This is a genomic window from Candidatus Sulfotelmatobacter sp. (genome assembly GCA_035498555.1).
Classification (GTDB): domain Bacteria; phylum Eisenbacteria; class RBG-16-71-46; order RBG-16-71-46; family RBG-16-71-46; genus DATKAB01.
Map to the genome: position 1 here is coordinate 1 of DATKAB010000074.1, position 54009 is coordinate 54009.

46 protein-coding genes are annotated in these 54009 nt (G+C 69.4%); 14 read left to right on the plus strand and 32 right to left on the minus strand.

Translation table 11 applies throughout. From position 1 onward, the window contains the following. Nucleotides 1-198: 198 nt before the first annotated feature. From moaC to VMJ70_06460, 3 genes are all read left to right on the plus strand, one after another. Nucleotides 199-636 carry a cyclic pyranopterin monophosphate synthase MoaC gene (gene moaC / locus VMJ70_06450; protein ID HTO90756.1) on the plus strand — a complete coding sequence of 146 codons (438 nt, stop codon included), beginning with the start codon at nt 199-201 and terminating at the stop codon, nt 634-636. Beyond that, nucleotides 611-1855 (plus strand): gephyrin-like molybdotransferase Glp, encoded by a 1245-nt coding sequence (glp, locus tag VMJ70_06455; protein HTO90757.1) that lies wholly within the window; start codon nt 611-613, stop codon nt 1853-1855. The genes moaC and glp overlap by 26 nt, the downstream gene beginning before the upstream one ends. A 92-nt stretch (nt 1856-1947) precedes the next feature. Beyond that, the gene (locus VMJ70_06460; protein HTO90758.1) at nt 1948-3930 is read left to right on the plus strand and encodes a tetratricopeptide repeat protein; all 1983 of its coding nucleotides are present in this window, start codon (nt 1948-1950) and stop codon (nt 3928-3930) included. 28 nt (nt 3931-3958) lie between these two features. Here VMJ70_06460 and VMJ70_06465 read toward each other — a convergent pair whose 3' ends face one another. From VMJ70_06465 to VMJ70_06535, 15 genes are all read right to left on the minus strand, one after another. Then, nucleotides 3959-5413 (minus strand): NADH-quinone oxidoreductase subunit N, encoded by a 1455-nt coding sequence (locus tag VMJ70_06465; GenBank protein HTO90759.1) that lies wholly within the window; start codon nt 5411-5413, stop codon nt 3959-3961. Further along, nucleotides 5413-6996, minus strand: coding sequence for an NADH-quinone oxidoreductase subunit M (locus VMJ70_06470; GenBank protein HTO90760.1), 1584 nt, complete (start codon nt 6994-6996; stop codon nt 5413-5415). The genes VMJ70_06465 and VMJ70_06470 overlap by 1 nt, the downstream gene beginning before the upstream one ends. A gap of 3 nt (nt 6997-6999) precedes the next feature. Beyond that, nucleotides 7000-8913: an NADH-quinone oxidoreductase subunit L gene (nuoL, locus tag VMJ70_06475; GenBank protein ID HTO90761.1), complete on the minus strand. Its 1914-nt coding sequence runs from the start codon at nt 8911-8913 to the stop codon at nt 7000-7002. Nucleotides 8914-8919: 6 nt separating this feature from the next. After that, nucleotides 8920-9222 carry an NADH-quinone oxidoreductase subunit NuoK gene (nuoK, locus tag VMJ70_06480; protein HTO90762.1) on the minus strand — a complete coding sequence of 101 codons (303 nt, stop codon included), beginning with the start codon at nt 9220-9222 and terminating at the stop codon, nt 8920-8922. Beyond that, nucleotides 9219-9743: an NADH-quinone oxidoreductase subunit J gene (locus tag VMJ70_06485; GenBank protein HTO90763.1), complete on the minus strand. Its 525-nt coding sequence runs from the start codon at nt 9741-9743 to the stop codon at nt 9219-9221. The genes nuoK and VMJ70_06485 overlap by 4 nt, the downstream gene beginning before the upstream one ends. Further along, entirely contained in the window at nt 9740-10774 is a 1035-nt protein-coding gene (gene nuoH / locus VMJ70_06490; protein ID HTO90764.1) for an NADH-quinone oxidoreductase subunit NuoH, read from the minus strand. The genes VMJ70_06485 and nuoH overlap by 4 nt, the downstream gene beginning before the upstream one ends. Continuing rightward, entirely contained in the window at nt 10771-13458 is a 2688-nt protein-coding gene (gene nuoG, locus VMJ70_06495; protein HTO90765.1) for an NADH-quinone oxidoreductase subunit NuoG, read from the minus strand. Before nuoG ends, nuoH begins: the two co-directional genes overlap by 4 nt. Further along, nucleotides 13455-14777 (minus strand): NADH-quinone oxidoreductase subunit NuoF, encoded by a 1323-nt coding sequence (nuoF, locus tag VMJ70_06500; GenBank protein HTO90766.1) that lies wholly within the window; start codon nt 14775-14777, stop codon nt 13455-13457. The genes nuoG and nuoF overlap by 4 nt, the downstream gene beginning before the upstream one ends. Further along, the gene (gene nuoE / locus VMJ70_06505; GenBank protein ID HTO90767.1) at nt 14774-15268 is read right to left on the minus strand and encodes an NADH-quinone oxidoreductase subunit NuoE; all 495 of its coding nucleotides are present in this window, start codon (nt 15266-15268) and stop codon (nt 14774-14776) included. Before nuoE ends, nuoF begins: the two co-directional genes overlap by 4 nt. A 5-nt stretch (nt 15269-15273) precedes the next feature. Then, entirely contained in the window at nt 15274-16455 is a 1182-nt protein-coding gene (nuoD, locus tag VMJ70_06510; GenBank protein HTO90768.1) for an NADH dehydrogenase (quinone) subunit D, read from the minus strand. Continuing rightward, the gene (locus VMJ70_06515; protein ID HTO90769.1) at nt 16445-17011 is read right to left on the minus strand and encodes an NADH-quinone oxidoreductase subunit C; all 567 of its coding nucleotides are present in this window, start codon (nt 17009-17011) and stop codon (nt 16445-16447) included. The genes nuoD and VMJ70_06515 overlap by 11 nt, the downstream gene beginning before the upstream one ends. After that, a complete protein-coding gene (locus VMJ70_06520) occupies nt 17008-17628 on the minus strand; it encodes an NADH-quinone oxidoreductase subunit B family protein (GenBank protein HTO90770.1) in 621 nt (206 codons plus the stop codon). The genes VMJ70_06515 and VMJ70_06520 overlap by 4 nt, the downstream gene beginning before the upstream one ends. 31 nt (nt 17629-17659) lie before the next feature. Beyond that, a complete protein-coding gene (ndhC, locus tag VMJ70_06525) occupies nt 17660-18013 on the minus strand; it encodes an NADH-quinone oxidoreductase subunit A (GenBank protein HTO90771.1) in 354 nt (117 codons plus the stop codon). 119 nt (nt 18014-18132) lie between these two features. Then, nucleotides 18133-19110, minus strand: coding sequence for an electron transfer flavoprotein subunit alpha/FixB family protein (locus VMJ70_06530; protein ID HTO90772.1), 978 nt, complete (start codon nt 19108-19110; stop codon nt 18133-18135). After that, entirely contained in the window at nt 19111-19857 is a 747-nt protein-coding gene (locus VMJ70_06535; GenBank protein ID HTO90773.1) for an electron transfer flavoprotein subunit beta/FixA family protein, read from the minus strand. Between the two features lie 318 nt (nt 19858-20175). Here VMJ70_06535 and VMJ70_06540 point away from each other — a divergent pair, with 318 nt between their 5' ends. Then, nucleotides 20176-20838 (plus strand): XRE family transcriptional regulator, encoded by a 663-nt coding sequence (locus VMJ70_06540; protein HTO90774.1) that lies wholly within the window; start codon nt 20176-20178, stop codon nt 20836-20838. 31 nt (nt 20839-20869) lie between these two features. Beyond that, complete coding sequence (locus VMJ70_06545) at nt 20870-21484, plus strand: XRE family transcriptional regulator (GenBank protein HTO90775.1); 615 nt, start codon at nt 20870-20872, stop codon at nt 21482-21484. Here VMJ70_06545 and lysA read toward each other — a convergent pair. From lysA to VMJ70_06560, 3 genes are read right to left on the minus strand one after another with little or no spacing between them, the layout of a single operon-like run. Next, on the minus strand, nt 21474-22760 hold the full coding sequence (gene lysA / locus VMJ70_06550; GenBank protein ID HTO90776.1) for a diaminopimelate decarboxylase: 1287 nt from the start codon (nt 22758-22760) through the stop codon (nt 21474-21476). The genes VMJ70_06545 and lysA overlap by 11 nt on opposite strands. After that, a complete protein-coding gene (locus tag VMJ70_06555; GenBank protein HTO90777.1) occupies nt 22757-23353 on the minus strand; it encodes a molybdenum cofactor guanylyltransferase in 597 nt (198 codons plus the stop codon). The genes lysA and VMJ70_06555 overlap by 4 nt, the downstream gene beginning before the upstream one ends. Nucleotides 23354-23359: 6 nt before the next feature. Continuing rightward, nucleotides 23360-24352 carry a D-2-hydroxyacid dehydrogenase gene (locus VMJ70_06560; GenBank protein ID HTO90778.1) on the minus strand — a complete coding sequence of 331 codons (993 nt, stop codon included), beginning with the start codon at nt 24350-24352 and terminating at the stop codon, nt 23360-23362. 133 nt (nt 24353-24485) lie between these two features. Here VMJ70_06560 and VMJ70_06565 point away from each other — a divergent pair, with 133 nt between their 5' ends. From VMJ70_06565 to VMJ70_06590, 6 genes are all read left to right on the plus strand, one after another. After that, complete coding sequence (locus tag VMJ70_06565) at nt 24486-25343, plus strand: hypothetical protein (protein ID HTO90779.1); 858 nt, start codon at nt 24486-24488, stop codon at nt 25341-25343. Between the two features lie 64 nt (nt 25344-25407). Further along, a complete protein-coding gene (locus VMJ70_06570; protein HTO90780.1) occupies nt 25408-27153 on the plus strand; it encodes an ABC transporter ATP-binding protein in 1746 nt (581 codons plus the stop codon). Next, nucleotides 27150-29042: an ABC transporter ATP-binding protein gene (locus VMJ70_06575; GenBank protein ID HTO90781.1), complete on the plus strand. Its 1893-nt coding sequence runs from the start codon at nt 27150-27152 to the stop codon at nt 29040-29042. Before VMJ70_06570 ends, VMJ70_06575 begins: the two co-directional genes overlap by 4 nt. 61 nt (nt 29043-29103) lie before the next feature. Then, nucleotides 29104-29709, plus strand: coding sequence for a cupin domain-containing protein (locus VMJ70_06580; protein ID HTO90782.1), 606 nt, complete (start codon nt 29104-29106; stop codon nt 29707-29709). A 75-nt stretch (nt 29710-29784) separates the two neighbouring features. Beyond that, entirely contained in the window at nt 29785-31071 is a 1287-nt protein-coding gene (locus tag VMJ70_06585) for an MFS transporter (GenBank protein ID HTO90783.1), read from the plus strand. Nucleotides 31072-31223: 152 nt separating this feature from the next. Further along, nucleotides 31224-31598, plus strand: coding sequence for a hypothetical protein (locus tag VMJ70_06590; protein HTO90784.1), 375 nt, complete (start codon nt 31224-31226; stop codon nt 31596-31598). Nucleotides 31599-31610: 12 nt separating this feature from the next. Here VMJ70_06590 and VMJ70_06595 read toward each other — a convergent pair whose 3' ends face one another. Genes VMJ70_06595 through VMJ70_06605 form a run of 3 tightly spaced genes read right to left on the minus strand, consistent with a single transcriptional unit; the run spans nt 31611 to nt 35393 of the window. After that, the gene (locus VMJ70_06595; protein ID HTO90785.1) at nt 31611-33401 is read right to left on the minus strand and encodes an AMP-binding protein; all 1791 of its coding nucleotides are present in this window, start codon (nt 33399-33401) and stop codon (nt 31611-31613) included. Nucleotides 33402-33417: 16 nt separating this feature from the next. Next, a complete protein-coding gene (locus VMJ70_06600; GenBank protein ID HTO90786.1) occupies nt 33418-34137 on the minus strand; it encodes a class I SAM-dependent methyltransferase in 720 nt (239 codons plus the stop codon). Continuing rightward, nucleotides 34134-35393, minus strand: a complete 1260-nt coding sequence (locus VMJ70_06605; GenBank protein HTO90787.1) for a hypothetical protein — start codon at nt 35391-35393, stop codon at nt 34134-34136. The genes VMJ70_06600 and VMJ70_06605 overlap by 4 nt, the downstream gene beginning before the upstream one ends. Nucleotides 35394-35483: 90 nt before the next feature. Here VMJ70_06605 and VMJ70_06610 point away from each other — a divergent pair, with 90 nt between their 5' ends. Next, nucleotides 35484-37001: a hypothetical protein gene (locus tag VMJ70_06610; GenBank protein ID HTO90788.1), complete on the plus strand. Its 1518-nt coding sequence runs from the start codon at nt 35484-35486 to the stop codon at nt 36999-37001. Nucleotides 37002-37085: 84 nt separating this feature from the next. Next, nucleotides 37086-39746: a hypothetical protein gene (locus VMJ70_06615; GenBank protein ID HTO90789.1), complete on the plus strand. Its 2661-nt coding sequence runs from the start codon at nt 37086-37088 to the stop codon at nt 39744-39746. 15 nt (nt 39747-39761) lie between these two features. Here the strand turns inward: VMJ70_06615 and VMJ70_06620 are convergent, their stop codons facing one another. Next, nucleotides 39762-40979, minus strand: coding sequence for an ABC transporter permease (locus tag VMJ70_06620; GenBank protein ID HTO90790.1), 1218 nt, complete (start codon nt 40977-40979; stop codon nt 39762-39764). Continuing rightward, on the minus strand, nt 40976-42607 hold the full coding sequence (locus VMJ70_06625) for an efflux RND transporter periplasmic adaptor subunit (protein HTO90791.1): 1632 nt from the start codon (nt 42605-42607) through the stop codon (nt 40976-40978). The genes VMJ70_06620 and VMJ70_06625 overlap by 4 nt, the downstream gene beginning before the upstream one ends. A gap of 253 nt (nt 42608-42860) precedes the next feature. Between VMJ70_06625 and VMJ70_06630 the strand changes: the two genes are divergently transcribed. Beyond that, entirely contained in the window at nt 42861-43775 is a 915-nt protein-coding gene (locus VMJ70_06630; GenBank protein HTO90792.1) for a cation diffusion facilitator family transporter, read from the plus strand. Nucleotides 43776-43783: 8 nt separating this feature from the next. On the opposite strand, the gene VMJ70_06635 is transcribed toward VMJ70_06630, so the two are convergent. The 9 genes from VMJ70_06635 to VMJ70_06675 are packed head-to-tail and all read right to left on the minus strand — an operon-like array spanning nt 43784 to nt 53858. Next, nucleotides 43784-44821 carry a hypothetical protein gene (locus VMJ70_06635; GenBank protein ID HTO90793.1) on the minus strand — a complete coding sequence of 346 codons (1038 nt, stop codon included), beginning with the start codon at nt 44819-44821 and terminating at the stop codon, nt 43784-43786. Next, nucleotides 44818-47859 (minus strand): efflux RND transporter permease subunit, encoded by a 3042-nt coding sequence (locus VMJ70_06640; protein ID HTO90794.1) that lies wholly within the window; start codon nt 47857-47859, stop codon nt 44818-44820. The genes VMJ70_06635 and VMJ70_06640 overlap by 4 nt, the downstream gene beginning before the upstream one ends. After that, a complete protein-coding gene (locus VMJ70_06645) occupies nt 47856-48836 on the minus strand; it encodes an HlyD family efflux transporter periplasmic adaptor subunit (GenBank protein HTO90795.1) in 981 nt (326 codons plus the stop codon). Before VMJ70_06645 ends, VMJ70_06640 begins: the two co-directional genes overlap by 4 nt. Before the next feature lie 3 nt (nt 48837-48839). Beyond that, nucleotides 48840-50186 carry a TolC family protein gene (locus tag VMJ70_06650; GenBank protein ID HTO90796.1) on the minus strand — a complete coding sequence of 449 codons (1347 nt, stop codon included), beginning with the start codon at nt 50184-50186 and terminating at the stop codon, nt 48840-48842. Continuing rightward, nucleotides 50183-50668: a PepSY-like domain-containing protein gene (locus VMJ70_06655; GenBank protein ID HTO90797.1), complete on the minus strand. Its 486-nt coding sequence runs from the start codon at nt 50666-50668 to the stop codon at nt 50183-50185. The genes VMJ70_06650 and VMJ70_06655 overlap by 4 nt, the downstream gene beginning before the upstream one ends. A 35-nt stretch (nt 50669-50703) precedes the next feature. Then, a complete protein-coding gene (locus tag VMJ70_06660) occupies nt 50704-52044 on the minus strand; it encodes a HAMP domain-containing sensor histidine kinase (GenBank protein ID HTO90798.1) in 1341 nt (446 codons plus the stop codon). After that, nucleotides 52041-52715: a response regulator transcription factor gene (locus tag VMJ70_06665; GenBank protein HTO90799.1), complete on the minus strand. Its 675-nt coding sequence runs from the start codon at nt 52713-52715 to the stop codon at nt 52041-52043. Before VMJ70_06665 ends, VMJ70_06660 begins: the two co-directional genes overlap by 4 nt. A 22-nt stretch (nt 52716-52737) precedes the next feature. Further along, nucleotides 52738-53382 (minus strand): alpha/beta fold hydrolase, encoded by a 645-nt coding sequence (locus VMJ70_06670; protein HTO90800.1) that lies wholly within the window; start codon nt 53380-53382, stop codon nt 52738-52740. Further along, nucleotides 53379-53858, minus strand: a complete 480-nt coding sequence (locus tag VMJ70_06675) for a hypothetical protein (protein HTO90801.1) — start codon at nt 53856-53858, stop codon at nt 53379-53381. Before VMJ70_06675 ends, VMJ70_06670 begins: the two co-directional genes overlap by 4 nt. Nucleotides 53859-54009: the final 151 nt, after the last annotated feature.

A 54009-nucleotide genomic window follows, 5' to 3' on the forward strand; every position in this document is an offset into this window, starting at 1 on the left:
TCCCGAGCGGACCCAGCGCCAGCCGATCCCGCTAGTGCGGTGGTGGCAACAGGATGGGTTGGGGCAGAATGGGGGCGAGAAGCGACCCGCTGGCGACATGCAGGGTCAGTCCCTGCACGTCCTGCACCATCACCAATCTTCGGAGCATGATCCTTGGGCCGGGCTCTTTCCCACCTCGACGCAGCCGGACGCATTCGCATGGTCGACGTAAGCCAAAAGCGCGCCACCCTTCGCACCGCCATCGCCCGCGGCCGCGTGTTCATGCACCGCGACACCCTCGCCCTCCTGCGCTCCGGGCGCACGCCGAAGGGCAACGTCCTGGCCACGGCCCATATCGCCGGGGTGATGGCGGCGAAGCGCACCGGTGAGCTGATCCCGCTCGCGCACCCGTTGTCGCTCGACAGCGTCGAGATCGCGTTCTCCTTCGACGACGCCACTGCCTCGGTCGGGATCGAGTCGCGCGTGCGCTCGCGAGGCCGGACCGGCGTCGAACTCGAAGCGCTCTCGGCCGCGATGATCGCGGCGCTCACGCTTTACGACATGCTCAAGGCGGTGGACCGCGGCATGGTGATGGGCGAGTTCGCGCTGTGGGAAAAGCGCGGAGGACGAAGTGGCGTCTACCGCCGTCGCGCCTGAGTTCTTGAGCGTCGACGCCGCGCGCAAGCGCGTGCTCGCGGCGGCCATCCCCGTCGGCGAGCTCGAGATTCCCGTGCTCGACGCGGTGGGACGTGCGCTGACGAAACCGGTGGTGGCGGCTCATGCGCTCCCGCCGTTCCGGAACAGCTCGATGGACGGCTTCGCGGTGCGCTCGGCCGAGGCCGCCCGGTGGCTGGCACTCGGTGAAACCGTGCCCGCGGGACACGCGCCCTTGCATCCGCTCGAGTCCGGCACGGCGGCGCGCATCATGACCGGCGCCATGCTGCCGATCGGAGCGGACGCGGTGGTGCCCTACGAGCAGGCCGAGCTGGCGGCGGGAATCGCCGGAGAACGCGTGCGCGCCCGCGAGAGCGTGCTCCCCGGTCAGAACGTCCGTGACGCGGGGCGCGACCTCGCCGCTGGCGACGTCGCGCTCGAATCCGGGCGCGAGATCTCGCCTCATGATCTGGCGCTGCTGGTCGCGCTCGGGGTGACTCGCGTGGCGGTGGCGCGCCGACCACGCGCGGCGGTGATCTCGACCGGCGACGAGCTGCTCGATCCGGGCGCTCCACTGCGTCCCGGAGCGATCCGCGACAGCAACCTGCCCATGCTCGCGGCGCTCCTCGCCGAGGCCGGCTGCGAGGTGGCTCGAGCGCGCCGGACGAGCGATCGCCCGCAAGAGGTCGCGGCGGCCGTGCGCGAGGCGTTCGACACAGCCGACCTCGTCCTCACGATCGGCGGGGTGTCGGCCGGAGACTTCGACCCGGTGAAGCTCAGCCTCGACTCGCTGGGCGGCATCGCCCTGTGGCGCGTGGCGATGAAGCCGGGCCGCCCGCAGGCGTTCGGCCGCGTCGGCGAGAGATTGTTCTTCGGATTGCCGGGGAATCCCGCTTCGGTCGCGTGCGTATTCGAGGTGCTGGTGCGTCCGGCGCTCCGAAAGCTTCAAGGTTTCACGACCCTGGATCGTCCGAGGCTCGAGGCCCGCGCGGCGGTGGAGATCGAGTCGCGAGCGGGCCGCACCGACTTCGTGCGCGTCGAGCTCACGCGCCGGCTGGGCGACTGGTGGGCGACGCCGGCGGGAGAGCAGGTCTCGGGACATCTCACGCCGCAGGCGCGCGCTCACGCTCTGCTCGAGATTCCTGAGTGGGCGGAGCGTCTCGAACGCGGCGAGCGGGCGAGCGCGATGATCCTGCGCTGGCCGGAGAACCGGCCCGCGTGAGCGCCGGCGAGGCGCGCGCGGATCGAGGCCGGCGCCGGACAGCGGGCGACTCCCGGAAGCCGCGCCGCGCCCCCGAATCGCCATCCCCGGCGGTGCCCCCGCTTCCGCTGACACATCCGGCGTTCATCGCCGGGATCGCGGTCGCTGCGGCGATGGTGATCGCTTCGGTCACCACGTATCTGACCGAGACCGACTTCTGGCAGCACCTGCTGGTCGGCAGGGCGATCTGGACCCTGCATCGCGTGCCGACCACCGAGCTCTGGACCTGGCCAACCCATGGCGCACCCGATGTCAACGCGTCGTGGGGGTTCCGGGCACTCATCTGGCCGCTGTGGAAGCTCGCCGGCGTTTGGGGATTGTTCGGCTGGCGCTGGATCACCACGCTCGCCGCCTTCGCCATTGCCTGGCTCACCGCGCGGCGGATGGGCGCGCGAGGCTTCGCGCCGCTGGTCGTGGTCCTGTTCGGCGCGGCGCTCTACCGCCTGCGCTCGCAGATTCGTCCCGAGACGCTGGCGGTGGTGCTGCTGGCGCTCGAGATCTGGATCCTCGAGACGCGCCGCCACGGCGGAAGGGATCGCGCCTGGGCGCTGGTCCCGCTCGCCCTGCTCTGGGCGAACTGCCACATCTCCTACTTCCTGTTCTTCGTGGTCCTCGGCATCCACGCGCTCAACGATGCGCTCGGGGGTGGCGCGCCGGGAGTGGCCTCTCCGGCCACCCCGTCGCGCGATCTGCCGTTGATCGGACTTGCGTCGCTGCTGGCGATGCTGCTCAACCCCTGGGGGTGGCGGGCGCTCGCGCAGCCGTTCGAATATTTCTTCGTCTGGCGACACGAGCCGATCTTCCTCGGCATCGGCGAGCTTCAACCTCCGCGCTGGATCGAGAACTTCTGGAACGGGCTGCCGCTGGTCGCGGCCGCCACGCCCCTGTTGTTTCTGTGGCGCTGGCGGCGGCGCGGCCTGGATCGCGTCGAGCTGCTGATGGTGTTGAGCTTCGGGGCAATGGCGGCGAGCAGTCTTCGCTTCCTGGGCTTCCTGGCGATCGCCGTAGTGCCCTATCTCTCACGCGACCTCGACGACTGGCTCGCGACGCGGCGCTGGCCGCTCTGGAGCGCGCTCCCAGCGCTGCGCGCCACGGCGGTGGGGGCGGTCGCGATGGCATTGCTGTACCCGCAGGTCGCGGCACCCGACGCCGCGCTCGGCGTGGGCATCCTCTGGCACAACTATCCGGTGGCCGCCTGCGACTACATCGCGAAACACGACGTCCGCGGCCGCAGCTTCAACTCGTTCGACCTCGGCGGCTACCTGCTCTACCGCTTCTGGCCCGACTCGACGCGGCTTCCCTTCATCGACATCCACCAGGCCGGGACGCGCGAGGATCGATTGCTCTACGTGCTCGCGCAGGAGGACCCTCGAGCCTGGGCCCGCCTCGATGGCAAGTACCGCTTCGACTGGATCCTGCTGGGCCGGAAGGAAGTGAGCGGCTTCCGCCTGATGGACACGCTCGATTCGGATTCGACCTGGGCGCTGGTATTCGTGGACGACGCCACGGTGATGTACACGCGCCGCGCCGGGCCGCTCGAACGACTGGCGCCGCTCGCCTTCCACGAGCTGCGAGCGGGACGAGAGGGACTGCGGGCGCTGGGGCAGGCCTGTGCCTCCGACCCGGTCAAGCGCGAGCGGGTGCGCATGGAATTCGAGCGCGCGGCGGAGTTGTCGAGCGCGAACGCCGGCACGAACAATTTCCTGGCCAGCATCGCGCTCATGGATGGACGCAGGGAGGACGCGGCGCGCCATCTTCACGCGGCGCTGGCTGCGGACCCGATGATCCCGCACGCGCACGAGCGGCTCGGCGACCTGGCCATGGACGCCGGGCGATGGCGCGAGGCGATCGGCCAGTACCGGCAGGAGGCGGCGGTTCAGCTCCCGTCGGCAGAGATGATGTTGCGGATGGGCAGCGCCTGGAATCGGCTCGGCGACCGAGGAAAGGCGCGCGAGGCGTTCCATGACGCGCTCGAGCTCGACCCGTCCGTGTCGGCGGCGCGCGATTCGCTCGACGCGCTCGATCACCCGAGCTAGTCGTCGGGCTCGAGCCGCGCGGCGCCGCTCAGAACATGCCGCGGACGCTCTCGGCGGCGGCGACCAGCAGATTCTGGGCCGAGATTCCCCACCACAGCGTGAGCCCGAGCGTCAGCACCACGGCGAGCGCGGCGGGAGGCGCCCAGGAGATCGGGGTGGGTTCGCCGCTCGGCTCCTGCATGTACATCGCCACCGTGACGCGCAGGTAGTAGAACACCGACACCACGCTGTTGAGCACGCCGATGACCACCAGCGGGACATGGCCGGTGTTGACCGCGGCACTGAACACGTAGACCTTGCCCATGAATCCGGCGGTGGGCGGAATGCCGCCGAGCGACAACATGAAGAAGGTCATCGCCAGTCCAATCGCAGGTTGGCGGAAACCGAGCCCTGCCAGGTCCGAGATCAGGACGCGCTCCTCCTGGTCGCGTCCGAGGCGCGTCAGCACGCCGAACGCGCCGAGGTTCATCGCCGAGTAGACCGCCAGGTAGAAGAGCGCGGCAGCCGCCCCGTCCGTCCCTCCCGCGACCACCGCCACCAGCAGGTAGCCGGCGTGAGCGATGCTCGAGTAGGCGAGCATGCGCTTGAGATTGGTCTGGAGCAGCGCGGTGACGTTGCCCACCGTCATGGTGAGCACGGCGATCGCCGCCAGCAGTCCGTGCCAGTCCGCGGTGATTCCCGGCAGGACGGTAAGCGCGAGTCGCAGCAGCGCGGCGAAACCGGCAGCCTTGGCCCCGGCCGACATGAAAGCCGTGATCGAAGTCGGCGCCCCTTCGTAGGCGTCCGGCGTCCACATGTGGAAGGGCGCTGCCGCGATCTTGAACCCGAACCCAACCAGCACCATGAGTCCGCCGAGGATCAGCAGCGGGTTGGAGGCCAGCGGCGTGTCGGACAGGAATTCCGCCATACGGGCGAGCTGGGTGGTCCCGGTGGCACCGTAGAGGAGCGCGATGCCGTAGAGCAGGAAGCCGCTCGCAAAGGCGCCGAGCAGAAAGTACTTGAGCGCGGCCTCGTTCGACTCGAGCTGGTCGTGCCGGAAGCCCACCAGCACATAGAGCGCGATCGACATCAGCTCGAGTCCGAGGAAGATCGTGATCAGGTCGTTGGAGGCCGCCATTACGATCATGCCCAGGGTCGAGAGCAGCATCAGCGAGTAGTACTCGGCCTGCTGCAGGCGCGTGCGCTTCGCGTAGTCCCACGAGAGCAACACGCTGAGCGCCGCGACCGCGCAGAACAGCAGCGTGAAGAAGACGGTGAAGCCGTCGTGCAGGAACATGCCGCCGAACAGCGAGCGATGAACGTTGCGCACCGGCCACACCGCCGCCGCCGATCCGATGAGCGTGAGCAGCGCGATCCACGCGCTTCGGCTGCTGCCGCGGCGCGCGGGCAGGAACTCGAGCAGCAGCAGCAGCATCGCGCCCACACTCAGGCCGATCACAGCGCCGAGCGCCAGGTAGTCGGAACGGATGAGCGCCGCCGGCATCAGGGCTGGACCTCGACCAGGGTCGAGACGCCCTGCGCGCCTCCAGCCGGCCTGGGCGCCGCGGGCATCGTCCCGCTGATCAGCTTCTCGGTCATCGCCGTGCGCTGGCGGGCAAGCTCCAGCGTCCGGTCGAGCGCGGGCTGCATGCGATCCAGAAACGGCTGCGGCATCACGCCCATCCACAGGATCAGCACCAGCAGCGGCGCGAACACCAGCTTCTCGCGCAGGGTGAGATCCGACAGCTTCTCGTTCTCGGAGTGAGTGACGGGACCGAAGATCACGCGCTGGAACATCCACAGCATGTAGACCGCCGAGAGGATCACGCCGCTTGCCGCCCAGATCGCCCACGCATGCTGGGTGCGGAATGCCCCGATCAGCACCAGGAACTCACCCACGAACCCGTTGAGCCCGGGAAGTCCGATCGAGGAGAGCATCACGATCAGGAATACGGTCGCGAACACGGGCAGGGGCTTCCACAGGCCGCCGAAATCCGAGATCAGCCGGGTGTGCCGCCGTTCGTAGACCACGCCCACCAGCAGGAACAGCGCGCCGGTCGAGATGCCGTGATTGAGCATCTGCATCATCGAGCCGGCCAGGCCCTGGGGATTCATCGCGTACATCCCCAGCATGCAGAAGCCGAGATGGCTCACCGATGAATACGCCACCAGCTTCTTGAGATCGGGCTGCACCATCGCCACCAGCGCGCCATAGACGATGCCGATGATCGCGAGCGCCACGATCCACGGCGCGAAGCGCTCCGAGGCCACCGGGAACAGCGGGATCGCGAAGCGGATGAACCCGTAGGTGCCCATCTTGAGCAGCACCGCCGCCAGGATCACCGAGCCGGCGGTCGGGGCCTCGACGTGGGCGTCCGGAAGCCAGGTATGAAAGGGAAACATCGGCACCTTGATCGCGAACGCGACCGCGAACGCCAGGAACAGAGCCATCTGCATCGGCGCCGGAATCGCGATCGCGTAGAAGGCGTCGAGCGAGAAGGTCGGCACGCCCGTGATGCCACGCTGGTAGAAGTAGAGCCACAGGATCGCCACCAGCATGAGCACGCTGCCGGCCATGGTGTAGAGGAAGAACTTGATGGCCGCGTAGCGGCGGCGCGCCCCTCCCCACACGCCGATCAGCAGGTACATGGGCACCAGCATCGCTTCCCAGAAAACGTAGAACAGCAGGAGATCCCGGGCCAGGAAGGTTCCGAGCATCCCGGTCTCGAGCGCCAGCAGCAACGCATAGAACTCCCGTACCCGGTTCTCCACGGCGGTCCACGAACCCAGCACCGCGACGAACGTGATCAAGGTGGTCAGCAGCACCAGCAGCAGGCTGATGCCGTCCACGCCCAGCGCGTACTCGGCGCCCAGCGCCGGCAGCCACCGGTGGGTCTCCGGGAACTGCCAGCCGGTGGCCTGAGGCTGGAAGCGCCACCACAGCGGCAGCGAGAACAGGAATTCGGCGAGCGACACCACCATCGCCCAGCGCTTGATCGCGCGCGTGGCGGTCTCGGGCATGAGCACGATCAGCGCGCCGCTCGCGAGCGGGAAGAAGATCAGCCAGGAGAGCCAGGGGAATTCCATCGATCAGTGCCTCAGCATGTGCAGGATGACCGCGGCGACGCCGAGCGCGAAGAACAACGCGTAGGTGCCGACGAATCCGGTTTGGAAGAGCCGCAGGATCGCCGACATCCCTTCGAGCGTGTAGCCGACCCCGTTCACCAGGCCGTCCACGATCTTCACGTCCCAGAACTTCCAGCAGGCATCGGCGAGGCCGCGCACGGAACGCACCACGGTGGCGTCGTAGAACTCGTCCACCCAGTACTTGTGGGAGAGCAGCTGATAGAGCCCCGCGTAGCGTTCGCGCAGCCGGGTCGCCACCTCGGGCTTCTGGAGGTAGGCGCGGAAGGCGAACGCGATCCCCAGCGCGGCGACGCCGACGGAGAGCAGCATGAGCACGCCCTCGGTCGCAGGCGAAGTCTCGAACGCCTCGTGACCCCCGCCGGCCTCGAACACCGGCGCGAGCCAGCGCGCGAAGAGATGCCCGCCCCTCTGAAACGGCAGGCCGACCCAGCCGCCAACCACCGAGAGCACCGCCAGCACCACCAGCGGAGCGATCATCGCGGGCGGCGACTCGTGGAGGTGATGCTCGGCCTCGTGGGTGAGACGCGAGGGGCCACGGAACGCCAGGATGTAGAGACGGAACATGTAGAAGGCGGTCAGGGCCGCGCCGACCAGACCCACCAGCCACACGCCGTAGTGCCCGGACGCGAACGCATCGTGCAGGATCTCATCCTTGCTGAAGAAGCCCGCGAACGGCGGAATGCCGGCGATCGCGAGCGTCGCCACCAGCATCACACCGTGCGTCCACGGCAACCGGCTCGCCAGCCCGCCCATGCGCCGCAGGTCCTGTTCGTCGGAGAGCGCGTGAATGACCGAGCCCGCGCCCAGGAACAGCAGCGCCTTGAAGAACGCGTGCGTCATGAGATGAAAGATGCCGGCGGTGAAGCCGCCGACGCCGAGCGCGAAGAACATGTAGCCGAGCTGACTGACCGTCGAATACGCCAGCACGCGCTTGATGTCGTTTTGAGCGATGCCGATGGTGGCCGCGAACAACGCGGTGGCGGCGCCGATCACCGCCACGGTCTCGAGCGAGGTCGGGGCCAGGCCGTAGAGCACGTGGCAGCGGGCCACCATGTAGACACCCGCCGTCACCATGGTGGCGGCATGGATCAGGGCGGAGACCGGGGTCGGACCTTCCATCGCGTCTGGGAGCCAGGTGAACAGCGGAATCTGGGCGCTCTTGCCGGTGGCGCCGAGGAACAGGAGCAGCGTGGCGGTGGTGATCGCGAACGAGCCGGCGGCGAACACGTGCGGCGCCACCGCGAACAGCCGCTCGAAGTTGAGACTCCCGCCACCCGAGAACAGGTAGAACATGCCGAGCAGGAATCCGAAATCACCGACGCGATTGACAATGAACGCCTTCTTCCCCGCCGCGGCCGCCGAAGGCCGTTCGTACCAGAATCCGATCAGCAGATAGGAGCAGAGTCCGACGCCTTCCCAGCCCACGAACATGAGCAGGAAGTTGTCCGCCAGTACCAGCGTGAGCATGGCGAACATGAACAGGTTGAGATAGAGGAAGAACCGGCGGTACGAGGGATCGTGGCTCATGTAGCCGGTGGAGTAGACGTGGATCAGGAAGCCCACTCCGGTGACGACCAGCACCATGACCCCGGAGAGTGGGTCGAGCTGGAAGCCGACGTCGGCCGAGAAGTCGCCGACCCGCATCCAGGTGTAGGCCAGCTCGTGGAGGACGCGGTCTTCGGCCGGAAGCCCGGCGAGCTGCAGCACCGCGCGCAGCGCGGCGAGAAAGGCGAGCAGCACGCTCCCGCACGCCAGCACCGTCACCCCCCGCTTCCCGAGCCGGTCGCCGAGCAGCAGGCTCAGCGCGACCGCCGCGAGCGGCAGCGCCGGAATGATCCACAGCAATGGCAGGTGCAAGCGGCTCTATCCCTTGAGCAGGTTGACTTCGTCCACGAACACCGTCTCGCGCAGGCGGAAGAGGTTCACGATGATGGCGAGACCCACCGCGACTTCCGCGGCCGCAACCGTCATCACGAAGAACACGAAGATCTGGCCGTCGAGCGAGTTCATCTGTCGCGCGAACGAGACGAAGGCCAGGTTGCCGGCATTGAGCATCAGCTCGACCGACATGAAGATCACGAGCGCGTTGCGCCGCACCAGCACACCGACGGCGCCGATCACGAACAGGGCGGCGCTCAGCGCGAGCGGCCAACTGAGTGGAATCATCGCTCCTCTCCGCGCGAGGCGTGGCCGCGGCCGCGCGCCATGACGATCACGCCCACCATCGCGGCGAGCAGGATCAGCGAGGTGATCTCGAACGGAAACAGGTAGCGGGTATAGAGCAGCTGGCCGACCGCGCGGGTGTTGTCGGTGTCGGCCGCGGGCTGGAGCGAAGTGGGGCCCGGCGCCCAGTGACGCGCCATCAGCCACAGGCCTTCGGCGGCCAGCACCGCGCCCACCAGCCAGCCGATGCCGCGGCGAACCGCGATCTGCACCCCGGTCTCGACGTCGCTCTTGAGATTCAGATACATGATCACGAACAGGAAGAGCACCATGATCGCGCCGGCGTAGACGATGATCTGCACCGCGAACAGGAATTCGGCGTGCTGGAGCAGATAGATGCCGGCGAGCGAGCAGAACGACACCACCAGGAACAGCGCGCTGGTCACGGGATTTCGGTGCAGGATCACGAGCAGGCTCGACACGACCGCGATCGCGCTCAGTGCGACGAACAACGCCTGGATCACGGCAGGATCCCCCAGAAGACCAGCAGCGCGGTGACCAGGACGTTGGCGAGCGCGATCGGCAACAGCACTTTCCAGCCGAGGTTCATGAGCTGGTCGTAGCGGAGCCGGGGATAGGTCCAGCGTATCCAGATGAAGAAGAACAGCAGCACGAACAGCTTGAGCATGAACCAGAGGATGCCGAGCGACGCCGGTCCCGGCCCGTTCCAGCCACCCAGGAACAGGGTGACCGCGATGCACGAGATCGAGATGACGTTCATGAACTCGCCGAGGAAGAAGAGTCCGAACTTCATGCTCGAGTACTCGGTGTGGAATCCGGCCACCAGCTCGGCCTCGGCCTCGGGCAGGTCGAAGGGCGCGCGATTGGTCTCGGCCAGAGCGGTGATCATGAACACCACGAACGCCACCGGCTGGAAGAACAGGTTCCACGACGGAATCGCGAGGGGACCGAGGTGCCAGAACTTCGACTGCTGGGCCACGATCGCCCCGAGCGACAGCGAATTGGCGATCAGCAGCACGCCGATCGTCGAAAGCCCCATCGCCAGCTCGTAGGACACCATCTGCGCGGAGGAGCGAAGCCCGCCGAGCAGGGCGTACTTGTTGTTCGAAGACCAGCCGCCCAGCGTGATGGCATAGACGCCGAGGCTCGACATGGCGAGGAACACCAGCAGCCCAACGTTCACGTCGGTGACGAAGAACGGCGCCGGACCGAACGGAATGACCGAGAAGGTCACCAGCGCCGGCACCACCGCGATGATCGGCGCGAGGTGGAAGATGACCTTGTTCGCCTCGGCGGGGATGAATTCTTCCTTGAGGAACAACTTGCCGACGTCGGCGATCGGCTGGAGCAGCCCGAGCGGGCCGACGCGATTGGGCCCGACGCGCGCCTGCATGTGGCCGGCCACCTTGCGCTCGACGTAAATCAGGTAGGACACGATGCCGAGCATGCCGTTCAGGATGATGAAGATCTTGACGAACGCCCAGAGCGCGTACTGGAGGTCGGGGTTCTGGAACAGGGCGGCCATCGCGCTCATGCTCTCTGCGCCGCGCCGGCGCGCGTCACCGCGACCTGAACGGCGCCGTCACCCGTGACACCCAGTCGGTTGATCTCGATGCCCGGAAACGCGTAGGGCAGGAAGACGCTCCCGGCGGGGACCGAATCGTCGAGCGCCGCGGCCAGACGAACGCGGCCGGACGGTCCCGCCAGCTCGATCTCGGCGCCGTGTTCGACACCCAGACGCGAGGCGTCGCCCGGATTGAGCGCGGCGCGCGGAGACTTCGCGAGCTTCGGCAACAACGCCGTGTGGTGGCTCAGGCTGCCCTGCAGGAAGAGCGTGCCGCCGGACAGCAGCTGGAGCGCGCCATTCCCCGCGGCCTGCGGCGCCGCCTCCCGAGGCATCGTCACGACCGCGGCCAGCGGAGGCCGCGAATCGAAGCGCCATTGCGGGCCGAGCGGCAGGAGCGTCGCCCAGCTCATGCGTTCGTAGCCCGGGACGAGGCGACCGATTTCGCGGAAAACGTCCTCGGCGGTGCGATAGCTCCACCTGGCGCCCAGTCCCTGCGCGACCGCCTGGAACACCTCCCAGTCGGCGCGCGTGCCAAGCTTCGGCGAAAGCGCTCGGGCCGAACGTTGGAGCCGTCGCTCGGCGTTCACCACAACACCTTCCTTCTCCGCGAACGAGCTGACCGGGAACACGACGTGGGCGGCGGCCGCGGTTTCGGTCAGGAACATCTCGTTCACGATCACCAGCTCGCAGCGCTTCAAGGCCAGCTCGACCAGCGCGCGATCGGGCGCGCTCCGCAGCAGGTGATCGCTGGCGATCCACAGCGCGCGGATCTGGCCTTCGGCCGCGGCGCGGAGGATCCCCGCGGCCGACAGGCCGGCCGGAAGCTCGAGCGGCCCTCCCCACTGCTGCTCGAAAGGCTTGCGCGCCGCCGCCGATTCGGGCGCCACGTATCCGGGCAGCACGTCGGGCGCGAGACCCATGTCGAGCGCCCCCTGGCTGTTGTTCTGCGGTCCGAGGTAGAGCACTCGCGATCGCTCCGCCGACAACGCGCCGCTCGCCCAGCCGAGGTTCTCGATCGCCTGGAGCAGCGCATCGGCATGGGGATGCTCCATCACTCCGCGCCCGAACAGGATCGCTTGCTCGCTCGTCTCCCGCAGGCGCTTCGCCGCCGCCGCGAGAGCCTCCCAGGCGAGCCCGGTCGGCTCGGCCAGCTTCTCGCGCGACGTCGCGCCCAGCGATTTGCCCAGCGCCGCCAGCGCGGCCGCCACCTCGGGCGGCGCGTCGGCCGGCGCGCCGGCCTCCAGCACCGCGCGCGTGAGCGCGTTCAGCAAGGCCAGCTCGGAGCCCGGCCGGTACGCGAGGTGCACGCCGCGGAACTTGGGGCGCGCGAGCTTCACGCGCCGCGGATGCGCCACGGTGAGATGGAGTCCGCGCTGATGCTGGCCGCGGATCAGCTGCGCCTGAGCGAAGGGCGACTCGCCCTGCAGGTCTTCGCCCAGGACGAGCACCTCGCGACAGCCGATCAGCTCGTCGAACGAGAGCGTGGGCCTTCCGCCGCCGGTCGCGCGCAGCACGGCGGCCGCCGGTACGCGGGCGCTCAATCGCGTGCGCGCGTCGACGTGCGGCGTGCCGATCACGGCGCGCGCCAGCTTCTGGAACAGGTACTGCTCCTCCAGGTTCAGCTTCTCGCCGCCCAGGAAGGCAATGCTGCCCGGCCCGTGCGTGGCCGCGATCGCCTGGAGCCGGGCCGCCGTCCAGGCCACGCTCTCGGCAAACCCGGCCGGTTCGAGATTCTGACCCTCGCGAAGCAACGGCGAGCTCAGCCGCTCGGCGGAGTTCACGAATTCGTAGCCGAAGCGGCCGCGGACGCACAGGTACTCTTGATTGATGCCGCGGAACTCGGTTCCGCGCGCGCGCAGGATCTCGGTGCCGCGCACGCCCAGCCGCACCGAGCAGCCGTTCGAGCACCACGGGCACACGCTGATGTGCTGGCGCAGATCCCAGGGACGCGCCTTGAACCGGTAGGGCAGCGCGGTCAGCGCACCGACCGGGCAGACCTCGACGCAATTTCCGCACTGTTCGCACTCGAGCGGCTGGCGGTTGAACGAGCTGATCTCGGTCCACACGCCCCGCTGATGCGCGGTCAGGGCGTCGTCGCCCATCACCTCGTCGCAGTACCGCACGCAGCGCATGCAGACGATGCAGCGATTGGCCTCCTTCTTCACCACCGGGCCGAGGTCTTCGGACTCGAAGGTGCGCTTGGCCTCGTCCATGCGCGAGAAGTCGGCGCCGAATGCGAAGGCCAGGTCCTGCAACTGGCACTCGCCGCCCTCGTCGCACACCGGGCAATCGAGCGGATGATTGACGAGCAGGAACTCCATCACGCCCTTGCGCGCCTTGACGGCGGTCGGCGAGGCGGTCCTGACCTCCATGCCGTCGGACACCGGGGTGGTGCAGCCGGTCTGGACCTTGGGCATCCACGCGACCTCGGGCCGTCCATCGGCGCCGATCACCGGCTTGCGATCGGGACCGAGTTTCGGCGTTCCCACTTCCACCACGCAGATGCGGCAGGCGCCCAGCGGCGGAAGCTTCTGGTGCGAGCAGAAGATCGGGACGTGCACCTCGGCCATCCGCGCGGCGTCGGTCACCAACGTGCCGGCGGGCACGTCGATCACGCGGCCGTCGATGGTGACGCGAACCGTCGCGCTCACGCGTGCACCCGCTCGCCGAAGCGCGCTTCGATCTCGGCGCGCCGCCGATTCGCGCGGCAGCGCTGGTGCGTGATGTGGTGCTGGAACTCGTCGCGGAAATGCTTGAGGAACCCCTGCACCGGCATCGCGGCCGCGTCGCCGAGCGCGCAGAACGACTTGCCGAGAATGTTGTCGGCGAGGTCCTCGAGCAGATCGAGATCGCCGGCGCGGCCCTGACCGTGCTCGACGCGCTCGAGGATCTCGGTCATCCAGTAGGTGCCTTCGCGGCACGGCGTGCACTTGCCGCACGACTCGTGCTCGTAGAAACGGATGATGTTCCAGAGCGAGTCCACCAGGCAGGTCTGCTCGTCGATCACGATCACGCCGCCCGAGCCGAGAAAGGTGCCTTCGGCGTTGAGCGATTCGTAATCGAGCGCCGTGTCGAGCTTGCTGGCGGGAAGCGGCGGCACCGACGAGCCGCCCGGGATCACGGCCTTGACGCGGAAGCCCTCGCGCATGCCGCCACAGTAGTCGTCGATCAATTGGCGCAGTGGAATCCCGAGCGGGATCTCGTAGTTGCCGGGGCGCTTCACCGGCCCCGAGACGCTGAGGATCTTGGTGCCGGGGCTCTTCTCGGTGCCCCACTGCCGGAACCACTTCGCGCCGTTGATCAGGATGGCGGGCACGTTCATCAGGGTCTCGACGTTGTTCACGACCGTCGGGCAGGCGTAGAGCCCCTCGACCGCCGGGAACGGCGGCTTAAGACGGGGCTGGCCGCGATAGCCTTCCAGCGACGAGAGCAGCGCGGTCTCCTCGCCGCAGATGTAGGCGCCGGCGCCAAGATGGGTGTGGATGTCGAACGCGTAGCCGCTGCCGGCGACGTTCGCGCCGAGCAGGCCGGCCGAGCGCGCCTCGGCGATCGCGCGATCGAGGATCACCTGGATGTAGTCGAACTCGCCGCGCAGATAGATGTAGCCGACGTGGGCGCCGATCGCGTACCCGGCCAGCGCCACCCCTTCGAGTAGAAGGTGAGGGTTCTTCTCCATCAGCTCGCGATCTTTGAAAGTGCCGGGCTCGCTCTCGTCGGCGTTGCAGACCAGATAGCGGGGCTTGGGCGAGGCCTTGGGCACGAAGCTCCACTTGAGGCCGGCCGGGAATCCCGCCCCGCCGCGGCCGCGCAATCCCGAGGCCTTCACCACCTCGATGCACTCGTCGGCGGGTCGCCGGCCGAGCATCTCGGCGAGCGCCCGATAGCCGCCGCCCTTCCGGTAGACGTCGATGCCGGTGAGCCCCGGCGTGTCGATGTCCTTGAACAGGAAGGGCCCGCGCTCGTCGCTCATTTGAGCTTCTCCAGCAACGCGTCGCACTTCGCCTCGTCGAGATTCTCGTGGTAGTCGAAGTTGACCTGCATGCACGGCGCGCCCCCACAGGCCGCCAGGCACTCGACGCGACGCAGCGTGAACCGGCCGTCGGCGGTGGTCTCGCCGTGACCGATTCCGAGCTTGCTCTGCAGATGCCGGAACAGACGGTCGGAGCCCATCAGCGAGCAGGAGAGCGTCATGCACACCTGGAGGTGATGACGTCCGATCGGCTTCAGGTTGAACATGGTGTAGAAGGTGGCGATCCCGAACACCTCGGGCTCGGGCAGCTCGACGAGGCTCGCCGCCAGCCGCAGCCGAGCCGGCGAGATCCAGCCGTGCTCGCGCTGCAGGATCCACAGCACCGGCAGAATCGCCGAGCGCGGGTTGGGATAGTGGGCGAGCACCTCGTCGACCTCGCGCCGCGCCTGCGGCGAGAGCGTGGCCGGCGCTTCCTCGATCGGCACCACCACCGCGCTCAACGGTCGATCTCCCCGAGCACGATGTCGAGACTGCCGATGGCCGTGATCACGTCGGCCACCAGCCGCCCCTCGATCATGGTGGGCAGGGTCTGCAGGTTCACGAACGACGGGCTCCGCACCTTCATGCGCCATGGCCGCGGCGTGCCGTCGGAAACGAAATAGAAACCCAACTCGCCCTTGGGGGCTTCGATCGCGCGATAGGCCTCGCCGACCGGCGGGAAGAACCCGTGCGCGACGATCTTGAAGTGGTGGATCAGCGCCTCCATCGAGGTCTTCACTTCCTCCTTGGGAGGCAGCACGTACTTGTAGTCGCGCAGCCGGTACTCGCCCTTCTCTCCCATCGAGCGGATCCGCGCGATCGCCTGACCGGCGATGCGGGTCGCTTCGCGGATCTCGCGCACCCGTACCTGGTAGCGATCGTAGGCGTCGCCGTTCTTCCCCACTGGAACGTCGAAGTCGTAGCTGTCGTAGGCGCAGTAGGGCTCCTGCTTGCGCAGGTCCCAGTCCACGCCCGAGCCGCGCAGCGTCGGCCCGGTCGCTCCCAGCGCGATCGCGTCGTGGCGCGAAAGCGGCGCGACGCCCTCGGTGCGCGCCAGCCAGATCGGGTTGCGCGTGAGCAGCGATTCGTACTCGTCGGTGTGCGCCGGCATCTCGTCCACGAACTTCTGGCAGCGGTCGAGAAAGCCTTCGGGAATGTCCATCGCCAGACCGCCAACTCGGAAATACGAGGCGGTCATCCGCGCGCCGCAGACGTGGTCGTAGAGCGACAGGACCTTCTCGCGCTCGCGGAAGCAGTAGAAGAAGACCGTCATCGCTCCGATGTCGAGCGCGTGTGTGCCCAGCCACACGCAGTGCGCGCTGATCCGCGTCAGCTCGGTGAGCAGCACGCGGATCGCCTGAGCACGGGGCGGCGCCTCGATGCCGAGCAGCTTTTCGACCGCCAGGCAGAACGCCAGGTTGTTGGACATCGGTGCCAGATAGTCCATCCGGTCGGTCTGCGGGATGGACTGCGTGTAGGTCTTGTATTCGGCCTGCTTCTCCATGCCGGTGTGGAGGTAGCCGATGATCGGCTTCGCTCGCACCACGGTTTCGCCGTCGAGCTCGAGCGCCACGCGCAGAACCCCGTGCGTCGAGGGATGCTGCGGCCCCATGTTGAGGGTCATGGTCTCAGTGCGCACGGTATTTCACCTTCTTCGGCTTGAGCTTCTTGAGCGACGGTGAGGGAAGGATGCGATGCGGGGTATTGTGCGTGAACGCCACTTCTTCGTAGCCGAGCGGCGAGTCCTTGCGAAGCGGATGTCCCACCCAGTCATCCGGCAGCAGGATGCGCGTCAGGTCGGGATGTCCGGAGAACTCGATCCCGTAGAAGTCGAAGGTCTCGCGCTCGTGCCAGTTGGCCGTCGGCCACACGCCGACGAGCGAGGGGACGCGCGCGCGCTCCTCGGGCACCTCGACCTTGAGATGGAGGCGGAGATTGTGGCTCAGCGAGAGCAGGTTGTAGACCACTTCGAAGCGCGGCGCCCGCGGCAGGTAGTCGCAGCCGGCGATCCAGGAGAGCATCGCGAAATCCAGCTCCGGATCGTCCCGCAGGAACTCGCACATCTCGACCAGCTGCTCGACCGGCAGGACCAGGGTGAAGTCCCGCACCGCCGGGCCGGTCTGCCGCCGAATCGCCACGCCCGGAAAGCGCGCCTGGAGTCGTTCCTCCACGCGCTCGGGGGTCAGCGAGCTCACGCGGCGCCCTTCTTCTTCCGCGGCACGAACGGCCCGAGCTCGGGCTTCGAAGCGAGGATCTTCTCCTGCAGCTTCATGATTCCGTGGATCAGCGCCTCGGGACGCGGCGGGCAGCCGGGCACGTAGACGTCGACCGGCACGACCTTGTCCACGCCCTGAACGATCGCATAGTTGTTGAACACGCCGCCGCACGACGAGCATGCACCCATCGCGATGACCCACTTGGGATCGGGCATCTGGTCATAGAGTTGCCGCACCACCGGCGCCATCTTCACGCTCACGCGGCCGGCGACGATCATGAGATCCGCCTGGCGCGGAGACGCGCGGAACACTTCGGCGCCGAAACGCGAGATGTCGAATCGCGGCCCGACGATCGCCATCATTTCGATCGCGCAGCAGGCGAGCCCGAAGCCCAGCGGCCAGATGGCATTGGCGCGCGCGTTGTTCACCGCCCACGCCACCATGTTCTCGGCGGTGGTGAACAGCAGACCCTTTTCCACTTCCTCGCGAAGCGCGTCTTCCGGAGTCGCGGGCAGGACCCGCTCGGGAACGGGTGGGGCGGCGGGCTCGGCCGGGCTCAGGATGCGGAGCGGGTTGGATGGCTTGCGATCGGTCATGATCTCCTCCGCGCCCAGGCGACGCCCCGGCTCAGTTCCAATCCAGGGCGCGCTTCTTAAGAAGGTAGAGGTAGCCCACCAGCAATACGAAGATGAAGAGCAGCATCTCCACCAGCCCGTAGAGCCCGAGCTGCCGGAACGCGACCGCCCACGGGTAGAGGAACACGGCCTCGATGTCGAACAGGATGAACAGCACCGCCACCAGGTAGAACTTCACGGTGAAGCGGGCCCGCGCGTTTCCGACCGGCTCGACCCCGCACTCGTAAGGGGATTGCTTCACCGAGTTCCGGCGTCGGGGAACGATGAACGTGGAGGCGGCAATCGTGCTCGCCGCGAAGGCGAACGCCACCACCAGGAACATCAGGACGGGAAGGTAAGGCCTCATGCTTTCCTCTCGGCGGGGGCGCGAAGCCACCCGACCGCACCCTATTCGGATGGCCGGGACCCGTCAAGCGAACCCGGCCATTGCCATGAAGATGCGAATCTTTTCTTTGCGCCCCGCGGTCAGGAATGCGAGTTCAATTGCCTGACGGCCTCGGTCAGAGCCGGCACCACCTCGAACAGATCTCCGACGATACCGAAGTCCGCGATCTTGAAGATGGGCGCCTCCGGATCCTTGTTGATCGCGACGATGCAGCGTGAGGACGACATTCCGGCGAGGTGCTGGACGGCACCGGAAATCCCGACCGCCACGTAGAGCTTGGGCGAGACGGTCTTCCCGGTCTGCCCGACCTGATCGGAGTGCGGCCGCCAGCCGGCATCCACCACCGCGCGCGAGGCGCCGACCGTCGCGCCGAGCGCCGCGGCCAGCTGCTCCACGAGCTGAAAGTTCTCGGGGCCCTTGAGCCCTCGCCCCCCGGAGACGATGATCTCGGACTCGGTCAGATCCACCTTGCCGCCGCTCGCCGCGGCCACCTCTCGCACACGCGCGCGGCTCGCGCTCGAGTCATACGAGAACGAAAGCGCTTCCACGGCTGCCGCGACACCGGGCTTCGACACCGGCGCGAACAGCTTGGGCCGGAGCGTCGCCACGGCCGGCGTCGCGGTGAAGCCGACTCGCTGGATCGCCTTGCCCGCGAACACCGGGCGCGACGCGATCAGGCGCCCGTTCTCGATCGCGAGCCCGGTGCAATCGGAGGCGAGCCCCACTCCGAGCCGCGCCGCCACGCGCGGCGCCAGATCCTTGCCCAGCGCCGAGGCCGGCAGCAGCACTAGCGCGGGCTTCAGCTGTTCGACCGCGGCGCAGACGGCGCTCGCGTACCCGGCCGCGTCGGCTCGGGCGAACTCGGGACGCGCCGCCAGCAGTACGCGCTCGGCGCCGAACTCGCCGAGCGAGGCGAGTCCCGGGTCGGCGGCCGCCGCGCAGACGCCCACCACCGGCCCGCCCAGGGTCGCGGCCATGCGCGTCGCTTCGCCCAGCGCCTCGCGCGAGACCGGGCGAATCGCGCCGTCGCGCTGCTCGATGAAGGTGAGGACGCTCACCTAGATCACCTTCGCTTCCTGGCGCAGCGCTCGAATCAGCTCGGGGACGGCGGCCGCGCCCTGCCCCACCACGCGGCCCGCGCCGCGGGGCGGCGGGAGCGCGAGCGAAAGCACTTCGAGGCCGCCGGACGACAGCGTCACCGGTTTCTCGTCGATGGGCTTCTTCTTGGCCGCCATGATGCCCTTGAGCGAAGCGAAGCGAGGGGTGTTGAGACCCTTGTCGGTGGTGAGCGCCGCGGGCAGGGTCAGCTCGATCACCTCGCGCCCCCCTTCGATTTCGCGCTCGACGGTGGCCAGGCGCTCCTTCAGCTCGAACCTGGCGATGCCGGTGGCGCAGGGAACTCCGAGCTTCTCCGCCACCATCGGCCCGACCTGGGCCGCGTCGTCGTCCACCGCCTGCTTGCCGAACCACACCAGATCCGCGGCGAGCGACCGGATCTCCGCGGCCAGCGCTTCGGCCACGGCGAGCGGGGAGCCCGCCCCGTCGGCTTTGAGGTGCACGGCGCGATCGGCGCCCATGGCCAGCACGTTGCGGAGCATGGTGGAGACGCCCGCGCCGCCGACCGTGATCGCGATCACTTCGCCGCCGGTGGCGTCGCGAAGCTGGAGGGCCTGCTCGACCGCGAATTCGTCGTAAGGGTTGAGGATCCAGGTGACACCGGCGGGATCGAGGCTCTTGCCGTCCCCGGCGACCTTGACGCGGGTGTCGGTGTCCGCGACCTGTTTCACGCACACGACCTGAATCACGAACGAGCCATCCTTCCCGGTCTGCTGGGGATTTGCCGGCGGGCGAGACCGCGACCACCGCGAACCTGCGCGGCGCGGATCGAAACGGGCGGGCAGTCTGTGCTGAGGGCGAGGGAGTGTCAAGCCGCGGGACCGCGTCCCGGGCGGCGAAAATGAGCGGAGAAGCATTGACGCCATTTCGTCCGCTATGGCACCATCCATTGCGCTTCGCGCTGGCGATCCAAGGTGTTCCCTCTCTAGGTCAAGCGAACGCGGTTCGGCAGACGCCCCCGACGCCGAGCCGGCAGAGGGAACGCGCATCCTGAACCGGGAGCCTTCATGGCCAAGACCCGTAAGCCCGCTTCCCGCCGCCCCAAGATCACAGCCCGTCCTGCGGAGCCGCGTTCCGCCCGCTCGCCGGCCGCGATCGTCGAAACCGAAGAGCTCGGCCGCCGCATCCGCAAGCTGCGCATGGACCGGCGCATGACCCTCAAGCAGGTCGAACGCGCCGCCGGACTCTCCGCCACCCATCTCTCCGAGATCGAGCGCGGCCGCACCTCGCCGACCATTGGCGCACTGGTGCGCATCGCCCGCGCGCTCGAGAAGGACACGTCGTACTTCATCGAGAGGGACGAGCGCAGCGACGTCGCGCATCTCTCCCGCGACCACGCCGCCCGACTCCAGCCCGCGCCCGGCGTCGAGGCCAGCGTGCTGACCCCCGGAATCCCGGGCAGCCGCCTGTTCGCCTACCGGCTGGTGCTGAAACCCGGCCCCGGTCGCTCCGGCGAGCTCGCGCTGCCGGCCGAGGAAGTCGAGGGCGAGGCGCTCTACATGGTGCGCAGCGGCGTGCTGGCCTCGCGCTTCGGAGATTCCGAGGTCACGTTGAACCCGGGCGACGGTGTCCAGGCCTGCACGGTGATGCCCCATCGCCTGCGGCCCGCCACCAGCGAACCCGTCGAACTCCTTGCGCTCTTCACGCGCTCACTCGAGGGCGGCCCCTAGGCCGGCCCCACACCAGGGAGACATCCCCACGATGACGCCTGCCACCGCGGCGCCCTCCGAAACCACCGACACCAAGCTCGATCCCCGCGATCCCTCCCCCATCGAGCTCGGCCGGCGCATCAAGATGTTTCGCATCTCTCGCGGACTCACGCTCAAGGATCTCGAAGAGCGCGGGGGCATCTCCGCCACCCATGTCTCCGAGATCGAGCGCGGCAAGGCCTCGCCGACCGTCGGCGCCCTGGGTCGCATCGCGCGCGCGCTCGGCATGCGGCCGGCGACCCTGGTGGAAGCCCAGCTCCAACCCGAGTTCTCGGTGATGCGCGCGAAGGAGCGCGAGAGCCGCGCGCTCCGCTGGGGCCAGGCGACCTTCGAGCCACTCACCCAGCCCGTGCACTGCGCGCCCTTCAGCGGCCAGCTCCTCACGCTTCCGATCGGACGCGAGCCCGCCCTCACCCACGCGCACGAGGGCGAAGAGTGGGCGACGGTCCTGAGCGGCGTGGCCGAGATCAGCGTGGATGGGAAGCCCTACGTGCTTCGCGAGGGCGATTCGCTCCACTTCCGTTCCCATCGCACGCATTCGTATTCGAATCTGTCGAGCGATCCAGCGGTGCTGCTGCTCGCCGGCCGGCCTCAGCTCACTCTGTAGTCCGCGCTCCTCTCTTTCCCGGCTCCAGCCGATCGGCGGTCCGACGCGCGAGCAGTGCGTCGGGCCCCTCGCCCGCACGCACCCGCGTGAGTTCTCCGCCCGCCGCGGTGAGCTCGGCGAGCCGGCCGCGCCCGTTGTAGTTCGACGACATCGCGGCGCCGTAGGCGCCGGCATCGAGGATCGCGACGCGGTCGCCGGCTTCGAGCGGCGGGAGTTCGATGCCGCTCGCGAACACATCGGCGCTCTCGCACACCGGTCCCACGACCACCGCGGGCGTGTCCGCCCCGGCGCGCGGCGCGATCGGCACGATGCGGTGACGCGCTCCGTAGAGCGCCGGGCGCAGCAGGTCGTTCATGCCGGCGGCAAGCACGACGAAGCGCTGGCCGTCACGCCGCTTCACCGCGCGCACCTCGGCGAGCAGCGCACCGATCGGCGCGGTGAGCCAGCGCCCCGGCTCGAGGAGCCACTCGAGGGAGCGCCCTCGAGCACGCCCGGTGAGCCACTCGGCGTAACCTTCGAGCGGGAACTCGGCGCCGCTGCCCGAGTAGTCCACGCCGAAGCCGCCGCCGAGGTTCACGAAGCCGAGCGCCGCGCCACGCCGGGCCGATTCATCCGTCAGCCGAAGCGCGGCTTCGGCGCCGCGCTGAAGCGGACCCGCGTCCTGGAGCTGCGAGCCGATGTGGAGGTGCATCCCGTCCAGGCGCAGGTGCGGCCAGCGCTCGCGCGCCGTCCAGGCCTCGAGCGCCTCGCCGGGTGCGATGCCGAACTTCGCGTCGTCGCCGCCGGTCGCCACGTAGGGATGACCGCCGGCCTCGATCGACGGATTGACGCGCAGCGCCACGCGCACGCGCGCGCTCGAGCGCGAGGCCTCGCGCTCGAGCAAATCGAGCTCGCCGACGTGATCGGCGTTGACCGAGTGGAGCCCGTGCCGGGCCGCCCACTCCGCCTCCTCGGCACTGCGACCGTTCCCGTTGAGGATGGTGCGGGCGGGATCGAACCCGAGCCGGCGCGAGAGTTCGAGCTCGCCGATCGAGCCGGCTTCCGCTCCGAGCCCGAGGTCGCGTGCCGACTCGAGCAGCGCCGGCAGCGAATTGGCCTTGAGCGCGAGCGCCACGGTCGCACTCAGCGGGGCGAAGGCGCGCTGAAACCGGCGTACACGCGCGGCGAACGCGTCGAGGTCGTAGATCCAGCAGGCGTCGGCGCGCGGCTCGACCTCGCGCAACGCGTCGATCACGCCGGCCAGCGGCACGCCGCCGAATTCGAGCGGCGCGCTCACGCTTCCCTCCGGGCGCGCGACTCGAACGCGGCCAGGTCCTCGGGGCGATCGAGATCCGCGAAGTCGCCGGGAGCGAGGCCAAGCGCCCGGAGCTCATGGTCGGCGAGCATGCGCGGTCCGAGCGCCATCACCGCCGGCGTCACGGCGCGTGCACCCGATTCGAACGCCTGCCGCAGCGGGAGGCGAGCGGTGCGCGAATAGACGGCGGTGAGCGGCTGAGGGCGGCCGCCCGGCGCAGGAACCGTGGCGGGGTGGTCGCCATGAGCGGCGAGCAATCGGGTCAACTTCGAGGCGGTCAATCGTGGAAAGTCGACCCCCAGCGCGAGCGCGCGCTCGAATGCCCGCGCCTCGAGTCCGGCGACCAGCGCCGAGAGCGGCCCTCCCGCGGCGATGAGGTCGTTCACGCGCGGAAGCGAGGTCGCCAGCTCGAAGTCTTCCGGCAGCACCACCACCACCTCGTCGCAGACGGCGGACAACTCGCGCGCCGCACGTTCGAACAGCGTCTCCCCCTCGAGGAGCACCTTCGCCTTGGGGCTCCCCTGGGCGAGGCGCGAGCCGCGACCTCCCGCGAGCAGGATGCCCAGCGTGCGCATCACGGTTCAGTACCCCTCGCGCTTGTCGACGACGTTGGCGAGCGGCCGGCCCGCGAGGAACGCGCGCAGGTTGTCGGCGAACATCGTCGTGGCGCGCTCCCAGTAGTGGGGCCCGAGCCCGGAGACGTGCGGAGTGAGGATCACATGGGGAAGATTCCAGAGCGGGCTCTCGGCGGGAAGCGGTTCCTTCGCGAACACGTCGAGGGCCGCGCCCCCCAGCGTGCGTCGTTCCAACGCTTCGATGAGCGCCGGCTCGTCCACCAGCCCGCCGCGCCCGAGATTGACGAGCAGCGCGTGACCGGGAATCCGGGCGATCACCTCGCGTCCGAGGATCCCGGTGGTGGCCGGAGTGAGCGGCGCCGCCAGCACCAGCCAGTCGCTGATCGAGGCCAGCTCGGGCAGCCGCGAACCGGGCCAGAGCTCGTGTGCGGGCGCGGGATCGGGCCGCGGGTTGCGCACGATCGCGCGCACGGTCATGCCCAGAGCGCGGGCGCGCGAGGCGATCGCTCCTCCCACCGCCCCCATCCCCAACAGGCCGAGCGCGGTCCCGGCCAGCTCGCGAAAGGGCGGCGCTTCGCCCCACAACTCGTTCTGCGTCCAACGCCGCTCGCGCTGGGCGTCGCGGGCCAGATGGAGCTTGCGCGCGAAGGCGAACATCACCGCCAGCGTATGCTCGGCCATCGCCTCGGAGTGGAGCCCGCGGCCGTTGGTGAGGACCACGTCGCTCTCCACCATCTCGCGGAACAGGAGCGGCCCGACTCCGGCAGCACTCACGTGGATCCACTTGAGCCGGCGCGCCGAGGCGAAATTGTGTGGCCGGACCGCCCAGCCGTACACCACGTCGGCGGCGGGCAACTCACGGTCCGCCGCCTCGCGGTCCTTCGGGGAGACGAAGGCCACATCCGGAAACTGGCGCTCCAGCGCGTCGAGTCGCTCTGGCGGGAGATTCCAGATCGCGAGCGGATCGCGGACGTATTCGAGCACGCGCAATGACGCCATGGGTGGCGCATCGTGCCACAGCCGGGGACACGGCGCGACGCGCTCCGCCCTTGCGTGGCGCGGGCCGCGGCGGATACAGTGCCCCGACTTCGATGGGGTACCGGGTGGACGACCGTCCAGGAGACTCGTGATCTTGAGACTCGCGAGACCGCTGCTGTTCACTTCGCTGACACTTGGACTCATTGCGCCCGCCGCGCGCGCCTTCGACGGTGGCGCCTGGACCGTCGGAAAGGGCGAGTGGTACTCGGAAATGCAGGGATTCCGAAGCTCGGCCAGCAATTTCTTCCAGTCGAACGGGGATGCCGCGGCGCTCCCCGACAACGGCCGCAACCAGTCGATGGGAATCACCTCCTACAGCGAGATCGGCTGGAAGAAGAACCTGAGCCTTTCCATCCTCCTCCCCTTCGAGAGCCACGTCAGCTCCACCGGCGCGCAGACGCTTTCGGTGACCGGACTTTCCGATCTCGCGCTCGGGCTGAGGCTGAGACTCAAGGAGAGCCAGCCGGGCCTGGTGATCGACGCGGGCTGGAAGGCCCCGCTCGGATACGAGAAGAACCTCGAGCCCACGCTCGGCAACGGCCGGCAGGAGCTGTTCGGCGCCGCCCACATCGGCCTCGAGCTGCCGAAGATCAACGGATTCGTGCAGGCCTCTCGGGGCATGCGCTTCGTCGGCGAGCTGAGCGACGTGCGCATCAACACCACGGCCGACCTCGCGGCCTGGATCGGCAAACGCGTGCTGGTCGGGGGCCGCTATTTCGACGAGGGCGTCTGGTCCTCGACGTCGGCGATCAGCGAGGCGCCGCACAGCTACGCGGCGGGGCCGGTGCTGCTGGTGAGGATGGATGAGCGCCTCGACTTGTCGGCGGGATCCTTCTACCGGTGGGCGGGGCACAACGTCGACAAGACCATGGCGTACTACGTCTCGGTCGGGTTCCGGCAAACCCGGCTGAATCGGCTCGAAGGGTTCCTCGGCACCACCAAGTTCCAGTAGTTCGTCTGCGCCGGGAGAGTCTCGGCGTTCCCCAACGCAGACGCGGCCGCGGAGGGGCGGGCGGATGATTCCGCTGCTGAGACAGCTCGGGCCGGCCTTTGCGCGCTACCGGCGGGGCCTCGCCTGGGGCATCGCGTGCGTGGTGCTCACCAATCTGCTCGCGCTCGCCCAGCCGCAGGTGCTGCGCTTCGCGGTCGACGATCTCTACCGCGGCGTGACCGCTGAAAAGCTCGGCCGCTATGCCATCATCCTGTTCAGCATCGCGACCGCCTCCGGCTTGTTCAAGTTCGCGATGCGCATGGCGCTGCTCGGCATCTCGCGGAAGATCGAGTTCGATCTGCGCGGCCGCGTGTTCGACCGGCTGCTGGCGCAGAGCCAGGGCTACCTGCAGCGGCAGGGCGTCGGCGATCTGGTGGCGCGGGCCACCAACGACCTGGCCGCGGTGCGCATGATGCTCGGCCCCGGCGTGATGTACCTGGTGAATACCGTGGTGGTCGCCGTGGTCACGCTGGTGTTCATGCTGGCGATCTCTCCGCGGCTCACGCTGCTCTCGCTGCTGCCCCTGCCGCTCATCTCGCTCACCATGTGGTTCTTTGGCGAGCGCATTCACCGCGGGTTCGAACGCCTGCAGGAGCAGTTCGCCAGGATTTCCGCTCGCGCGCAGGAGAATCTCTCGGGCGTGCGCGTGGTGCGGGCGCTGGCGCGCGAATCTCGCGAGCGCGAGGATTTCCGCCGGCTCCAGATCGAGTATTTCGAGCGCCAGGGGGCGCTGACGCGGTTGTCGGCGTTCTTCCATCCCGCGCTCGCGTTCCTGTCGGGGCTGGCGGCGCTGCTCGCGCTCTACTTCGGCGGACTTCAGGTGATCCGTCACCAGATCACGCTCGGCGAATTCGTGGCGTTCACGGTCTATCTCGGCATGCTCAACTGGCCGATGGTGGCACTTGGCTGGGTGATCAATCTGTTCCAGCGCGGCGCCGCCTCGTACGCGCGGCTCCGCGCGATCCTCGATGCGGTTCCGGAGATTCGCTCCCCGGCGCGATCGCTCGCCCCCGCGACCGCGCGCGGCGAGATCGAAGTGCGGCGATTGACCTTCACCTACCCGGGCGCGAGCTTCCCGGCGCTGGCCGACGTCTCGCTCCGCATCCGCGGCGGCACGATCGCGGCGTTGGTCGGGGGAACCGGCGCCGGCAAGAGCACCCTGCTCTCGCTGATCGTGCGCACCTACGATCCGCCGCCCGGCACCATCTTCCTCGACGGAGTCGACGTCCGCGACTACGACCTGCGCGAGCTGCGCACGCGGCTGGCGCTGGTGCCTCAGGACGTGTTCCTGTTCTCGGGGACGGTCGCCGACAACATCGCCATGGGCGGTCCCCCGGCCGATGCCGAGGCGGTTCGCGATGCGGCCGAGCGCGCGGGCCTCGCGCGCGACATCGCCGCCTGGCCGCTGGGGCTCGACACTCCCGCCGGCGAGCGCGGCCTCGGGCTCTCGGGCGGACAACGCCAGCGCGTCGCCATCGCCCGCGCGGTGCGGCGCCGGGCGCCGGTCCTGTTGCTGGACGACGCGCTCTCGAGCGTGGATGGGCCGACCGAGGAAGCGATCCTTCGCGCGCTGGAGCGCTCGCGCGGCGATCAGACGCTGTTGCTGGTATCGCATCGCGCCGCAGTGGTCGAAGCCGCCGAGCAGGCGGTGGTGCTCGACGACGGGCGGGTCGTCGAGTCGGGCCCGCCGTCACAACTCGCGCTTCGAGACGGGGCCTACTCCCGCTGGCGGCGCGAGCAGCAGCTCGAAGCGGAGCTCGAGGCCTCGTGAGCGGCTCCGAGGACCTGGCTCTCCGCGGCTACGACCCGCGGCTGATGCGCCGCCTGCTCGGCTACGTCCGACCCTACCGGGGAACGGTGCTGCTGGCCGGACTGCTGGTGCTGGCCGACACGCTGACGTTGCTGGCGGGCCCCTGGCTGACCCGGGAAGCCATCGATCACGGCATTCGCCAGGGCGACATGGTTCATCTCACGCTGGTGGGGCTGCTGTACCTGTCGATGCTGGGGTTGAGCTTCGCCTTCTCGTGCTGGCACCAGCTGCTCATGCAGCGCGTCGGCCAGCACGTGACGATGGACCTCAGGCTGGCGCTGTTCGAGCATCTCCAGCGCCTGCCCATCCCGTATTTCGATCGGCGGCCGGTCGGCAAGCTCCTCACTCGCGTGATGGGCGACGTGGACGTGGTGCAGGAACTGGTCACCGGCGGAGTGGGTGCGTTGTTCGGCGATCTGTTCATGCTGGCCGGCATCGTGATCGCGATGTGCCGGCTCAACGTCGAGCTGCTGGCGGTGGCGTTTTCGGTGCTGCCACTCATCATCGTCGTGACGCTCACGCTTCGCTCGCGAGCCCGGCGCACGTTTCGCGACATCCGGATTCGCTATGCCGAGCTGATCGCGACGCTCACCGAGAGCCTGACCGGCATGGGCACCATCCAGCTGCTGGGCATCGAGTCGCGGCGTGCCGGAGAATTCCGGCGGGTCAACGCCGGACACCGCGACGCCAACCTGCGCGCGGTGTTCGATCAGTCGCTGATCTTTCCGGCACTCGAGCTGGTGGGCGCGCTCACGGTCTCGCTGATCGTGTGGTACGGCGGCCGGCAGGTCATGTGGACCGGCATCACGCTTGGAACGCTGGTGGCTTTCCTCCAGTACACGCAGCGATTCTTCCGCCCGGTCGGCGAGCTGAGCGAGAAGTACACGCTGCTCCAGCAGGCCATGGCCTCCTCGGAGCGCATCTTCGAGCTGCTCGACACGCCCGCCGCTGTTTCGCTCGCAGAGGCGCCGGTCGCGAGCGCCGCGGCCATGAACGGGCGGCGAAACGGCTCGCCCGCCCCCTGGACCGGCCCGCTCGAAGGTCGCGTGGAGTTCGATCGGGTCGGATTCGCGTATCAGGGCGACAGCCGGGTGCTGGAGGATGTCAGCTTCTCGGTCGCCGCCGGCGAGCGGGTCGCGCTGGTCGGCGCCTCGGGTTCGGGCAAGACCACGCTGATGCACCTGCTGCTCGGCTTCTACCAGCCGCAGCGCGGCGAGATCCGGGTGGATGGCCGGCCGCTGGCGGACTGGGACATCCGCGCGCTCCGCTCGCAGATGGGCGTCGTGCTGCAGGACGTCTTCCTGTTCACCGACACGGTGGCCCGGAATCTCGATCCGACCGGAGCGCTGCCCCGCGACCGGATCGAGCGCGCGGCGCGGGAGCTGTGCGCGCACGAGTTCATCACTCGACTGCCGGAAGGCTACGATTCCGCGCTGGCCGAGCGCGGCGCCTCGCTCTCGGCGGGGCAGCGCCAGCTGCTGGCATTCGCCCGGGCGCTGGTCGGCGATCCGCGACTGCTGATGCTCGACGAGGCCACTTCGTCGGTGGACCCTCAGACCGAAGCCGTGCTCCAGGCCGCGGTGCGGCGTCTCCTCGCGGGGCGCAGCAGCCTGGTGATCGCCCACCGACTCTCCACCGTTCAGGACGTGGACCGTATCGTGGTGCTCCACCACGGACGGGTCCGCGAGGTCGGCACCCACGCCGAACTCCTTGCCCGCGGCGGAATCTACAGCCGGCTCCATGCCCTGCACTTCCGCGGCCCGCGCGCCGCCGGACGTCCAGCACCCGAGATCCTGGAGCCCGCCCTGGTCTCGTCTTTCGACGTAAACAAAAGATTGACACAGGCTTGAAAGCCCGGTAGCATCCCTAAACGTTGTCACGTACCCTCCAACCCCCACGGGGAGGTGGCTCATGCAACTGGGTAGAAAGATCCGTGACCTCCGCCTCCGACGTGGACTCACCGTCCAACAGCTGGCGGAAGCAAGCGACCTCTCGAAGGGCTTCATCAGTCAGGTCGAGAACGATCGAACCTCGCCCTCGCTCGCCACGCTGCGCGATCTCGCCATGGCGCTCGAGACCTCGGTGGCGTACCTGGTGGTCGAAGAGGACCAGGTTCCGCACGTGGTGCGGAAAGCCGAACGCCCGCGCGTGCAGGTGGGCGGCAACACCTCGCGGGTCGAGGTGCTCTCGGCCCAGCCCAAGCGCAATCTCGAGCTGTTGATGGCGGAGCTGCCGCCGGGCATGAACGCCGGCGACAAGCGCCATTACCATCACGGCGAGGAATGCGTGGTGGTGCTCGAGGGGCGGGTCCGGCTCACCTGCGGGAATCAGGTGATGGTGCTCGACCCCGGCGACTCCTGCCACTACGACGGGCGCGTGCCGCACGCGGTCGAGAACTGTGGCTCGACCACCGCCCGGCTGTTGATCGCCATGACGCCGGCGGCCTTCGAACCGCTGATTCGCGTGCGCGAGATGGCGGCTCCGCGCGCCGAGGTGCAGCCCGTCACCAACTACTGACGCCGTTCGGCGTCCGCGGGACGGCGGTCCGCTCGAGCGGGCCGCCGTTCGGCTTTCTGCTAGTTTCCGCGCCCCATGAGTCCACTGGCCGGCGCTTTCAACGACTTCCTCGAAGCCGCGCGACTGTTCTCGATTCCCTCCCGCCGTTTTCTGCTCGGCGAGTTCCTGGCCTGGGTCGGGATGGGGATCTTCCAGGTGCTGTTCAACCTCTACCTGGTGCAGGGCCATTTCCAGGAGGCGTTCGTCGGGCGCGCAGTCTCGCTGAACGCGCTCGGCGTGGCGCTGCTCGCCCTGCCGGCCGGCTGGCTGGCCGATCGTTACGGCCGCAGGCGCGTCATCGTGGGCGGTGCGCTGGTGGATGGAATGGCGCAGCTCACGCGCGCCATGACGCTGCACCCGGGCGCGATCCTCGCCGGCAGCTTCATTTCGGGCGCCGGCCAGGCGATGCTGGCGATCGCGGCGGCCCCGTTCATCGCCGAGCATTCGACTGCGCGCGAGCGCACGCACCTGTTCAGCGCGTTCTTCGCGGCGGTGCTGTTCGCCGGCGTGATCGGCAACATTCTCGGCGGCTGGATCCCGCCCGCGCTGATGCACTTGCCCCAGGCCTGGCGTCCCAATCTGCTCGGCGCCTATCGCATCTCGCTCCTGATCGGCGCGGGATTCGTGCTCGCGGGGACGCTGCCGCTCGCGCTGTTGCGCGGGCACCTCGAGAAGCCGACGCCCCACCTCGGCCGGCGGCTGTCGCGCGCCGACCTGCGCCTGCTCGCGCCGATCGCCCTCAACAGCATCCTGATCGGGCTGGGCGCCGGGCTCGTCATTCCCTTCATGAACCTGTACTTCGCGCGGCGCTTCGCCTGCTCGAGCGCTCAGATCGGCTCGTTCTTCTCGCTGGCTCAGGTGGTGACCGCGGCGGCCTCGCTGATCGGGCCGGCGATCGCGCGGCGCTTCGGCAAACTCCGCACCGCGGTCAGCTCGGAGCTGCTGTCGCTGCCGTTCCTGGTCACGCTCGGCGCCGAGCACAACCTCGGCATCGCGGTTACGGCGTTCCTGTTTCGAGCCACGCTCATGCAGGCCTCGACTCCGCTGGTCAACGCGTTCGTGATGGATATGCTACCGCCGGAGCTGCGCGCGCGCTCGACCAGCCTCAACAATCTGCTCTGGAATCTGGGATGGGCGATGAGCGCCACCCTGGCGGGCGCGATCATCCAGCGGTTCGGCTACGACGTGCCCTTCTATTGCACCGCGGCGCTCTATGCCATCGCCGCCAGCTCGTTCTTCCTGGCGTTCCGCGGCCACCGCGAGCCGCCGGTCGTCTCCGCCGGCGAGATCCTGGCCAGCAGCGAGAGCGGCGAGGTGGTCTAGGTCGGGGGGGATTCAACTCGGGCGCGTGACGGTCCGATAACGGAAGAGGCGGGCGCCGCGGGGGTATGCCCCTCCCCTTGTTCGTCACACGCGGCGGCGCTAGCTTGAAGAGCGTCGAGCGAACCCCACGCTCGGCCACCAAGGAGGGTGGGATGAAGAAGTTCTTCGTGTTCCTGCTCGTCTGCTTCGCTGCCTGGTACGGCTGGAAGCACTACCCCGAGCTCTTGAAGAAGCGTGGCGGCGACGAGGCCGTGATCGTCAACAATTCCGGCCACCCGATGGAGCGCGTGCGACTCACCGTCGACGGGCAAACCTACGTCAAGGAAGCACTGCCCGAGAACGACAAGGCTTCGTTCGAATTCGAGGTCGCCAACGACGCCACGTTCGAGCTCGAATGGCAATATTCCGACGCGATGGGTGTGAAACACTGGTCGGGCGGAATGGTGCCACGGGGGCCGATGCTGCAGCGGCACACCATGACCGTGGATGGCGACGGAGAGGTGCTCTACCAGGCGGAGAACAAATAGCCAGGCGGCGAGCTAGGCGACCGCGCCGACCCTTCGCGATTCCGACTCCGCGTCGGCCGTGAACGACTGCCGCCGGATCTTTCCCGTGGTGGTCTTCGGGAATTCCTGCCAGCGGATGAACACGCGCTTGACGCGCTTGTAGGGCGCGAGTGTCGCGCAGCGCGCCTCCACCTCATGGCGCAGCAGCGCCTCGACGTAGGCGTCGTCGGCCTTGCGGCCTTCGCTCGCAGCGCGCGCCTCGATCTCGGGAAGGTTCGGCACCAGGTACGCGTGCACTTCCTCGCGTTCGCCACGGACGTCGCGGCCGCCCACCACCATGACCTCGAGCACGTAGGGACTGTTGGCGAGATAGACCTCGATCTCCTCGGGGTAGATCTTCTTGCCCGCCGCGGTGGCGATCATGTTCTTGAGCCGCCCGGTGATGCGAAGCCGCCCGTCGGGCAACAGTCGGCCGAGGTCGCCGGTGTAGAGCCAGCCGTCGCGCAGCACCTCGGCGGTCCCGCGAGGATTTCCGTAGTAGCCCAGCATGACGTTGGGGCCGCGAATCGCGATCTCGCCGTTCCCCTCTTCGTCGGGATCGGCGATGCGCACCTCGACCCCCGGCACCGGCCAGCCGACGCCACCGGGCTCGGGCCGCGACGGTCGATTGGCGCACGCCACCGGTGAGGTTTCGGTCAGGCCGTAGCCCTCGAGCACCGGGAGCCCGAGGTCGAGGAATCCGTAGAAGACCTCGGGCGCGAGCGGCGCGGCCCCGCACACGAACAGCCGCAACGAGCCGAGCCCGGCCTTCACGCGGAGCGGGCGCATCAGTTGCCGGCCGATGCGCGCACCGGTCAGGATCCGCGCCAGGCGCGCCACTGCGAGCAGAGCGCGAACCGACAATCTTTGCGGGAACGGCCGCTCGCTGATGCCGCGCTGGATGGCGCTCAGCAGCTTCTCGTAGAGCAGTGGCACGGCGATGAACAGAGTCGTCCCGCTGCTCTGCAGATCCTCGCGCAACTCCTTGGAATTGAGCCCTCGCGCGTACGCCACGCTCGCGCCCATGCGCATGGCGCACAGGAAGCCTCCGGTGCTCTCGAAGGTGTGGTGGAGCGGAAGCACCGAGAGCAGCCGGTCGGCGGGCCCGAACTGGAGCGTCTTCGCCACCGCCTCGACATTGAAGAGCAGGTTCGCGTGCGAGAGCATCACGCCCTTGGCGTGGCCCGTGGTGCCGGAGGTGAAGATCAGCACCGCGAGATCGTTCGGCTGCGCGGTCAGCTGGCGCGGGGCGGCGTCGCCGAACTCGCGCATCGCGTCTTCCCAGCCGGGCAAGTCGCGTCCCGGATCGAGACTCAGCAGCCTCAGCTGCGGAAGGCGCTCCGCTCTCACCGCTTCGAGCGTCTGGCGCTGGCGCTCGCTCACGATGCAGCGCGTCGCGCCGGCAGTGGCGAGGATCTCGCCCACCTCTTGCGCTTTGAGTTGCGCGTCGAGCGGCACCACCACCGCCCCGGTTTCGATCACGGCGAGATAGGCCAGCCCCCATTCGGGCCGATTCTCGGATTGGAGACCGACGCGATCGCCGGGCCGGACGCCTTCGCGCTCCAGCAACGCCGCGAAGGCGTGCATCTGACGCGCGGATTCGGCGAAGGAGCGCGCGCGCCACTCGCCCTCCCGGTGGGCAAGCAGGAAGGGCGCATCGCCGTACTGGCGCGCGGCGAACTCGAGGAGCTGCGGAAGAAGCGGGACGACGGGCGCGGGGGCTTCGGCCGGACCCTGTGGATGGATCACGGAAAAACGGTAGCACCCGCTCGAAAACAGGGTCAAGAACTCCGCGGCCGGCCTAGCTCATCCGTTCCGGCTTCCGAGCGATCACCAGATGCGACATCGCCTCCAGGGGGTCGAAGAACAGCTGGTCCATCAGCTCGAAGAACGACTGGATCAGCACGTACAGCAGCCGCACCGGGATTTCGGTGAGCCAGCGGAGCGCGCCGCGGTTGATCCGATTGAGCGCGCCGATCAGCGACAGACCGGTACGCGCCCACAGTCCGCCGAGCGGCACGATCTCCATCACTTCGAATCCCGCCTTCTCGAACAGATAGCGCGCGCCGAATTGAGTGAAGCGGAAATAGTCGTGCGGCGCGTCGAGCACCGGCTCCATCTGCGCGAACTCGACCATGGCGATCCCGCCCGGCCTGAGCACGCGGTAGGCCTCGCGGAACATCTCGGACGGCTCCCGCAGGTAGGTGACCACCGAAAACGAGACCACCGTGTCGATCGATTCGGAGCGGATCGGCTGCGCCTCGGCCCGCGCGCAGGCATCGGGACCCGCGCGCTTCGCGTGCGGCGAGCCCGGCAGGTCGGTGCCCCAGTAGCGGCGGATGCCGCCCGCCAGCGCCGGCGCGAACGGTCGCGAGCCGCAGCCGATGTCGAGGAGCTCGCCGCGCGCCAGTGCGCGGCGCTTCTCGAGCGCGTCGATCAGCTTGTGGTTGGCGAGCCAGTTGTACTTCCATACCGACCACTTGCCGGTCGGTGCCCGCTCCGGGATCCCCGGGGTGGTCACGGGTTCGCCCACTCGATCAGGTACTCGCCGACGTTGGCGCGCACCGTGACCTCGCCCGGCTCGAAGAACACATCGGCGTCGGCGTCGTGCCCTTCGCGCAGCGCGGCGCCGCGCGCGTTCTTCGGCGCCGGAAAGCGCACCGGCTCGCGCGGCACCGCGTAGTAGCGGAGCAGCACGCCTCGATCGCCGACCGGGCGCAACGACCAGCGTCGATCCACCAGCTGCCTCACCTCGTGATCGGTGAGGAACACGGCCCCGTCCCGGCTCAGGCGCGAGAGCAGGTCGCGCAGCGAGGCCCGGCCGGCCTCGGCGGCCTCGGGATCGAGCTGAGCGTAGTTGACGCGATGGCTGCTGATCACCGCCGGCTGGCCGCGGCCCCAGGCATCGCGCGCGACGTGATGCGCCGCCAGCGCGCCAAGCGCCGGGTCGCGCGCGATCGGCTCGAACGAAATGCGTGGCGGCAGGTAGAACCGCGCGCCGTTGCGCCACGGCCAGCGATGGAGGTTCAGCAGGCGGCGCAGCCGCGGCCAGCTCGCTCCCTGCTGCTCGGCCTTCCCCTGGAGGGTGGTGATGCCACGACGCTCGGCGTCGGCTTCCAGAGATTCGTCCCACCGGTAGTCGGGCGGACAGAACGAATCGGGGGCGCGGCCCATCAGCCGCGTGAACCGATCGATCGCCAGCTCGAGGTTGCGAGCGCGCACTTCGACGGGCTCGCTCGGATCATATTCCGAGCTGGCCTGCACCGCCGCGCACACCGGACTCTGTTGCTCCAGCGCGCGCCGCGCGTCATCCGCGCCGCGGCGCAGGGCTTCGAGCCAGGCGCGTTCGGGAAGGTGATGCAGGCCGTGGAGCTCCGGCCACCAGAGACCCGAAAGCCGCGCCACCATCACCTGCTCCCAAAGCCGCGGGCGCTGCCAGCGGGACGGCGTCTGCGGCAGATCCACCAGCGGGAGCGCGTCGGTCTCGAACGCCGGCGGCCGCAGCCGCGAGTAGTCCGGGGCGGCCATCACGGTGTTGGCCTGCCAGACCGGCGGGAAACCGTCGCGCCCGCGGAACACCGACAGCGTCTCGGCGAGCAGTCGCACGTCGTCGGCGCTCTCGAGCGTCGAGGTGCCGTAGCGCAGCCCGGCGGGACTGCGGAACACCGGCGTGTCGGCCAGCACCCGGTGCGCCTGCTCGTCGGGGATCCAGGCGCACAGACCCCAGTCGTCGCTTTCGAGCACGACCGCGTGCAGTCGGCCCCAGTCGAGGTTCAAGCGCGGCGCTCCGTGCTCATGATCGGCGGGCGACTATAGCACGCGTCGGCGCGTTGACCCGCCACGCCGGGCGTGCCAGAGTCGCGCGCCGTGCGTCCTCGAGGCTCAGCTGCGGATGCGCCCTGGCTTGCGCGCGCGCTGTTCTTCGCGGCGGCCTGGTGGATCTTCGATCTCGCGGTCGCGCGTTCCGGCGTTCCCGATCGTCTCGACGACACCTGGGAGTACGGGCTGGTGGCGCGCTCGCTCCTCGGCGGTCACGGCTTTCGGACGCCGGTGATCCATCCGCCGCTGTGGGGATTGCGCGACGCGGCGCTCACGGTGCCGGTGCTGGTGCACGGTCCGTTGGTGCCGGTTCTTCTCGCCCCGGCGCTGGCGCTGTTCGGCCACGGGGCGCTCGACCGCATCGCCTGGCTGGGCGCGTTGGGCGCGATCGCTGCCGTGATTCCGCTGGTCCGGCTCGGCGAGCGTTGCGGCGACGGCGCGATCGGGTTCGCCGCCGCGCTGCTCTGGACGCTGGCGCCGCTGACCCTGAACGCGGTCCATCACGACGTGAGTCTGACGATCGGCGCCGCGCTCGCGCTGGCCGCCGTCGAGCGGGCGACGCGTGGCGATTCCCGCGTGGCGGCCTCGGTGGCCGCCGGCATCGCCATCGGGCTCGCGGCGCTCGCCCGGCCCGAGCTGCTGCTGGCGGTCCCGCTGCTGGCGCCGCTCTCGGCCCGGCGAGTGGCCGCCTATCTGCTCGGCGCGCTCGCCTGCCTCGCCCCCTGGTGGATGCATCATGCGCTGGCCGTGGGTCAGCCGCTCTTCAATCTGTCGAGCTATCTCGTGATCGGCTACTGGCCGCCCCATCCGGGAATCTCAGTGATGCGCGATTTCTCGTTGCCTCCCGATCGCTTCGCGGCCGCGCTCGCCTCGTCGTGGCGCGCGCTGCCCGCCAAGTGGGCGGATTTCTTCCCTCACGCGCTGAAGCGCGCGCTGCTCGTGCCCACCGCCGCGTGCGGGTGGCTCGCCGCGCTCGGCGCCGCGTTCGCGTTGTTCCGCCCGGCCGCGACCTCGGGCGGCGCGGGCGACGCCGGCCATTCGCGGTTCTCGCACCTCGCCACCTTTCGCATGCTGGCGTTGGCCCTGATCCCGATCGCGGTGATGACCGTGACGCTCTACGACGATCGCTACCTCACCCCGCTCCTTCCGCTGTGGGCGCTGGCCGCGGCCCGAGGCGCGCGCGATCTGGCGATGCGCGCGCCGGAGTGGGCGCGCCGGCCGCGCGCCTGGATCGGCGCGCTGCTGCTGCTGATCGCGCCGACGGTGGCGCCCTTCGCCCGCGATCAGGTGACGCTGGCGCGCGCCCACGAACGCGCGCTGGCCCAGGATCGCGCGCGGCTTGCGGAATGGCGCGCGGCGGACGCCGCCGGCGGGGCACCTTGCCTGCTGTTCAGCGACACGCCCGACTTCGTCGCCTGGACCACCGGCTGCTCCGTGGTCTGGGTGACGGAAGCCGAATATCGAGCGCTGCCGATCTCTCCCGACGCGAGCGGCCTGCCGGTCCGCTCCGGCGATTCCGCTCGGGACGCCTGGTTTCACTCCGGAGAACCCGGCCTCACGCGCTGACCTCCGGGGCGGTATCCTCGCTCGCGTGAGCTACGATTCAGCGGATTCGTACCCCGGCCGCGACCGCTGGCGCGGAGGCTTCGCTTGATCCTTCTGGCATCATGGGCGGTGGCGCTCGCGCTGGTTCATCCTGCGACCGGGTCCATTCCCCGCCGTCCGCCGCCGCCGACCACTCGCGTCTCGATCGGCGAGCCGGGCGCGTTCTCGTTCGCATGCGGGGCCCGTAATGGCGGCGCCGCGGCCCTGCTCCAGCAGCACTGGGCACAGCCGGACAACGCCCCGCTTCCCACTCCAAATTCCACCGACGTCGGCAACATTGCCGTGCTCGAGGACGACGGGCGTTTCTTCTTCTCCGACAAGAACGGAAACGCGATCGCCGATCAGGCGGCGATCGCGCAGGCCTTCTACCGCACGCACGGCGACGACTACGACTGTCTCGCGGTCTTCCTCTCGACCGGTCTCTCCACCTACCTCGGCTCTCCCACCGCGATCGCCGCCGCCGACGTGCTCCGCAGCCGCACCTCGGGCCTCGGGCTCGACCTCTACGATCTCGGCGCCGGATTCGGCAGCCCGTCGCGCCTCGAGTGGATGCTGGCCATGAACGGGCTCGGCAAGTATCCCGATGACCCCGACGCCGACATCAGCGGCGATTCGTTCTCGACGCTCGACGTGATCTCGCACGAGTTCGGCCACCGCTGGCTCGCCTACGTGCGGGTGGATTCGGCCGGCACCGCCTCCACCGCGCTGCTCGGCCGCGCCTATCAGCACTGGAGCATGTTCTTCGACTCCGACGCCTCGTTCATGGAGGGCTGCGACTGGAGCTCTCCGGCGCCCGACTCGTTCGCGATCGATGACGTGAGCAGCCGGTACGGAAAGCTCGATCTCTACCTGATGGGCCTGCGTTCGGCCGCCGACACCGATTCGTTCTTCACGCTCCACGACGCGACGAACTTCGATCCGCCCGGCACCTACGTGCCCTACACCTGGCCGCCGCTGGGGCTCACCTGCCATGCGCGCCAGCACTGGTGGCACGTAAGCGATGTGGCGGCGGCGAACGGGCCGCGGGTCCCCGACGCTTCGACCGCGCCCCACTCGTTCCGGATCGGCTTCATCCTGGTGACGGCCCGCGGGAACGCCGCGACCGCAGCGGACCTCGCCAAGCTCGAAACGCTCCGCTCCCGATTCCCCTCCTACTTCGCCGCCGCCACGCAGGGGCTCGGTTCCATCGATGCCTCGATCACTTCGCGCGCGGGATCGGTGCGCATCGCTCACACCCCGCTCCACGACCGGACCGATCTCGCCTCGCCGATACCGGTGGGCGCGCACATCACCGTCGATCAGGCCGGAATCCCGCTCACGCTCGATGCGGCCTCGCCCCGCCTCTTCTGGCGCGCCGGGACCAGCGGGTCGTTCTCGTCGCTGCCGATGGCGATCGTCGCTCCCGATTCCTTCGCGGCGCAGATTCCGGCGCCGGGAGCACCCGGAAAGTTTCAGTACTACCTCTACGCCTCGAGCGATTCGAGCGGCCTCGACGCGTTCGATCCGCCGGCCGGCGCTGCCGCGCCCATCACGTTCGTGGCAGGCTCCGACACCACTCTGCCGGTGATCACGCACACTTCCATTCCCATTCAGGGCGAGGCGCTGATGCCGGTCACGCTGCTCGCGCGCGTCACCGACAACGTCGGCGTGGATTCGGTGCGCGTGCTGTGGGGCGTGGACGGCGCGATCACCCACATTTCGAACGCGAGCCCGGTGGGCCGGGATTCGTTCTCGGCGGCGATTGGTGCCGGGGTCGCGGCGGGCCATGTCATCGACTACTACTTCTGGGCGCGCGATGCGGCCGGATGCATCGCCGACGGATTCCAGGGCTCGTTGAACCAGACACCCCAGGTCATGCACGTCGGAAAGGACTGGGTCTTCGATTCGGACAACGGCGACGGCGGGCTGACCCACTCGCCCTACTGGTACTCGTATCGTGACGCCTGGCACCTGACCCACGAGGATTCGTGGCCGCCGGGCGGCACGGCGTGGAAATGTGGAGACGATGCCCCGCTCCCCTATCCGCCGCATCTCGACTCGAACCTGTACCTGCCGGTGATCGGCACCCTTCCCGCCGGCACACAGCTCCGCTTCGAGCATCGCTACGATCTCGAGGAAGCCGATCCGTTCCACGCCTACGACGGGGCTCGAGTCGAGATCCAAGTCGGGTCCGGCCCGTGGACCGCGCTCGCGACTCAGGCCGGCTACTCGCACCAGTTCTTCCTGAATTCGAATCCCTTCCAGAGCGGCACCCCGTGCTGGAGCGGCAATTCCGGCGGCTGGCGCAGCGAGGTCGCCGATCTCACGCCCTATGCGCCGGGACCGGTGCGCATCCGCTTTCGGATGCTGGCCGACGATTTCATCGGCTACGACGGATGGATCGTGGACCACGTCGTCGTGGACTTCCCCGACGCGCTCGCCGCGGTTTCGAGCGCCGCGACGACCACCGACCGCGCGCCATGGCCCAATCCGGCGCGCGACGGAATTCGCATCAGCCTCGCGAACGCCGGGGCGAGGGACGTCGAGTGGGCGCTCTACGACCTTCAGGGCCGCCGGCTCGCCACGCTGTGGAGCGGGCACGTGCCGGCCGGCGGCGCCGAGTTGAGTGCCCGGCTGCCGCAGGACCTGCGCGCCGGGCTCTACTTCTCGCGGGTCACGATGGGCGGAAGAGCGCTCGAATCGCGGCGCGTCGCGGTGATTCGCTAGTCGGCGCCAGCCCGCCTACTCGTACCTCAGCGCGTCCACGGGATCGAGGCGCGAGGCGCGCAGCGCCGGGTAGTAGCCGAAGAACAGGCCCACCAGCGTCGCGAAGCCGAATGCCACCATCACCGCCTCGGGTTGCACCAGCGTCGGCCACCGGGCGATCTGCGAGACCAGCATGGCGGCCAGCACGCCGATCAGCACGCCGAGCGCGCCGCCGGCCAGCGACAGGAACGCGGCCTCGACCAGGAACTGGAGCAGGATGTCGCGCCGCCTCGCACCGATCGCGCGCCGAATCCCGATCTCACGCGTCCGCTCGGTGACCGAGACCAGCATGATGTTCATGATGCCGATGCCGCCGACCAGCAGCGAGACCGCCGCAATGCTGGCGAGCAGCAGCGTCATCACCTGCGACGTGGCCTCGGCGGTGTTGGCGGCCTCGAGCTGGGTGCGAATGAAGAAGTCGTCGGGCGTGCCCGACCGGATGCGGTGGCGCTGGCGGAGCAGATCGGTGATCTGGTTCACGGCCTCGTTCACCTGGGTCTCGTCCACCGCCGAGACCAGGATCCAGTTGACATAGGTGATGCCCATCAGCTTGTGCTGCGCGGTGGTCACCGGGATCAGCACGGTGTCGTCCACGTCGCCGCCCCAGCCGCTCCCCCCCTTGTAGCTCAGCACCCCGACCACGCGGAATGGAATGTCCTTGATGCGCACGGTAGAGCCGATCGGATCGGAATCGCCGAACAGCTGCTTCACCACGCTCTGGCCGAGCACGCAGACCTTGGCGGCGCCGCGCACGTCGGACTCGGTGAAGAACGCGCCCCTGTCCACCGGCCACTGCCGGATGGTGACGAAGTCGGGCGTGGTGCCCTGAATCGAAGTGCCCCAGTTGGTGTTGCCGGCGACCACCTGCGCCACCGAGCGCGTGCCGGGAGAGGAAGCGTCCACCGCGGGACACTCGCGCTTGATCGCGGTTGCGTCGTCGATGGTCATGGTGGTGATGCCGCCCATGCCGCCGTGCGCGCCGCCCGAGGTGATGGTCCCGGGAATCACGCTGAGCGTGTTGGCGCCGAGCGCGCGGATCTGCGCCTGCACCGCGGCGCGGGCCCCCTGACCGATCGCCAGGGTCGCGATCACCGCCGCGACGCCGATCACGATGCCGAGCACGGTGAGCGCGGAGCGCATGCGATTGCGCGACAGCGCCACGGTTCCAATCGAGAGCAGCGTCCCGAAGTTCATCGCGTGCGCCCTCCGCCTCCGCCGCCACTCGGACGAGCGCCGCCTCCGAACGGACTTCCCATGCCCGGAGGAGGCTGGAGGTTGGTGGCGGTCTTGCTCGCCTCGATCCCCACGATCACCGCATCCCCCGGCCTCAGCTGGTCGGTCTGCACCTCGGTGTAGGCGCCATCGGTCATGCCGGCCATCAGCGCGACTCGCACCGGCTGGGCTCCACGCAGCGCGTAGACCGTTCCCGGCTTCATCGGCGCCGTCCCGATCGTGCCCATCACCACCGGCCCGGTCTCGGGCGGCGCGACCTTCTTGCCGGCGGGCGCCTCGCCCTGCCTGCCGAAGTTCTTGAACGACGGCGGCGCGGCCCCCGTCCCGCCGCCGCCGCTGCGCATCTGCTCCATGCGCTGCCGAAGCCGTTCGCGGATCTCGTCGTCCTTGAGGCCCTGGGCGCGCAACTGCGCGATCGCCTGATCGCGACGCTCGAGCACGCTCTGAATCATGTCCTCGGGCATGCCATGGTCCCGCATGCGCTTTTCGAGGGCCGCGCGATCGGGGTCCTTCGGCCCGCCGAGCCGCGTCGGATCCGAGGCCGCGGTGCCCGCCGCACCCGCACCCTTGCCCGCGGCGGCCGGGGGCGGCCCGTCGGCGGCGGCGGCGGTGCCGGCGCTCTCCTGGCGGTTGGCTCCGGCCTGCGCGGCCTCGGCCATCGCCTTCAGGGCCTCGGGCGGCGGGCGGAAGCGAAGCGCCGAGTTCGGAACTTTGAGCACGTCCTCGCGGTGGGCGACGCGCACCGAAACGTTGGCGGTCATCCCGGGCCGAAGCTTGAGATCCAGGTTGGCCGTGCTGATCACGGTGGTGTAGGTGACCACGTTCTGGTCGATGATGGGCTCGAGTCGCACCTGCGACACCTGCCCCTCGAACTGTTGGTCCGGGAACGCGTCCACCGTGAAGATCACGGGCAGGCCCGGGCGTATCTGGCCGATGTCGGCCTCGTCGATGCGGGTCTCGACCTGCATCTGCGACAGATCGTTGGCGATCGTGAACAGCTTGGGCGCCTGAAGGCTCGCCGCCACGGTCTGGCCGAGATCCACCGAGCGATCGATCACGACGCCATCGATCGGCGAGCGGATGGTGGCGTTGTTGAGATCCACCTGCGAGGCTTCGAGGGCGGCGCGCGATTGCTTGAGATCGGCCTGGCGCTGTTGAAGAGTGGACTCCGCGGTATCGACGTCGGATTGCGAGACATAGTTCCCCGGCAGCAGCTCCTTTGCCCGATTCAGGTCGAGCTGCGCCTGATGTACCGCGGCCTCCGCCCGCGCCACCGCCGCCTCGGCCTGCGCGAGACGCGCCTTGAACCCCGAGGGCTCCAGTTCGCAGAGCACGTCACCGGTGCGCACGCGCATGTTGTAATCGGCGTGCAGCTTCCACACCGTGCCGCTCACCTGGCTGCCGACGTCCACCTGCACCACCGGCTCGATCGTGCCGGTCGCCGAAACCACCGCTTCGATGTTGCCTCGCTCGACCAGCGCGGTGCGGTACTGGATCTGCTCCGTGCGCCCGTGCGACCACCAGATCCAGCCTGCCCCCAGCAGGACGATCGCGATCACGGCAAACGTGACGAGTCGCGAACGGCTCACTGAACCTCCCGGCATGTCGGCCACGATGGTGCGCGGCGCCAATTCCGAATCCCGGAGTCTAACGGATGCGCCTGCGGCAGGTAGGGGCGGTCGACCAGCGTGCCACAGGTCGAGCCCGGCGCGTAGCCGGAAGTTGCACCCCCGGCCCGGGCCCCCCATCATCGCCCGACGGCTCCGGTATCCGAGTCGTCCGGCTTCGGCCTCGACGGCCGACCGGTCCCCGGCGGCGCCGCGACCCTCGAGGCTTCCACCCATGGATGCGTTACGCGCCCGTTCGGTTGCCCGCGTCCTGTGGAGCATCCTCGGACTGAACGTCCTGGTGGCCGCGGCCAAGCTGGCCTACGGCTACCGATCACACGCCATCGCCATCTCGGCCGACGGCCTGCATTCGCTGATCGACGGCATGTCGAACATCGTCGGGCTGGTCGGGTTGCAGGTCGCGAGCCGCCCACCCGACGCCAACCACCCCTACGGGCACCGCAAGTACGAAACGTTCGCAGCGATGGGGGTGGCCGCCCTGTTGTTCGTCGGCTGCCGCGAAATCCTGGGCTCGAGCCTCGAACGCCTGCGGCACCCGAGACTCCCGGAAGTGGGGGCGGCCGGCTATCTCGTGCTGTTCGTCACCATCACCATCAATCTGGTCGTGGTGATCTACGAGCGGCGGGCGGCGCACCGCCTGAACAGCGAGCTGCTGCTCTCGGATGCCGCCCACACCGGCAGCGACGTGCTGGCCAGCGTGCTGGTGCTGGTGAGCTTCGCCCTGGCCCCCCTTCGCCACCGCTGGGTGGACCTGGCCGCCGCGCTGGTCATCGTCGGGCTGATCCTGCGCAGTGGTTGGGAGATCCTGCGCTCGACGCTCTCGACGCTTTCGGACGAGCGGCGCATCGATCCCGCCCTGGTCGAGGCCGCGGCGCTCGAGGTCGCGGGGGTGCGAGAGGCGCACAACGTACGCTCGCGCGGCCCCCACGACGACATTCACCTCGATCTTCACGTGCTCGTGGATCCCGGGATGCCGATCGCCGCCGCCCACGCCCTCAGCCACTCGGTCGAACAACGCCTGCGCAGTCGCTGGCAGGGATTGACCGACGTGGTGGTCCATGTCGAGCCGGCCCTCGACAGCGAGCGCGCCACCCACAGCGAAGGCGGCGGGTTGAAGGCGGAAGGCTGACCGGGGTCTTACTTTCGCTTCAACACCAGCACGCGGAAGGTCCCCGGCTGAATCGTCGGCCGCGGGTGCGGGCGCTCCTCGGTCGGCGCCGGTGCCGGCCCGAAATCCGCGGTGACCACGTAGACCGTGCCGGAGCCTGCATCGAGGGCCATGGTGCGCGCGCCGCGTTCGGTGGTCGCATTCTCGACCACCGTGTACTTGTCGGGCGAATCCTCGTGGATCACGGTGAGCGTCCCCTCACCATTCGAGCTGAAGATCAGATTGCGATTGGGATCGAACGCCACCGCATCCACGCCCTTGCCGATCGGGAGCGTCGCGACCACCGCACCCTGGTCGGCGTCCAGGACCACCAGCTTCTGGTTCGAACAGCCCGAGAACAGGCGGCGGTGCTTGCGGTCCATGGCGAGCCCGCTCGGTTCCTCGCCGGGCGCGATCGGCCAGCGATGCAGCACCCGAAGGGTGCGCGCATCGAACGCCACCACGCAGCTGCTGTCCTCGATGTTCACGAACATCGCGCCCTTGCCGTCGGCGACCGCGAATTCGGGCTTGCCGTCGAGTGGGACGCTCCCCACCAGTCGTGCGCTCGGGGCGTCGATCGCGCTGGCGTTGCCGCTGCCGCCGTTGAAGGTGAAAACGCGCCGCGACACCGGATCGTAGGCGATGGCGTCGGGATTCCGTGCGTCGAGCTTGATCTGGCTCGAGACCGCGAGCGATTTGTAGTCGAACACCGACACGGTGGAATCCCGGCCGTTGCTGGTGAAGCCGCGCCCCAGCTCGGGTGCGAGGGCCACGCCGTGCACTCCGAGCGTGTTCGGGATGTCGCCCACCACCCGGTCGTTCCGGGTGTCGACCACCTGCACGTGGGTTCCATGCGAAACGAACAGGCGCTGGCCGGGAACGTCCATGGTGAGGTAGTCCCAACCGCCTTCCCCGCCGAGCAGGATCCTGCGATCGACCTTGAACGCACCGGCGGCCGAGGCGAGCGATGCCCAGGCCATGACCGACGCGACCAGCCACGTGACGGCGCCGCGAGAAACGCACTTCATGACGGACCTCCTGTGAGGGGAACCGATGGGGGTACGTGAGGATCGACGATCGGAGCCGCGCGATCGAACGAAAGCAGGGACGGCAAACCGAACAGCAGCAGCGGAGTCGAGAGCGCGAACCCGCCGGTGACCGCCAGCGCCAGCGGCCGGAGGAGCGCGCTACCCGCGCCCCAGCCCAGCACCAGTGGCAGCAGCGCGGCGATGCCCGCCGACGCGGTCATCAGGATCGGCCGCACGCGGCGCTGGGCGGCGGCGCGCGCGGCCTCGCCCGGCGCGGCTCCCGAGCAGCGCAATCGCCTGAACTCGGCCACCAGGAACACGGCGTTCTCCGACACGATGCCCACCACCATGATCGCCCCGACGAAGCTCGACAGGTTCAGCGACTCGTCCGCGATCCGCAACGCCATGAAGACGCCGGCCAGCGAGGCGACCGCCGTCAGCATCACCGCGATCGCCGGCCACCATGCACGGAACGCGATCAGCAGCAGGAACAGTACCGCGAACACCGCGAGCCCGAGCACCACCGCCAGCCCCTGGAACGACGACTGCTGCTCGGCCCACAGCCCGGCGTACTGGAGCCTCACGCCGCGCGCCGATTCGAGACTGTCGCGCAGGCGTGTCTGGATCTCGGCCACCGCCGAGCCGAGGTCGCGATCCGAGAGCCGGCCGGTCACCGACACCATGGTGCGCTGATCGTCGCGCTGGATTTCCGCATCGCCGGGCACCACGCCGGCCACGCTGAGATCGCCGAGCCGCGCCCGCCCGCCCTCCGGCAGCACCGCCTCGAGGTCCATGAGCGAAGCGAGCCGGTCGTTGGGGGGCGCGGGCAGGGTCACGCGGATCGGCCACACGCGCGTGCGGCGAGGCACTTCGCCGGCCTCGATGCCGCGGATGCGCGGCGCCACCAGGTCCTCGAGTTCTTCGGCGTCCACTCCCAGCCGCTCGGCGCGCTCCGAGGGCGCAATCACCAGGTTGGGTCCGCTCACCACCACCCCGTCGCGCACGTCGACTACGCCGCGCACTCGCGAAATCAAGGCGGCGACGCGCCCCGCGACATCGCGACCCAGCGGGCGATCTTCGGAGAACACGCGCACTTCGATCGGGTGGGGGTTGGAGGTGAGATCGCCGATCACGTCCTCGATCAACTGGCCGAAATCCACGTCCACTCCCGGCACCGTCGCTTCGATGCGATCGCGCAGATCGTCCGCCACCTGGTCGGCGCTCCGGCGGCGACGATCCTTGAGCTTGAGAATGTAGTCGCCGGTATTGGGCTCGGTGATGAAGAAACCGAGCTGATCGCCGGTCCGCCGCGACCACGACTCGATCTCGGGCGTGGCGTCGAGCTGGCGTTCGAGCGGGCGGAGCATGCGCACCGTCTCCTCGAGCGAGGTCCCGGGCGGGGTGATGTAATCGAGGATCAACGCGCCCTCGTCCATCGAAGGCAGAAACTCGGTCTCGATGCCGCGGAGCAGCGCCGCGCCCCCCAGCGCCACGCCCAGCATGCCGGCGAGCGCGAGCGCCCGGCGCTTCGTGACGAAGCCGATCCAGCCGCGCCCCAGGTTCGGAAACGGCAGCCGCGGTGCGCGAGCGCGGCCGGCGAAATGCGGCAGCAGCGTGACGCACAACGCCAGCGACACCGCGAGCATCAGCGAGACCGAGATCGCCAGCACCCGAAAGAAGGCGCCGGCGACGCCGCCGAGCAGCGCGAACGGCACAAAGATCGCGAGCGAGCAGAGGCTCGAGGTGAACAGCGTGGGGAACAGCTCGGCCAGCGCCTCGTGGCGGTCGCGGCCGCGCGCTCGCTCGTGAGCCAGGTGCTCCACCACCACGATCGCGTCGTCGAGCACCAGCCCGGTGGCGGCGGCGATGCCGCCGAGCGTCATCAGATTGAGCGACTGGTGAGCGAGCCCGAGCCCGAGCAAGGACAGCGCGATGCTGCCCGGGAGGAGGACCGCGGCTCTCGCGCCCAACGAAGCGCTGCCGAGGAAGAGCGTCACGATCAGGATGGCGAACCACCCGCCCACCAGCAGACTGTCGCGCACGCTCGAGATCGAGGCGCGCACCAGATCGCCCTGATCGTAGAAGGTCGAGAACTTGAGATCGGCCGGGAACTCGGCCCGGTGCTCCCGGAACCAGCCACGCACCGCATCAGCCAGCGTGACGGTGCTGGCCGAGGACTGGCGGAGCAGATTGATCAGTACTGGCTCCCCCCCCGGCGAGCCGTAGCGCGTGAAACGCGGCTGGTCGGCGATCTCGACGCGACCGAGCGAACCGAGCGGAACGACCGCGCCTGCTCCGAGTGGGATCGGTAGCCCGCGCAGCTGGTCGAGATCGCGCGGCCGCTGATCCACCAGCGCCAGGTACATCTCTCGATTGGCGGAATGGAGTCCGAGGCTACGCAGCTCGGCGGCGTGCGCGACGGCCTCGGCGACTTCGGCCACGGTGAGCCCCCGCGCCGTCAGCGCGGAGGGATCCAGCGTCACGCGCGCCTCGGGCCTGGCGCCGCCCTGCAGCACCACCTCGGCGACGCCGGGCAGCCGCGCCAGCTCGGGTCTCAGCTGGACCTCGGCGATGTCGCGCAGCTCGGCCTGGCTGCGCGTCGGCGAAGTGAGCGACAGGCCCAGCACCGGGAACAGGGTCGGATTCATGAGCCGGGCGTCGAGCCCGGTGCCGCCGGGCAGCTCCTCGCGCACCGAATTCGCCAGCGCCTGGACGCGCTGGAGCGCGAGGTTCATGTCGGTGGACCAGTCGAAGTCGAGGTCCATTTCGGTCGAGCCGCGACTGGTGGTCGAACGCAGCTCGCGAAGTCCGGGCACGCGCCGGATGCCTTGCTCGAGCGGCATCGTCACCTGGCGCAACATTTCCTCGGTGTCGCGCTCGCCGCTGTCGGCGATCAGGGTGATGCGCGGGAACGTGACCTCGGGAAGGATCGCGGCCGGCAGTCGCAGCGCCATGACCACGCCGGCCGCGGCGAGGAAGAGGAACGCGAGCAGCACGGCGCGATGTTGCGCGGCCAGCGCGCGAAAGACCGAAGTCACGGCTCCGGGCTCACCGTCACGCCGTCGATGAGCGCCCGCTGTTCCTCGACGATGACTCGAAGCCCGGGTTTCAACCCGGGCGCCGACACGGCGCGCGTCTGCCCCTCGCGCGGGCCCAGCTCGACATCGATCCACTGGACGCGACTCAGCGAATCGACCACCGCGATGCGGTGCTTGCCGGTGAGATCGTCTTCGACCACCGCCGAATCCGGCACGGCGAGCGCCCGGGTATGGACGCCGGTCGCGATCCGCGCGGTGCCGAACCGTCCGATCTCCGGAGGATGTCCGCCCCCCTCGGCTTTGAGCCAGACCAGCTCGGATTGATCGCCGGCCGCGGTCGGCAGCAGCGTCCACACCCGCGCCGCGCGATCGGGCTCGGAAGCGCCGATCAGCGTCGCCGGCATGCCCACGCGAACCTGGTCCCGGCGGTCGGCGGGGACGCGCGCCTCGAACACCACCGCGTCGTTGGCGACCAGCGCCAGCACCTCTCCCCCCGCGGTCAGCCGCGAGCCCTCGTCGGTCTGCCGGCGCAGCACGATGCCGCTCACCGGCGAGAGAATCGGCACGCGCACCACCGACGCCTTCGCGTTGCGCAGCTCCCTCGCCGCTTCGCGCGAGGCCGAGGAGTCCTGCGCCTGCTCGAGCAGCAGCTCGGCGCCGTGCACGACGGCTTCGGATTCGTAGGTGCGCCACCAGCCGAGCCGCGCGCCCTTTTCCACCGAATCGCCCGGCCGGGCCTGCAGCGACTCGAGAATGGCGTCGAAGGGGGCCTGGATCACGGTCTCGGTCGATGCCTTCCACTGGCCCGGAGCCTCGATGTCGCCGCGGAACTCGTGCGCGGCCATCGTGACCACGTGAACCGTCGGATGCAGTCGGCCCTCGCTCCCGGCCGGCGTGCCGGCATGCCGGGCGCAGCCCAGCAGCCCGGCCAACCACAGCCATCCCACCCAGAACCGGACAGCCCCGGCGCGTCGCACCGGCTAGCTCCCGATCTCGCCCTCGAGCCGGGTGAGCAGCAACTCGCCGCGCGCCGCCTCGAGCTGGTCACGATCTTCATCGAGAATCTTGCGTGCATCGATCAGGTCGAGCAGTGACCCCGATCCCGACAAGTACAGGCTCTGCACGCGCAACGCGTGGAGTTCGGCCATCGACGCGGCGTCACGCTGCAGCGCGAGCCGGCGCGCGGCCGAACGCCAGCGGCTGAGCAGATCGAGCGCGGCGCGGCGCGAGCTGTTCATCGCCAGGTTTGCCCGCAGCTCGGCGGCGCGCACGGCCGATTCACGCGCCCCAATCGTGGCGGTGACCCCTGGCTGCAGGAGCGGGAGCAGGAAATCGATCGTGACCGATGCGCCGAGATCGCGCTTGAGGCGATCCGAGAACGTGGCGGCGCCGACCGGCGGCACGTCGGGCGGCACGGCGCGCGTGAGATCGGTGCCGAGCAGGCCGGCGTCCAGCGTCGCGCCGAGCCTCGACGCGCGCTGACCGCGCGCCGAAGCCAGATCGAGGCGCGCCAGTTCGAGCTCGGTGGTGGCGCGCGTCACCTCGCTCGAGTTCTCGAACAGGCGCAGGACGGCGGCGCTGTCGGCGGGCTCCGGAGGCCCTTCGGCCCACGACGAATCGCGCACGTCGGTGAAGGAGTAGTCGATCGAGTCGGGGACGAGTATCGCGCCCAACTCGCGCCCCTGTCGCTCGAGCCCGGCGTCCAGGTCATCGATCTCGACCGACAGGGTCTGCAGATCGAGCCTCAGGCGGGCCACGTCCGACGGGCTCCGCGTTCCCGCGCGCGCGCTGGCTTCGATCGAATGAACGACGCCCTCGGTCCAATTGCGCGAGGCGACTCTTCGCCGCAGGCCCGCCGTGGTCTGGAGGATCCCGACCGCCAGCTCGGCCGCCCGCCCGGCGGCCTCGCGCCGCGCCGCGGCCAGGTCGGTCTCGGCGCGGTGCGCCGCGGCTCCGGCGCGGGCGCGTTCCCGGCCGAGCGCGCCGCCGTCGTACAGCGTCATGCTGCTCACCAGCCTCAGGTCGAACTGACCCTCATTGGTGGCCGCGGGATCATAGGAACCGTCGGGAACCAGCCAGGCGCTGGAGTGAAGGTGAAGTTCCGGATGGGCGTTGGCGCGGGCGGCCAGGGCGTCCTGACGCGAAGCATGGAGTCCCTCGGCGGCGGCCTGCACTTGGAGCGCGTGTTCCCGCGCGCGCGCCATGCACTCGCGCACCGAAAGCGAGTCGGCCGCTCGCGCCGCGGCGGGCGCGGCGACGCTCGACGCGGCCGCCATCACCATGGCCGCGGCCGCCGCGAGGCGAGTCTCGAACCGACGCGCGATCAATCCTCTCGCCCGATCTTCTCTTCGTGAACGAGTCGGCCCGAGGAGTCGTACTCAAGCTCGGAGCGCAGGTCGCCCTCCCGGATCGCCAGCTCGTAACGCGGAGGAAGTTTCGAGCCGAGTTCCACGATGCGCTCGGAACGCGTCACGGAGCCGCCCGCGTGCCGCGAAGCGGCAAGGCTCGTGCGCACCGGCTGCGGCACCTCGTGCCAGGGGATCGTGGTCTCTTCCAGCTTCAGCACCCCGAGCGAATCGAAGCTCGCGTCGACGTGGCGGCCATCGTTGTTCAGCTCGGCTTCGAACATCAGCCGGCCGTGCTCCCGCTCGCGTGAGAACCCGAGACGCTGGGCGCTCGGATAGTGCTTCTGAACGGATGCTCGCACCGCGGCTGGAAGATCTTCGAACTTCACCCGGACTTCGCCAGCCATCGCAACCACGGTCCAGCCCGCGGCCACGAGTGCGGCGGCGATCGCAAGCGTGCGCATGGAGCGAGTGGTAGCGCGGCGACCTGAACCAGGGCTTAACCGAGCTCGCGCTCCTCGAGCGGCGCCCAGGCCGGCATGCGCATCTCGAATCGGGCTCCGCCGAGCGGAGAGGTCTTTACCGTGACGTCGCCGCGATGCGCGCGCGCCACGCGTCGCAGCAGGGGAAGGCCGAGGCCGAAGCCCGACTGCTCGGCCCGCGCGCGCGCGCTGCGATAGAAGGCGTCGAAGATTCGTTCGCGATCTCCGGGGGCGATGCCCGGCCCGTCGTCGTCCACCAGCACCACGCACTCCCGCTCGCGATGGAACACCGACACCTGAACGTGCCCGCCGGCCGAGGTCGCCTTGAGAGCGTTGGTGAGAAGGTTGCGGATCGCCGCGGCGAGCAGCTGCGGATCGCCGTTCACCAGCACCTCGTCCTGGGACTCGAGCACGAGGTCCGGCTTTCGATCGGGCATGCGGGCGCGCAGCTCGTCGGTCGCGTCTCGCGCCATGTCGGAGAGGTTGACGGCCGCGCGCATGCCGCGAAGATCGCCGTTGGCCTGCTCGGCGCGTCGCAGCAGCAGCAGCGCCTCGACCAGCGCGCTCAAGTCGCGCGCCTGATCCGAGGCGTTGCGCAGCGATTCGCGCCGGCTCGAGGGCAACCGGGCGTCTCCCGCGAAGCCTTCGAGCTCTCCGGAGATGACGGTGAGCGGCGTCCTCAGCTCATGCGCGGCATCCTGCGTGAAGCGGCGCTCCGCCTCGAGAAGCTCGTCGAGACGGGCGAACAGCCGGTGGAACGCGTCGGCGAGACGCGCCACCTCCTCCGGATCCGTTGGCCCCGCGAGCGGCGCGAGACGCCCATCCTTCGCCGCCGATTCCGCCAAAGCCGTCATCCGAGACAGCGGCGCAAGGGCGCGCCGCGCGAGCGCACGGCTCATGGCCAGCGTCACGAGCAGGAGCGGCAGCGACGCCAACGCCATCGCCGTGATCAGCGCGGCGATCGCTCGCCGGCGCGGCTCGGTGGACAGCCCCACCACCACCCAGGCCCCGCGCGGCACGTGGATCGTGTAGTCGCGCGTGGTGCCGGATCGATCCGGCCGCGCGGAACTGCCGGCGACGTGGCGGCGGTTCTCGTCGAGCACCTCGACGCGAGCTCCCGCGGGCGCGTCATCGGTGACCGCCGACTGCGCCGCGCGAGCGAGACTGCCGTCTTCTGCCCACTCGGCTTCGAGGCTGTTGGCGAACTGCGAGGCCGCCCCCAGCAAGGCGAGATTCTCCTCGCGCTCGAGGGTTCGGGCCGAGAGGACGATCGCCGAGCCCGCGAACAGCGCGATGACGGCCACGGCCAGGATGAGCTGGAGCAGCACCAGCCGGCCTTCCAGCGAACGCGCCTTCACGGGCGGATCTCGATCGCCAGCCCGGCCCCGCGCAGGGTCCGGATCCCGATGCCCGAGCCGGGACCGCCGAGCTTGCGCCGCAGCCGGCTCAGGATCACGTCGAGGCTCGCGGACTGGGTGGGGCCCGCGCCATGCCAGATCAGCTCGAGCAGCTCCACGCGCTCGACCACACGGCCGTCGCGCGCGATCAGGGCCTCGAGCACCGCCCACTCGCGTGCGGTCAGCGGCACCTCGCCGCCGTTCTGCTCGAGCCGGCGGGTCGCGAAGTCGATTCGCGTGGCCTGGGCCGCCACCCGTCGCGGCGGCGCGGTTCCGGCTCGCCGGCCGAGCGCGCGCAGCCGCGCGTGCAGCTCGGCCAGCGCGAACGGCTTCTTCAGATAGTCGTCGGCCCCGGCGTCGAGGCCCTTCACGCGATCCTCGACGTCGGCTCGCGCCGACAGGCAGAGCACCGGCGTCGTCACGCCGGTGGCGCGTAACGAGCGGCAGAGCTCGAGACCGTCACCGTCCGGGAGCATCAGGTCGAGCACGATGACGTCGAAACTCACCTGGCTCGCGCGCTGGAGTGCCGTGCTGCATCGCGACACGCACTCCGCGTCCATTCCGGCATCTTCGAGCGAGCGCTTGAGCAGCCCGCGCGTCGGGGCGTGGTCTTCGACCACCAGGATCCGCATGCGGGGAGTCTACTCCTCGCGGCTACACGGCAAGGTCGTCCCGGAGCGCCTTCGCCAGCGCCTCGCCCAGCTCGCCGAGCTTGCGGTCGAAGAAATGGGTCGCGCCCTGGATCCACACCAGGCGCTTCGGCTCCGCCCAGTTCGGGAAGTCCTTTTCGAGCAGCTCCGGCGGGCAGACGTCGTCGGCGGTGCCCTGGATCACGAGCTTGGCGGCTCTCGCGCGGTACATGCTCGCGAAGCTCGAGGTCTTGAGCGCCGGCGCCACCAGGATCACGCGCTCGACCTCGGGGGATTCGGCGGTGAGCCGAGCCGCGATCCAGGAGCCGAACGAGAAGCCGGCGAGCCAGGCGCGCGCACCGGGGTGGCGCCACCGCAGCCAGGCGAGCGCGGCGCGAGCGTCCTCCGTCTCGCCCTCGCCGCGATCGTGAGTGCCGGCGCTCTTCCCCACGCCGCGGAAGTTGAAGCGCAGCACCGCCGCGCCCATGCCGAACAGGGTCGACGCCACGCGGTGCACGACCTTGTTGTGCATTGTGCCGCCATAGAGCGGATGCGGATGGCAAACCACCACCACCAGCGCCGGCTCGCGGCCCTCGCGATCCTGAAGCAGCGCCTCGAGCGGCCCGGCCGGACCGGGAATCGTGATCGCCGCGAGCCGGTCCGCGCTCAATAGACCTTGAATCGCTTGCGCAGGCGCTCGGCGAGTCCGGCGTCGAGCGTCGCGAAGTTGAGGCCACGCCCGTCGCCCATCGCCAGGATGCAGCCCGAGTCGAGCATCCACTCCTCCAGCCCGAGCGGCGTGCCGACCGAGAAGTCCTGGAGATCGCTGGTGAATCGTCCGGGGAAGGCCTCGAACTCGTCGTTCCATTCCGAGACCAGCAGCACCTCGTCGTTCCCGCTCAACAGGCCCAGCGCGTTGACTCGATCGAGATCGCCGGGCTCGAGCAGCAGGACGCCGCGGTGCTCGCGCACGCGGATGCCTTCGGCGCGCAGGCGGCGGCGCACGGTCGGAACCTCGGCGGGTCGCTCCTGCGCGTCGAGCACCGGGATCGCCGCGAGCTCGAAATGAGGGAGGAGATCCACGGTGCCGTCCAGCACGTCGGAAATCGTGGCGCGAAGGAGACCGTGGAAGAGCCGCTCGCTCATGGAGCCAGGGATGATAGGGCGCGGGCGCTCGGGCGGCAAAATCGCGGGCGCTCAGCCCCGGTGCCGGACTATCGCCGCCCGCTCGGCCGCACCGTCAGCACCGGACAGCTCACGCGATGGCGCAGCGCCGAGACCGTCGAGCCGTAGAACA

Bases quoted from the DNA above. Each gene is read 5' to 3' on its own strand.
- moaC (HTO90756.1), top strand. From the start codon at position 199: ATGGTCGACGTAAGCCAAAAGCGCGCCACCCTTCGCACCGCCATCGCC.
- VMJ70_06465 (HTO90759.1), bottom strand. From the start codon at position 5,413: ATGCCGGCGGCGCTCATCCGTTCCGACTACCTGGCGCTCGGCGCTGTG.
- VMJ70_06470 (HTO90760.1), bottom strand. From the start codon at position 6,996: ATGGAATTCCCCTGGCTCTCCTGGCTGATCTTCTTCCCGCTCGCGAGC.
- nuoK (HTO90762.1), bottom strand. From the start codon at position 9,222: ATGATTCCACTCAGTTGGCCGCTCGCGCTGAGCGCCGCCCTGTTCGTG.
- nuoH (HTO90764.1), bottom strand. From the start codon at position 10,774: ATGAGCGCGATGGCCGCCCTGTTCCAGAACCCCGACCTCCAGTACGCG.
- nuoF (HTO90766.1), bottom strand. From the start codon at position 14,777: ATGAGCGACGAGCGCGGGCCCTTCCTGTTCAAGGACATCGACACGCCG.
- VMJ70_06520 (HTO90770.1), bottom strand. From the start codon at position 17,628: ATGACCGATCGCAAGCCATCCAACCCGCTCCGCATCCTGAGCCCGGCC.
- ndhC (HTO90771.1), bottom strand. From the start codon at position 18,013: ATGAGGCCTTACCTTCCCGTCCTGATGTTCCTGGTGGTGGCGTTCGCC.
- VMJ70_06540 (HTO90774.1), top strand. From the start codon at position 20,176: ATGGCCAAGACCCGTAAGCCCGCTTCCCGCCGCCCCAAGATCACAGCC.
- VMJ70_06545 (HTO90775.1), top strand. From the start codon at position 20,870: ATGACGCCTGCCACCGCGGCGCCCTCCGAAACCACCGACACCAAGCTC.
- VMJ70_06555 (HTO90777.1), bottom strand. From the start codon at position 23,353: ATGCGCACGCTGGGCATCCTGCTCGCGGGAGGTCGCGGCTCGCGCCTC.
- VMJ70_06560 (HTO90778.1), bottom strand. From the start codon at position 24,352: ATGGCGTCATTGCGCGTGCTCGAATACGTCCGCGATCCGCTCGCGATC.
- VMJ70_06570 (HTO90780.1), top strand. From the start codon at position 25,408: ATGATTCCGCTGCTGAGACAGCTCGGGCCGGCCTTTGCGCGCTACCGG.
- VMJ70_06580 (HTO90782.1), top strand. From the start codon at position 29,104: ATGCAACTGGGTAGAAAGATCCGTGACCTCCGCCTCCGACGTGGACTC.
- VMJ70_06585 (HTO90783.1), top strand. From the start codon at position 29,785: ATGAGTCCACTGGCCGGCGCTTTCAACGACTTCCTCGAAGCCGCGCGA.
- VMJ70_06590 (HTO90784.1), top strand. From the start codon at position 31,224: ATGAAGAAGTTCTTCGTGTTCCTGCTCGTCTGCTTCGCTGCCTGGTAC.
- VMJ70_06620 (HTO90790.1), bottom strand. From the start codon at position 40,979: ATGAACTTCGGGACGCTGCTCTCGATTGGAACCGTGGCGCTGTCGCGC.
- VMJ70_06630 (HTO90792.1), top strand. From the start codon at position 42,861: ATGGATGCGTTACGCGCCCGTTCGGTTGCCCGCGTCCTGTGGAGCATC.
- VMJ70_06635 (HTO90793.1), bottom strand. From the start codon at position 44,821: ATGAAGTGCGTTTCTCGCGGCGCCGTCACGTGGCTGGTCGCGTCGGTC.
- VMJ70_06655 (HTO90797.1), bottom strand. From the start codon at position 50,668: ATGCGCACGCTTGCGATCGCCGCCGCACTCGTGGCCGCGGGCTGGACC.
- VMJ70_06665 (HTO90799.1), bottom strand. From the start codon at position 52,715: ATGCGGATCCTGGTGGTCGAAGACCACGCCCCGACGCGCGGGCTGCTC.
- VMJ70_06675 (HTO90801.1), bottom strand. From the start codon at position 53,858: ATGAGCGAGCGGCTCTTCCACGGTCTCCTTCGCGCCACGATTTCCGAC.